Annotated in this window: 54 protein-coding genes, 1 tRNA gene and 1 riboswitch (2 of these 56 running past the window's edge); of the genes, 27 read left to right on the top strand and 28 right to left on the bottom strand. The window is 67.7% G+C overall.

Features of this window, described 5'->3' with window-relative positions; translation table 11 throughout:
• From ACP59X_RS16025 to ACP59X_RS16015, 3 genes are all read left to right on the top strand, one after another.
• Positions 1-660 carry the 3' portion of a sensor histidine kinase gene (locus ACP59X_RS16025; RefSeq protein WP_428560203.1) on the top strand. It extends 489 nt beyond the left edge of the window, so only the last 660 of its 1,149 coding nucleotides appear in the window; its start codon lies off the left edge, out of view; the stop codon is at positions 658-660.
• Entirely contained in the window at positions 648-1,334 is a 687-nt protein-coding gene (locus ACP59X_RS16020) for a response regulator (protein WP_428560201.1), read from the top strand. Before ACP59X_RS16025 ends, ACP59X_RS16020 begins: the two co-directional genes overlap by 13 nt.
• Before the next feature lie 78 nt (positions 1,335-1,412).
• A riboswitch (ZMP/ZTP riboswitch) is annotated at positions 1,413-1,495 on the top strand.
• Positions 1,496-1,531: 36 nt separating this feature from the next.
• A complete protein-coding gene (locus tag ACP59X_RS16015) occupies positions 1,532-2,791 on the top strand; it encodes a serine hydroxymethyltransferase (RefSeq protein ID WP_428560198.1) in 1,260 nt (419 codons plus the stop codon).
• Between the two features lie 54 nt (positions 2,792-2,845).
• On the opposite strand, the gene ACP59X_RS16010 is transcribed toward ACP59X_RS16015, so the two are convergent.
• From ACP59X_RS16010 to gcvH, 7 genes are all read right to left on the bottom strand, one after another.
• Positions 2,846-3,304 (bottom strand): GNAT family N-acetyltransferase, encoded by a 459-nt coding sequence (locus ACP59X_RS16010; RefSeq protein WP_428560196.1) that lies wholly within the window; start codon positions 3,302-3,304, stop codon positions 2,846-2,848.
• Between the two features lie 26 nt (positions 3,305-3,330).
• Positions 3,331-3,918, bottom strand: a complete 588-nt coding sequence (locus ACP59X_RS16005; RefSeq protein ID WP_428560194.1) for a Maf family protein — start codon at positions 3,916-3,918, stop codon at positions 3,331-3,333.
• A 121-nt stretch (positions 3,919-4,039) separates the two neighbouring features.
• Entirely contained in the window at positions 4,040-4,915 is an 876-nt protein-coding gene (locus ACP59X_RS16000) for an L-2-amino-thiazoline-4-carboxylic acid hydrolase (RefSeq protein WP_428560192.1), read from the bottom strand.
• 101 nt (positions 4,916-5,016) lie between these two features.
• Positions 5,017-6,390 carry a dihydrolipoyl dehydrogenase family protein gene (locus ACP59X_RS15995; RefSeq protein ID WP_428560189.1) on the bottom strand — a complete coding sequence of 458 codons (1,374 nt, stop codon included), beginning with the start codon at positions 6,388-6,390 and terminating at the stop codon, positions 5,017-5,019.
• Entirely contained in the window at positions 6,380-7,828 is a 1,449-nt protein-coding gene (gene gcvPB, locus ACP59X_RS15990; protein WP_428560187.1) for an aminomethyl-transferring glycine dehydrogenase subunit GcvPB, read from the bottom strand. The genes ACP59X_RS15995 and gcvPB overlap by 11 nt, the downstream gene beginning before the upstream one ends.
• A complete protein-coding gene (gene gcvPA / locus ACP59X_RS15985; protein WP_428560185.1) occupies positions 7,825-9,156 on the bottom strand; it encodes an aminomethyl-transferring glycine dehydrogenase subunit GcvPA in 1,332 nt (443 codons plus the stop codon). Before gcvPA ends, gcvPB begins: the two co-directional genes overlap by 4 nt.
• A gap of 13 nt (positions 9,157-9,169) precedes the next feature.
• Positions 9,170-9,544 carry a glycine cleavage system protein GcvH gene (gene gcvH / locus ACP59X_RS15980; protein ID WP_428560183.1) on the bottom strand — a complete coding sequence of 125 codons (375 nt, stop codon included), beginning with the start codon at positions 9,542-9,544 and terminating at the stop codon, positions 9,170-9,172.
• Between the two features lie 225 nt (positions 9,545-9,769).
• On the opposite strand from gcvH, the gene ACP59X_RS15975 reads away from it, so the two are divergent.
• From ACP59X_RS15975 to ACP59X_RS15960, 4 genes are all read left to right on the top strand, one after another.
• Positions 9,770-10,465, top strand: a complete 696-nt coding sequence (locus ACP59X_RS15975; protein WP_428560180.1) for a class I SAM-dependent methyltransferase — start codon at positions 9,770-9,772, stop codon at positions 10,463-10,465.
• A gap of 12 nt (positions 10,466-10,477) precedes the next feature.
• Positions 10,478-10,897 carry a nickel-responsive transcriptional regulator NikR gene (gene nikR, locus ACP59X_RS15970; RefSeq protein ID WP_323428098.1) on the top strand — a complete coding sequence of 140 codons (420 nt, stop codon included), beginning with the start codon at positions 10,478-10,480 and terminating at the stop codon, positions 10,895-10,897.
• A gap of 208 nt (positions 10,898-11,105) precedes the next feature.
• Complete coding sequence (gene folE2 / locus ACP59X_RS15965) at positions 11,106-11,915, top strand: GTP cyclohydrolase FolE2 (RefSeq protein WP_428560178.1); 810 nt, start codon at positions 11,106-11,108, stop codon at positions 11,913-11,915.
• Between the two features lie 129 nt (positions 11,916-12,044).
• Positions 12,045-14,015, top strand: a complete 1,971-nt coding sequence (locus tag ACP59X_RS15960; RefSeq protein ID WP_428560176.1) for a PAS domain-containing sensor histidine kinase — start codon at positions 12,045-12,047, stop codon at positions 14,013-14,015.
• A gap of 61 nt (positions 14,016-14,076) precedes the next feature.
• On the opposite strand, the gene ACP59X_RS15955 is transcribed toward ACP59X_RS15960, so the two are convergent.
• On the bottom strand, positions 14,077-14,631 hold the full coding sequence (locus ACP59X_RS15955; protein WP_428560174.1) for a hypothetical protein: 555 nt from the start codon (positions 14,629-14,631) through the stop codon (positions 14,077-14,079).
• A 119-nt stretch (positions 14,632-14,750) separates the two neighbouring features.
• Here ACP59X_RS15955 and ACP59X_RS15950 point away from each other — a divergent pair, with 119 nt between their 5' ends.
• The 7 genes from ACP59X_RS15950 to ACP59X_RS15920 all read left to right on the top strand — a co-directional run bounded on the left by ACP59X_RS15950 (position 14,751) and on the right by ACP59X_RS15920 (position 24,001).
• Complete coding sequence (locus ACP59X_RS15950; protein WP_428560172.1) at positions 14,751-15,137, top strand: flagellar basal body rod protein FlgC; 387 nt, start codon at positions 14,751-14,753, stop codon at positions 15,135-15,137.
• Positions 15,138-15,259: 122 nt separating this feature from the next.
• On the top strand, positions 15,260-16,270 hold the full coding sequence (locus ACP59X_RS15945; protein ID WP_428560170.1) for a sigma-54 interaction domain-containing protein: 1,011 nt from the start codon (positions 15,260-15,262) through the stop codon (positions 16,268-16,270).
• A 73-nt stretch (positions 16,271-16,343) separates the two neighbouring features.
• A complete protein-coding gene (locus ACP59X_RS15940) occupies positions 16,344-19,286 on the top strand; it encodes a tetratricopeptide repeat protein (RefSeq protein WP_428560168.1) in 2,943 nt (980 codons plus the stop codon).
• 172 nt (positions 19,287-19,458) lie between these two features.
• A complete protein-coding gene (amrB, locus tag ACP59X_RS15935) occupies positions 19,459-20,301 on the top strand; it encodes an AmmeMemoRadiSam system protein B (RefSeq protein ID WP_428560165.1) in 843 nt (280 codons plus the stop codon).
• Positions 20,302-20,337: 36 nt separating this feature from the next.
• Positions 20,338-20,967 carry a hypothetical protein gene (locus tag ACP59X_RS15930; RefSeq protein WP_428560163.1) on the top strand — a complete coding sequence of 210 codons (630 nt, stop codon included), beginning with the start codon at positions 20,338-20,340 and terminating at the stop codon, positions 20,965-20,967.
• A gap of 49 nt (positions 20,968-21,016) precedes the next feature.
• The gene (locus tag ACP59X_RS15925; RefSeq protein WP_428560161.1) at positions 21,017-21,763 is read left to right on the top strand and encodes a hypothetical protein; all 747 of its coding nucleotides are present in this window, start codon (positions 21,017-21,019) and stop codon (positions 21,761-21,763) included.
• Positions 21,764-22,063: 300 nt separating this feature from the next.
• Positions 22,064-24,001 carry a hypothetical protein gene (locus ACP59X_RS15920; protein ID WP_428560159.1) on the top strand — a complete coding sequence of 646 codons (1,938 nt, stop codon included), beginning with the start codon at positions 22,064-22,066 and terminating at the stop codon, positions 23,999-24,001.
• 96 nt (positions 24,002-24,097) lie between these two features.
• Here the strand turns inward: ACP59X_RS15920 and pnp are convergent, their stop codons facing one another.
• The 11 genes from pnp to ACP59X_RS15865 form a co-directional block, all read right to left on the bottom strand.
• Positions 24,098-26,359: a polyribonucleotide nucleotidyltransferase gene (pnp, locus tag ACP59X_RS15915; protein ID WP_428560157.1), complete on the bottom strand. Its 2,262-nt coding sequence runs from the start codon at positions 26,357-26,359 to the stop codon at positions 24,098-24,100.
• 159 nt (positions 26,360-26,518) lie between these two features.
• Positions 26,519-26,788, bottom strand: a complete 270-nt coding sequence (gene rpsO, locus ACP59X_RS15910) for a 30S ribosomal protein S15 (RefSeq protein ID WP_428560155.1) — start codon at positions 26,786-26,788, stop codon at positions 26,519-26,521.
• A 4-nt stretch (positions 26,789-26,792) separates the two neighbouring features.
• On the bottom strand, positions 26,793-27,770 hold the full coding sequence (gene truB / locus ACP59X_RS15905) for a tRNA pseudouridine(55) synthase TruB (RefSeq protein ID WP_428560152.1): 978 nt from the start codon (positions 27,768-27,770) through the stop codon (positions 26,793-26,795).
• On the bottom strand, positions 27,760-28,734 hold the full coding sequence (locus ACP59X_RS15900) for a DHH family phosphoesterase (RefSeq protein WP_428560149.1): 975 nt from the start codon (positions 28,732-28,734) through the stop codon (positions 27,760-27,762). The genes truB and ACP59X_RS15900 overlap by 11 nt, the downstream gene beginning before the upstream one ends.
• A complete protein-coding gene (rbfA, locus tag ACP59X_RS15895) occupies positions 28,715-29,050 on the bottom strand; it encodes a 30S ribosome-binding factor RbfA (RefSeq protein WP_428560147.1) in 336 nt (111 codons plus the stop codon). The genes ACP59X_RS15900 and rbfA overlap by 20 nt, the downstream gene beginning before the upstream one ends.
• Positions 29,051-29,066: 16 nt before the next feature.
• A complete protein-coding gene (locus tag ACP59X_RS15890) occupies positions 29,067-29,354 on the bottom strand; it encodes a DUF503 domain-containing protein (protein WP_428560144.1) in 288 nt (95 codons plus the stop codon).
• A 61-nt stretch (positions 29,355-29,415) separates the two neighbouring features.
• Entirely contained in the window at positions 29,416-32,364 is a 2,949-nt protein-coding gene (infB, locus tag ACP59X_RS15885; RefSeq protein ID WP_428560142.1) for a translation initiation factor IF-2, read from the bottom strand.
• A complete protein-coding gene (locus tag ACP59X_RS15880; protein WP_428569930.1) occupies positions 32,351-32,548 on the bottom strand; it encodes a DUF448 domain-containing protein in 198 nt (65 codons plus the stop codon). Before ACP59X_RS15880 ends, infB begins: the two co-directional genes overlap by 14 nt.
• Before the next feature lie 59 nt (positions 32,549-32,607).
• Complete coding sequence (gene nusA, locus ACP59X_RS15875; RefSeq protein WP_428560140.1) at positions 32,608-34,041, bottom strand: transcription termination factor NusA; 1,434 nt, start codon at positions 34,039-34,041, stop codon at positions 32,608-32,610.
• The gene (locus tag ACP59X_RS15870) at positions 34,038-34,616 is read right to left on the bottom strand and encodes a ribosome maturation factor RimP (protein WP_428569927.1); all 579 of its coding nucleotides are present in this window, start codon (positions 34,614-34,616) and stop codon (positions 34,038-34,040) included. The genes nusA and ACP59X_RS15870 overlap by 4 nt, the downstream gene beginning before the upstream one ends.
• Before the next feature lie 69 nt (positions 34,617-34,685).
• A tRNA-Gly gene (locus tag ACP59X_RS15865) sits at positions 34,686-34,761 on the bottom strand.
• A 165-nt stretch (positions 34,762-34,926) separates the two neighbouring features.
• Here ACP59X_RS15865 and flgF point away from each other — a divergent pair.
• The 11 genes from flgF (at position 34,927) to fliW (ending at position 45,604) form a co-directional block, all read left to right on the top strand.
• Positions 34,927-35,712, top strand: a complete 786-nt coding sequence (gene flgF / locus ACP59X_RS15860) for a flagellar basal-body rod protein FlgF (protein ID WP_428560138.1) — start codon at positions 34,927-34,929, stop codon at positions 35,710-35,712.
• A gap of 24 nt (positions 35,713-35,736) precedes the next feature.
• Positions 35,737-36,519, top strand: coding sequence for a flagellar basal-body rod protein FlgG (gene flgG / locus ACP59X_RS15855; protein WP_428560136.1), 783 nt, complete (start codon positions 35,737-35,739; stop codon positions 36,517-36,519).
• A gap of 128 nt (positions 36,520-36,647) precedes the next feature.
• Entirely contained in the window at positions 36,648-37,619 is a 972-nt protein-coding gene (gene flgA / locus ACP59X_RS15850; protein WP_428560134.1) for a flagellar basal body P-ring formation chaperone FlgA, read from the top strand.
• A 57-nt stretch (positions 37,620-37,676) separates the two neighbouring features.
• A complete protein-coding gene (locus ACP59X_RS15845; protein ID WP_428560132.1) occupies positions 37,677-38,402 on the top strand; it encodes a flagellar basal body L-ring protein FlgH in 726 nt (241 codons plus the stop codon).
• A gap of 24 nt (positions 38,403-38,426) precedes the next feature.
• A complete protein-coding gene (locus tag ACP59X_RS15840; RefSeq protein WP_428560130.1) occupies positions 38,427-39,590 on the top strand; it encodes a flagellar basal body P-ring protein FlgI in 1,164 nt (387 codons plus the stop codon).
• Between the two features lie 2 nt (positions 39,591-39,592).
• Positions 39,593-40,603 carry a peptidoglycan DD-metalloendopeptidase family protein gene (locus ACP59X_RS15835; RefSeq protein WP_428560127.1) on the top strand — a complete coding sequence of 337 codons (1,011 nt, stop codon included), beginning with the start codon at positions 39,593-39,595 and terminating at the stop codon, positions 40,601-40,603.
• Positions 40,604-40,636: 33 nt separating this feature from the next.
• A complete protein-coding gene (flgN, locus tag ACP59X_RS15830) occupies positions 40,637-41,113 on the top strand; it encodes a flagellar export chaperone FlgN (RefSeq protein ID WP_428560124.1) in 477 nt (158 codons plus the stop codon).
• Positions 41,113-43,233, top strand: a complete 2,121-nt coding sequence (flgK, locus tag ACP59X_RS15825; RefSeq protein ID WP_428560121.1) for a flagellar hook-associated protein FlgK — start codon at positions 41,113-41,115, stop codon at positions 43,231-43,233. The genes flgN and flgK overlap by 1 nt, the downstream gene beginning before the upstream one ends.
• A gap of 18 nt (positions 43,234-43,251) precedes the next feature.
• The gene (gene flgL / locus ACP59X_RS15820) at positions 43,252-44,817 is read left to right on the top strand and encodes a flagellar hook-associated protein FlgL (protein ID WP_428560119.1); all 1,566 of its coding nucleotides are present in this window, start codon (positions 43,252-43,254) and stop codon (positions 44,815-44,817) included.
• A 116-nt stretch (positions 44,818-44,933) separates the two neighbouring features.
• Positions 44,934-45,173 (top strand): carbon storage regulator CsrA, encoded by a 240-nt coding sequence (gene csrA / locus ACP59X_RS15815; protein WP_323429112.1) that lies wholly within the window; start codon positions 44,934-44,936, stop codon positions 45,171-45,173.
• Positions 45,149-45,604, top strand: coding sequence for a flagellar assembly protein FliW (gene fliW, locus ACP59X_RS15810; RefSeq protein ID WP_428560115.1), 456 nt, complete (start codon positions 45,149-45,151; stop codon positions 45,602-45,604). Before csrA ends, fliW begins: the two co-directional genes overlap by 25 nt.
• 180 nt (positions 45,605-45,784) lie before the next feature.
• Here the strand turns inward: fliW and flgM are convergent, their stop codons facing one another.
• Together flgM and ACP59X_RS15800 are read right to left on the bottom strand one after the other, a co-directional pair.
• Entirely contained in the window at positions 45,785-46,102 is a 318-nt protein-coding gene (gene flgM / locus ACP59X_RS15805; protein WP_428560113.1) for a flagellar biosynthesis anti-sigma factor FlgM, read from the bottom strand.
• Between the two features lie 60 nt (positions 46,103-46,162).
• A complete protein-coding gene (locus ACP59X_RS15800) occupies positions 46,163-46,582 on the bottom strand; it encodes a DVU0524 family FlgM-associated protein (protein WP_428560111.1) in 420 nt (139 codons plus the stop codon).
• Positions 46,583-46,767: 185 nt separating this feature from the next.
• Here ACP59X_RS15800 and ACP59X_RS15795 point away from each other — a divergent pair, with 185 nt between their 5' ends.
• A complete protein-coding gene (locus ACP59X_RS15795; protein WP_428560109.1) occupies positions 46,768-47,631 on the top strand; it encodes an NAD(+)/NADH kinase in 864 nt (287 codons plus the stop codon).
• The gene (locus ACP59X_RS15790) at positions 47,628-49,391 is read left to right on the top strand and encodes an ARMT1-like domain-containing protein (protein WP_428560107.1); all 1,764 of its coding nucleotides are present in this window, start codon (positions 47,628-47,630) and stop codon (positions 49,389-49,391) included. Before ACP59X_RS15795 ends, ACP59X_RS15790 begins: the two co-directional genes overlap by 4 nt.
• Positions 49,392-49,420: 29 nt before the next feature.
• Here ACP59X_RS15790 and ACP59X_RS15785 read toward each other — a convergent pair whose 3' ends face one another.
• The 7 genes from ACP59X_RS15785 to gatB form a co-directional block, all read right to left on the bottom strand.
• The gene (locus ACP59X_RS15785) at positions 49,421-50,074 is read right to left on the bottom strand and encodes a hypothetical protein (protein ID WP_428560105.1); all 654 of its coding nucleotides are present in this window, start codon (positions 50,072-50,074) and stop codon (positions 49,421-49,423) included.
• Between the two features lie 3 nt (positions 50,075-50,077).
• Complete coding sequence (locus ACP59X_RS15780; RefSeq protein WP_428560103.1) at positions 50,078-51,370, bottom strand: AAA family ATPase; 1,293 nt, start codon at positions 51,368-51,370, stop codon at positions 50,078-50,080.
• Between the two features lie 141 nt (positions 51,371-51,511).
• Positions 51,512-52,837, bottom strand: a complete 1,326-nt coding sequence (der, locus tag ACP59X_RS15775) for a ribosome biogenesis GTPase Der (RefSeq protein ID WP_428560100.1) — start codon at positions 52,835-52,837, stop codon at positions 51,512-51,514.
• Positions 52,838-53,007: 170 nt separating this feature from the next.
• Entirely contained in the window at positions 53,008-53,658 is a 651-nt protein-coding gene (locus ACP59X_RS15770) for a CatB-related O-acetyltransferase (protein ID WP_428560097.1), read from the bottom strand.
• A gap of 111 nt (positions 53,659-53,769) precedes the next feature.
• The gene (locus tag ACP59X_RS15765; protein ID WP_428560095.1) at positions 53,770-54,561 is read right to left on the bottom strand and encodes a sulfide-dependent adenosine diphosphate thiazole synthase; all 792 of its coding nucleotides are present in this window, start codon (positions 54,559-54,561) and stop codon (positions 53,770-53,772) included.
• A 27-nt stretch (positions 54,562-54,588) separates the two neighbouring features.
• On the bottom strand, positions 54,589-55,632 hold the full coding sequence (mtnA, locus tag ACP59X_RS15760) for an S-methyl-5-thioribose-1-phosphate isomerase (protein WP_428560092.1): 1,044 nt from the start codon (positions 55,630-55,632) through the stop codon (positions 54,589-54,591).
• A gap of 107 nt (positions 55,633-55,739) precedes the next feature.
• Positions 55,740-56,162: the 3' portion of an Asp-tRNA(Asn)/Glu-tRNA(Gln) amidotransferase subunit GatB gene (gatB, locus tag ACP59X_RS15755; protein ID WP_428560090.1), read on the bottom strand. 1,008 nt of this gene lie beyond the right edge of the window; only the last 423 of its 1,431 coding nucleotides appear in the window; its start codon lies beyond the right edge, outside the window; it ends in the stop codon at positions 55,740-55,742.

Here is a 56,162-nt window from a genome sequence, read left to right as displayed (position 1 = left end):
GAGCTCATCAAGGCCCAGGAAACCGAGCGCCAGCGCATCGCCCGGGAGCTCCACGACGACGTGGCCCAGGCCCTTTCCTCCACGCGCCTGCGCCTGGACGGGCTGGTGCCGCAGCTTGCCGCCTCGGAGGCGGCGGCCCGGGAGACCGTGGCCGCGTGCGCCGAAACCCTGGGCGCGGCCGTTTCCTCCCTGCGCGACCTGGCCTATGGGCTCCTGCCGCCGGCCCTCGAACAGCTCGGGCTCGTGGGCACGGCCTTTCGGCTGTGCGAGCACTGCGCCGCGCGCCATGCCCTGCCGGTGGCCTTTACGGCCGACGGCCTGGAGGGCGTGCGCCTGCCCTTCGAGACGGCCGTCAACCTCTACCGCGTGCTCCAGGAAAGCCTGGCCAACGCCGTGCGCCACGCCTCGCCAACCCGGGTGACGGTGCGCCTTATCGCCTCCCATCCCGACATCCTGCTGCGCGTGGCCGACGACGGCCTGGGCTTCGACGTGGCCAGCCGCCTGCCCCAGGCCCTGGCCGAAAAGCGCATGGGGCTTTGGAGCATGCGCGAGCGGATGCGGCTTCTCGGCGGCCGGCTGCGCATCAAGAGCGCGCCCGGCAAGGGCACGACCATCACGGCCGAGGCGCCCCTGGCGCAAGGTGAGCCATGTCCGGAATAAGGATTTTGCTGGTCGACGACCATCCGCTTTTCCGCGAGGGGGTGCGGGCGACCCTCGCCCGGGAGGCCGGGCGCTACGTCGTCGCGGGCGAGGCCGGCACGGCCCGGGAGGCCTTGACCCTGGCCGCCGAGCTTGCCCCGGACGTGGTGCTCCTCGACATCGCCCTGCCGGATGCCGGCGGCATCGAGGTCCTTGGCCGGTTGCGGGAGCTGCCCGCGCCGCCGAAAGTGCTCGTGGTCAGCATGCACGCCCGCATCGACGTGGTGGCCGAGAGCTTCCGGGCCGGGGCGCTGGGCTACGTGGTCAAGGATTCCGCCGCCACAAGCCTGCTTGCCGGGCTGGCCGCCGTGTCGCGCGGCGAGCGCTACCTGGACGGAGCCATCGCGCCGCAACTCCTGGAACGCCTGGACGCCTATGCCGCCCGCCGGGCCAGGCCGGCCGACCCGGCCTACGAGACGCTGACCCGCCGCGAACAGCAGGTGCTGCGCCTTTTGGCCGAGGGCCGCGACGTGGCCGAGATCGCCGCCAAGCTCTACATTTCCCGAAAGACCGTGGAAAACCACCGCTCCAACGTGTGCGGCAAGCTGGGGCTGCGCAACCTGGCCGAACTGGTGCGCTACGCCGCCCGCATGGGGCTTGTCGACCTGGAAGGGTCGCAGGGGGAGGGCGGCTGACGGTTGACCGGGCGCGGTCGGCTCGCCGGTCCCTTGACGCCGTCGGGTCCCCGGGCTACACGGATGGCGCCTTTCCACACCGTTTCGCGTGACTGGCGAGAAACGTGGGCAACCACGGGGGAGCGCGAAACGTCTTCATGCCGCTCGCCTGGGCTGCGTCGTCACCCGACGCCAACCTTCCCCACAAGGAGGAGCCCATGCGCGCGTATCGTGAACTGCTTGCCGCAAGCGACCCGGAAGTCTTCGCCACCCTGTCCGGCGAGGAAGCCCGGCAGCGGTCCGGCATCGAACTGATCCCCTCGGAAAACTACACCTATCCCGAAGTGCTGGCCGTGTTGGGCAGCGTGTTCACCAACAAGTACGCCGAGGGCTACCCCGGCCGGCGCTACTACGGCGGCCAGGAATTCACGGACCGGGTGGAGGCGTTGGCCCGGGAGCGGGCCTGCCGGCTCTTTCGCTGCGAGCACGCCAACGTGCAGCCCCTGTCCGGCTCGCCCATGAACCAGGCCGTCTACCTGGGGCTGCTCGAACCGGGCGACACCATCCTGGCCATGGACCTGTCCCACGGCGGCCACCTGACCCACGGCGCGCCCGTGTCCCACATGGGCCGGCTGTTTCGTTTCGTGCGCTACAAGACCGACCCGGCAACCGGCGCCATCGACTTCGACGCCGTGGCCGCCCTGGCCCGGGCGCACAAGCCCAGGCTGGTCCTTTGCGGCTACACCTCCTATCCGCGCGACCTGGACTACGCGGCGTTTAAGTCCGTGGCCGACGCGGTCGGGGCGTATACCATGTGCGACGCCTCGCACTACGCCGGGCTGGTGGCCGGCGGGGTCATGGGCAACCCCTTCGATTGCGGCTTCGACGTGGTGACCACCACCTCGCACAAGTCCCTGCGCGGCCCGCGCGGCGGGATGATCCTGTGCCGCAAGGAACTGGCGGCGCGCATCGACAAGTCGGTTTTTCCGGGGCTTCAAGGTGGGCCGCACATGAACGTGATCGCGGGCATCGCCATCACGCTCGCCAAGGCGCTCACCCCGGCCTTCGCCGACTACGCCCGGCGGGTGCTGGCCAATGCCCGGCGGCTGGCGGCGGCGCTTGCGGCGCGCGGCGTGGGGCTGGTCACGGGCGGCACGGACAACCACATGCTGGTGGCCGACACGCAGGCGAGTTTCGGGCTGGACGGGCGGGCGGCCGAGGCGCTTCTCGACGAGGCCGGCATGACCACCAACAAGCAGATTCTCCCCGACGACCCCAATCCGCCGCTGCGTCCCTCGGGCATCCGCGTGGGCACGCCGGCGGCCACGACCCGTGGCATGGGCGAGGCGGAAATGGAGCAATTGGCCGGCTGGATGGCCGAGGTGCTGTCGCGTCCCGGCGACGCGGAGCTGCGCCGTTCGATGCGGCGAGAAGTGGCGGAGCTTTGCGCGCGCTTCCCCGTGCCGGGGCTGGAATAGGGGCGAAGGGAAGGCGGGCGGGGCGGGCGGACGGCCCCCCCCGCCCGCCGTGGCTCACGACGGGGCTGCGCCGTCTCCTCGGGCCATGTGCAGCAACGGGTAGGGCTTGCCCAGACCGTCCAACGGCGAGCGGCCGAGGACCGTGAAGCCGTGGTGCCGATAGAAGCCGACGGCTGCCTCGTTCTGTTCGTTGACGTCGACCTGGGTCGCGCCCAGGGCTTCCATGGCATGACGCAGCAGCGCGGTGCCGATACCATGGCCGAAATGGTTCGGCGCGACAAAGAGCATTTCGATTTTTCCCGCCGCCACGCCGACAAAGCCCAGGATGGCGCCGGTTGCGTCACGGGCACAGCGCACGCTGACCGCCGCGAGGTAGGTGTCGCGCACCAGGGGTTTGAAAAAACAGATGTCCGCCTCGCTGACGAAATCATGGCTGGCCCGGACCGAGGCTTCCCAGAGGTCGGCGAGGGCCGGGAATTCCTCCGGCGCGGCGGTGGTGATGGCGAGGGGCATCGGGGATCGGGCGCGTGGCCGGGCCGTCAGGAAACGGCCTGGGCAAGCGGCTTGACATGCCGCATGACCTCGGCCAGCGGCAGGCCCACCACGTTCGTGTACGAGCCGTGGATTTCCGTGATGAATGCCGCCGCCTTGCCCTGGATGGCGTAGGCGCCGGCCTTGTCCAGGGGCTCGCCCGTGGCCACGTAGGCCTCGATGGCCGCCTCGGACAGGGTGACCATGGCCACGTCCGTGGAGACGGTAAATATCTCGGGCTCCTCGCCGAGGCCAAAGACGGCGCAGCCCGTGACCACCTGGTGCGTGCACCCGGAGAGCAGCGACAACATGCGCCGGGCGTCGGCCGCGTCGCGCGGCTTGCCGAGGATCGTCCCGCCCACGGCCACCACCGAATCCGCGCCGATGACCACGGCCCCGGGATGGCTAAGTGCCACGGGCGCGGCCTTGAGCCGGGCCATGCGCGCGGCATAGGCCGCCGGCAGCTCCCCGTAATCCGGCTGCGGCTCCTCGGCCGGGCTCGGCACCACCGTGAAGTCCACACCGGCCAGCGCCAGCAGTTCCTTGCGCCGCGGCGAAGTCGAGGCCAAAATCACAGGCTTGTTCATAACTCGCATAGTATCCCAATATACAACAGAAAATCGAGGTTCCCCTTTATGGGAGTCCAGAGGGCGCCAGCCCTTTGGCCGCCGGAGGCTTTCCCCCTCATTCCCTCACGCACCCTCCGCCTTCACTCCCTCACGCCGGCTTGTTGCCGGGGAATTTGGGCGTTTCGGTGTCCCAGTTCTGGGTGACGGGGCGGTCGCGCTTGTAGCGGAAATCGCACAGGGGATCGCCCTGGGCGAGGGTGAACTTGCGGGCCAGGCCCGTGCCCTGGGCGCGCGAGGCCAGGAAATCGTTGAGGCAGTAGTAGGGCGCGACCGCCATGGCACCCTGGGCCTTGAAGAACTTGACCGCGCCGCATTCGGTGTAGTCGTAGCCCAGGTCGAAGGTCTTGCCGTCGCCAGGGATGGCCTTGCCGACCCAGTCGCCGGGATATTTCTTCTTCTGGCTCTCGGCGGCCCAGTCGGCCAGCGATTGCTGGTAGGCCACGGAAAAAAGGGCGGCGCCCATGGCCTTGGCCTTCTGGGGCGGCACGGCGGCCCAGTCGGCGGCGTAGAGGTCGTAGAAGAGCCGGCCGGTGTCCTTGGCGGCCAGGCCTTTCTCGGCCATGGACTGGTAGAGGGCGGTGAGCCAGCCGGCCATGACCAGGAAGGGTTGGTTGCGGTTGGTGGGGCCGCCGATGTCGGGCATTTTGGGCAGCAGGCCTTCGTAGCGGCGCGCCGCGTCGTCGGTGATGGCCTTGGCCGTGGGTTCGGCCGTGCGGGCGGCCAGCCAGTGCTGGGCGCCGCCGCACACGCCCCGGAAATCGGCCAGGAGCTTGTCGCGGTTTTCGAGGTAGAAGTTGGTGGCCGGCGCGGCCGGCGCGGCGGGGGTTTTGGTCGCGGCCTTGGCCTCGGGCTTCTTGGCCAGGGCCGGCCAGGGCAGAAAGCAGGCGCAGACGCCGACCAGCCCGGCGCGCAGGAGATAGCGTCTGGTGATCCCTCGTTGGAGAGCTTCGTTTCCGCTTTGCATGACCGAATCCATCGGGGGCTTTGAGGGACCCCCTCTTTGAAAGTTCTTGAAGGGGGGCGCGGGGGGAAACTTCTTTCAAGAAGTTTCCCCCCGTCTTCGTCTCAGGCTTTCGGCTTCGCCTCGGCCAAAAGCGCGGCCCGAAGCGTCTCGTCCAGCCCGGGATGGGGGAAGACGAGGGCCTCGCAGCGCTCCCGGGTCCAGCCCTCGGCCACGATGACCGTGGCCAGGCTGCCCATGGCCGAGGCGCCGTGGCCAACGGCCGTCAGTCCCGCCACCTTGCCGTCCTTCCAGACGGCCCGGGCGAAACCGGCCGTGTCGGCATGGGCCTGGGCGATGGGGTTGGCCACGAAGGCCGCTTCGGAGACGAGGTCGCCCGGGGCGGCGATGGCCCCCACGCGCATGATCTCCGGCGCGCCGTAGTAGCAGCCCGGAATCGGCCCCGGCGCGTACGGCCCGGGCTCCAGGCCGGCAGCGTGGCGGGCGGCGTACACGCCCTGGCTCGCGGCGGCGTGGGCCAGCAGCGTGCGGCCGTTGCAGTCGCCCACGGCATAGACGCCGGGCGCCGTCTGCAAGGTCTCGTCCGTGGCGATCCAGGCCCGGTTGGGCGACGGGTTGGCGAAGGCCGCGCCCAGCTCGGCCAGCCCCGGCACCATGGTCGCGGCGAAACGGCCGATGGCGACAAGGGCTTTGTCGGCCACGATCACCTCGCCGCCGTCCAGGGTCAGCCGGGCCTTGCCGTCCTCGTCCGTGACCAGGCTTGCCACCTTGACCCCGGCCCGGGCGTCGATGCCCCTTTTGCGCATGACCTGCGCCACGACCTTGGACACGTCCGGGTCCTCGGCCGGGGCGAGGCGCGGCGCGGCGTCGACCACCGTGACCTTGGTCCCCAGGCGCCGGTAGACTTCGGAGATCTCAAGGCCAATGGCCCCGGCGCCGACGATGACCAGGCTTGCCGGCGCTTCGGTGAAATCGAGCACCGGCGCGACGCCGAGTACGGCCTTGCCGTCGGGCTTGACCCCGGGGAAGCTGGCCGCCCGGGAGCCCAGGGCCAGGATCAGGGCGTCAAAGGGGATGTCCTCGGTCTGCGCCCCGGCGGCCACGTGGGCGACACCCGGCGAAACCGAGGCCAGATTGGCCGCAACCAGCCGGATGCCGGCCTTTTCCAGGGTCTTGGCCATGGCCGAATGGGTGGCGGCGATGAGCTTTTTCTTTTTGGCCTGGATGGCGGCCAGGTCCGGGGTCACCGTACCCGTGGCCAGCTTCTGTTTGGCCTGCGCCTCCAGGGCGTCCACGGCCAGGGTCGTGGCCAGCAAATGCTTGGTCGGGATGCAGCCCCAGTTGAGGCAGGTGCCGCCGAGCTTGCCGCGCTCGACGAGGGTGACGGCCAGACCGGCGGCCGCGCCGGCCAGGGCCGCCTCGTAGCCGCCGGGGCCGGCCCCGACCACCACCAGCCGCTTGGCCGGGCTAGCAGTCATCGGTGATCTCCATGGCCCGGGCGGCCCGGGTCTCGTCCAGGCGCCCCACGGGCAGCGTGGTCGGACAGGCGCGAATCGCCTCGGGGTCGATTTCGGCCAGGGCCAGGATGTCGAGCAGGTCGGCCACGAAGGCGTCCAGAGTGTCCTTGCTCTCGGTTTCGGTCGGCTCGATCATGAGCGCTTCCTTGACGATGAGCGGGAAGTAGATGGTCGGGGCGTGGTAGCCGCGGTCGAGCAGCGCCTTGGCGATGTCCAGGGCCCGGACGTTTTTGGCGGCGGCGAGCCTGGCCGCCGAGGCCACGAACTCGTGCATGCAGGTGCGGTCGTAGGGCACCTCGATGGCCGCGGCCAGGCGCTTGCGCAGGTAGTTGGCGGCCAGTACCGCCGATTCCGACACCCGGATGAGCCCCTCGCGACCCAGGCGCAGGATATAGGCGTAGGCCCGCAGCACGATGCCGAAGTTGCCGTAGAAGGGGGCCACGTAGCCGATGGATTTGGGATGGTCGTAGCTTAAGGAATAGCGGCCGGCGTCGTCTTTTTCCACCCGGGAGATGGGCAGGTAGGGAATGAGCCGCTCGGAGACGCCGACCGGCCCGGCGCCCGGGCCGCCGCCGCCGTGGGGCGTGGCGAAGGTCTTGTGGAGGTTCAGGTGCACCACGTCGAAGCCGGCGTCGCCCACGCGCAGCTTGCCCAAAATCGCGTTGAGGTTGGCCCCGTCGTAGTAGAGCAGCGCGTCCACCTTGCGGCAAAGGGCCACGATCTCGGGCAGGTGGCGTTCGAAAAGCCCCAGCGTGTTGGGCACGGTCATCATGACGCCGGCGGTTGCGTCGTCCATGGCGGCGGCCAGGGCCTCGGGGTCGATGATGCCGTCCTTGGAGGCGATGGAGACCACGTCGAAGCCGGCGATGTGGGCCGAGGCCGGGTTGGTGCCGTGGGCCGAGTCCGGGCAGATGATCTTGGTCTTCTTGTGGCCCTTGTCGGCGTGGTAGGCGGCCATCATCAGCGCCCCGGTGAGCTCGCCGTGGGCGCCGGCCATGGGGTGCAGGGTGAAGGCGGCCATGCCGGTGATTTCGCACAAAAGCCGCTCCATGTCGTACATGACCTCCAGCGCCCCGGCGGTCATGTCGCCGCCGCCCGGCAGTTGGGGGATGAGCGGATGGAGCCGGGCGAAACCGGGCAGGGCGGCCACTTCCTCGGCGAACTTGGGGTTGTACTTCATGGTACACGACCCCAGGGGGTAGAAGTTGCCGTCCACGCCGTAGTTCTTGCGCGACAGCCCGGTGAAGTGGCGCACCACGTCGAGTTCGGACAGGGCCGGCAGGCCGGTCGCGCCGTCGCGCAGCAGCCCGGCCGGGATGAAGTCCACGGGCTCGGTCTTGGGCTTGTCCGGCCACACGCCCTCGCGGCCGGGGCGGGATTTGGAAAAGACGGTGCTCATAGGAGTTTCCCCAGCCGCCGGGCCAGGCGGTCGATGGCGGCGCGTTCGTGTTTCTCGGTGCAGCACACGAGCAGGGCGTTTTCCAGGCCCTTGTAGTAGCGGCCGAGCGGAAAGCCCGGGATGATGCCCTCGTCCATGAGCTTTCTGGCCACGAGCTTGGCCTTGACCGGAAAGACGGCCGTGAATTCGTTGCCGAAGGGGGCGTCGTTTAAAAGCCGCACGCCGGGGATGGCGGCCAGCTTCATGGCGGCGTAGTGGGCGTTCTCGATGGACAGGGCCGCCTGGCGGGCCAGGCCCTCCTCGCCGGCCAGGCAGACGTTGATGAGCGCCCGCAGGGCGCACAGGGCCTGGTTGGAGCAGATGTTGGAGGTGGCTTTCTCGCGGCGGATGTGCTGTTCGCGGGCTTGCAGGGTGAGCACGTAGCCGGTGCGGCCGGCGCCGTCCACGGTGCGGCCGGCGATGCGGCCGGGCATCTGGCGCACCAGGGATTTTTTGCAGGTCATGATGCCGAGGTAGGGCCCGCCGAAGGACAGCGGCAGCCCCAGGCTCTGGCCCTCGGCCGTGGCGATGTCCGCGCCCATGGCCCCGGGGGTCTTGAGCACGGTCTGGAGCACCGGATAGCCCGACAGGACGGACAGGGCGCCCTTGGCGGCGGCGGCGGCGAAAAGGGCGGTGAAGTCCTGGATCGCGCCGAGGAAATTGGGGTTTTGCACCACCACGGCGGCCGTTTTGTCGTCGATGGCCCCGGCCAGGGCCTCGGTGTCGTCGCAGCCGTCCTTGTGGGGCACGGTGACCAGTTCCAGGCCGAGGTTGCGGGTGTAGGTGGACAGCACGATGCGGTAGATGGGGCTGACCGCCTGGCTGACCACGGCCTTTTTGCGCCGGGTGTGGCGCACGGCCATCATCAGCGCCTCGTACAGGGCCGTGCCGCCGTCGTAGACCCCGGCATTGGCGCACTCCATGCCGAAGAGGCGACAGACGGCGGTCTGGTACTCGAAAATGGCTTGCAGTGTGCCCTGGGAGGCTTCGGGCTGGTAGGGGGTGTAGGCGGTGGCGAACTCCCCGCGCGCCAGCAGGTAGTCCGAGGCGGCCGGCACGAAGTGGTCGTAGAAGCCGCCGCCCAGAAAACTCACCATATCGGTACGGTTCTTGGCGGCCAGCTCTTCCATGGCGGCGCGCACGGCCATTTCCGTGGCCCCGCGCGGCAGGTCGAAGGTCTTGGGGCGCAGCGCCTGGGGGATCTCGGCGAACAGGTCGGCCACGTCCCGCGCGCCGATGACGCCGAGCATCTCCCGGATTTCTTGCGCGGTATGCGGAATGTAGGGCATGGGCGGCTCCGGTTTAGTGTTCGGCCTTGGCCAGTTCCTCGTATTCCTCGGGCGACAGCAGATCGGCGGGCTCGGCCGTCAGGCGCAGCCGCAGCAGCCAGCCCTCGCCGAAGGGATCGGTATTGATCTTCTCCGGGGCCGCTTCCAGCTCCTCGTTGACCTCGATGACCTCGCCGGAGACCGGGCAGTAGAGTTCGCTGGCCGCCTTGACGGACTCCACCGATCCCATCTCCTGGCCGGCTTCGAGCAGGTCGCCCACGGCCGGAAGCTCCACATAGGTGATGTCGCCGAGTTGTTCCTGGGCGAAGTCGGTGATGCCGATCACGGCGATTTCGTCCTCGACCCGTACCCATTCGTGGGTTTTGGTATAAAGCAGGTCCTTTCGCATGGCGGTCTCCCTCGGAATGGTATGCAGCGTTTGGCCTTGCCGGCGGACCGGCAGGGGGCAGGCCTCAAATACCCCTTTGCGGGGCATGGGGCAAGCCGCCGCGGCTTCGCGTCCGTCGCCGCACCGAACAATCGTCGGAGGTATCCCCTGTTGCTCGCGGGTTCCTTTTGGGGTAACACGCTTGACGCTGCCTGCTGGAATTCATAGCCCCATACGGAGTCTTTCTTGCCTATCCGATGCGTCGAAACGCCGCTTCTGGCCGCTTCGTCCACCCCGCCGCAGTGGTACCGGGACACCTTGCGCCTGACGCTGTCCGGCCGCGAGTTCGTGCTGCGCCGTGACCAGGACATGGAGGCGTTGTGGGAGTCGCTCGGCCGGGAGGGGTTCGGCGAGGACGAGCGCATGCCGTACTGGGCCGAGGTCTGGCCGGCGAGCCTGCTGCTGGCCGCCTGGCTGCACGAGCGGCGGGAGGCCATCGCCGGGAGGCGCTGCCTGGACATCGGCTGCGGCATGGGGCTTTCGGCCCTGGCCGGGGCGGCCTGGGGGGCGCGGGTTACGGCCGTGGACCACGAGGAGGCGGCCATCGCCCACGCCGCCCGCAATGCCGCGGCCAACGGCCTGGGCCTGGACCTGGCCGTCATGGACTGGCGGCGGCCGTGTTTTCGGCCGGGCAGCTTCGAGCTGGCCTGGGGCAGCGACATCCTGTACGAAATCCGGTTCTACGACGCCCTGGTGCCGCTTTTCCGGCAAATGCTCGCCCCGGGCGGGCGCATATGGCTGTCCCAGCCGTGGCGGCAGGTGTCGGAGCCGGTCTGGGCGGCGCTTGCCGCCGACGGCTTTCGCGTGACCAAACTGCATGAGGAATCGGTCGCCTTCGCCAGCACCCGCTCGACGGTGACCCTGTACGAGATCGGCCTGTGACAAGGAGGGCGCATGGGACAGACCATCCGTTTCGGCGTATCGCTCAATTCCGAACTGCTTGAGAAATTCGACGCCCTTTGCGACGAGAAGAGCTACCAGACGCGTTCCGAGGCCATCCGCGACCTCATCCGGGGCGTTTTGGTGCAAAAGGAGTGGGAGCAGACCGACAAGGAAGTGGCCGGCGTGCTGACGCTGGTCTACGACCACCACACTTCCGACCTGGCCCAGCGCCTGATCGAAATCCAGCACGAGGACCACGAGGTGATCCTTTGCACCATGCACGTGCACATCGACCACCACAACTGCCTGGAAGCCCTGGCCCTCAAGGGGCCGGGCGAGGCCGTGCAGAAGCTTTCCCAGAAGCTCATCTCCACCCGTGGCGTCAAATACGGCAAGCTCACCCTGGCCACTACCGGCCAGGAGATCGTGTAGCGGAGGGAAGAGGGAAGATCGGGAGGGGCGTTGCCCCTCCCGAACCCTCCCCATCGGGGGGGATAATCCCCCCCGAACCCCCTTTATGGGGGGAAAGGGGCTTGTTTGCAGCGTGGGGAGCCGGAACGTACGAGCGTTTTCTCCCATTTTACCCCTTTGAGGGGGTCCGGGGGGCATCATGCCCCCCGGCCGCCGGAGGCACATCCCTATGCGAGACATCCAAAGCGGCCCCCCGGACGTGGCCATTGCCGTGGACCGGGTGGGCATCAAGAATTTCCGGTTGCCCCTCGTGGTGCGCGACCGGGCCAAGGGGCGCCAGCACACCGTGGCCGAGGTGGAACTGTCCGTGGATTTGCCGGCCCGGTTCAAGGGCACGCACATGAGCCGGTTCGTGGAGGCGCTCTCGGGCTTTGCCGGCGAGCTGGACCTGCTGTCCTTCCGGGGGCTTCTGGCCGACGTGCGCGAGCGCCTGGAGGCCGAGAACGCCCACATGACCCTGCGTTTCCCCTATTTTCTGGCCAAGGCCTCGCCGGCCTCGGCGGCGACGGCGCTGCTGGACTACGCCTGCCAGGTTTCGGGCGAGTTCGTGGGCGAAAAATTCCGCCAGACCCTGACCGTGGCCGTGCCGGTCATGACCGTGTGCCCGTGTTCCCTGGCCATTTCCGAGCAGGGCGCCCACAGCCAGCGGGCGCTGGTGACCATCGCCAGCCGTTTCACCGGCTTCGTCTGGGTCGAGGAGCTCATCGACATCGCCGAGGCGGCCGGTTCCTCGCCGGTCTACGCGCTGCTCAAGCGCGAGGATGAAAAGTACGTGACCGAACAGGCCTTTGCCAACCCGACCTTTGTCGAGGACGTGGCCCGGCGGGCGGCCAGCAGCCTGTCGCGACATCCCCTGATCACCTGGTACCGGGTCGAGGTGGAAAGCTTCGAATCCATACACAATCACAGTGCTTTTGCCGGCATCGAGGGGGGAAACGGCGGCAAGGGCGGCGATAAGCCGGTTTCCGTTCGGCCCTGACCCGGCGTTGGCGTATAATTCACCCGAAACAGCGGCCATTGCCTTTTGTTATTTCTTTTTTCGGGCTATTTTCGCGCCAAACCGGCCCATCCCCTTGCCGGGCGGGCATGGCCCGAGTATGGATGTCCCATGCCCGACTTTGGAATGCTCAACCAGAATTGCGAGCAGATCCTCCAGGTCGCCCCGGTGTCCGTCATGCTCATCGACGCCGCGGGCGTCATCACGTTCGTCAACGACTGGCACCTGGCCAATTTCGCCCGGGGCAAGCGTGACCGCGACTTTTTCATCGGCAGAAAACTGCAGGATCTGCCCGGCATCGTCTCGGCCGGCATCGCCGAAGACGTGCGCTCCATCCTGGCCGGCCACACGGTCCACCTGGAAGCCTTTTACACCGACGAATGCAGCGGCGGCCAATCCGCCTACCAGAACCTGCGCGGCATTCCGGTCATGGAAGACGGCCGGGTCGCGGGCGGCATCGTCATCCGCGAGGACGTGACCCGGCTGGTCATGGCCCAGCACCTGCTGACCGAAAATCAGGCCATCTTCAAGGCGCTCCTCGACGCCCCCCACGACTCCATCATCCTGTCCGACCTCGACGGCTTCATCCTCATCCTCAACGAGGAAGCGGCCAGGCGGCGCGGCAAGACCGTGGACAGCCTCGTCGGGTCCAGCCTGTACAAGCATCTGCCGGCCGGCGTGGCCGAGGTGCGCCGCGACCGGATCAGGGAGGCGGCCGTTGCCGGCAAGGTCATCGCCTACGAGGAACGCCACGCCGAGCAGACCTACCTGGTCAGCCTGTGCCCCATCGCCGACCCCGAGGGCCGCACGATCCTCATGGCCAGCTATTCCCGGGACATCACGGCGCTCAAGGAGACGGAAAGCCAGTTGCGCCGGGAAAGGGAACTGGCTTTTTCGGCCAGCCAGGCCAAGTCCCAGTTCTTGGGCAACGTCACCCACGAGCTGCGCACGCCCTTAAACGGCATCATCGGCGCGACCCAACTGGCCCTGCAAGGCGACGGAAAGGACGATCAGCGGGAATTGTGGGAGATCGTCGAGGATTCGGGCAAGCGGCTCTTGGCCATCGTCAACAACATCCTGGAGTTGGCCGACATCGACGCGGCCGCCATCGAGCCGGTGCTCTCGGCCTGCGACGTGGGGGAGATGGTGGCCTCCCTGGCCCGGGGCTATTCGGTGCGGGCCAAGGTGAAAAACATCGGCTTTTCCGTGCGCGTCGATCCCCGCGTGCCGCAGCGGCTCGTGGGCGACGTGTTCCGGCTGCGCCAGATCCTGTCCAACCTGCTGGACAATGCCCTCAAATGCACCAGGTCCGGGGCCATCGAAATCCGGGTCAAGCTGGTGCGGACCAGCCGCATGGAGATCGCGCCCAATTACCGCACCGTGCTGTTCATGGTCCGCGATACCGGCATCGGCATCGCCAAGGAGTTGCAGGGCCGCATCTTCGAGGATTTCGAACTGGCCGAGCATTACCTGACCAAGTGCGTCAGCGGCGCCGGGGTGGGGCTGTCCATCGCCCGGCACCTGGTGGAGATGCTCGGTGGGCTGATCTGGGTCAAAAGCGCGCCGGGGCTGGGCAGCACCTTTTATTTTACCATCCCCTTCGCCCTGCCGGACTACGAATGCCACGATCAGGCCGTGGTCTACACCAGCGAGGACGCGGTCTTCTCCCCGGCGGACCATACGGTGCTGCTGGTCGAGGACGAGCGCATCAACCGCCTGACCACGGTGCGCACCCTGTCCAAGCTCGGCTACCAGACCATGGAGGCGGTCAACGGCCAGGAGGCGCTGGCGGTCCTGGCCCGGGAGCGGGCCGACCTCATCCTCATGGACATCCAGATGCCGGTCATGGACGGCATCGAATGCACCCAGCACATCCGCAACGGCGAGGTGCCGGGCCTGCGCAAGGCCATCCCCATCGTGGCGCTGACGGCCTTTGCCAGCGGCAAGGACCGGGAACGCTTCCTGCGCCTGGGCATGAACGACTACCTTTCCAAGCCCCACACCATCGAACAGCTGGCCGAAGTGCTGGAAGCCAACCTGAAGGGCGGCCGCGAGGCGGACCGGACGCGGCCCGACGCCTAGTGTCGCGCCCTCAAGGCGGGTTGCCGCTGTGGCGGCGACGCACCGGCCCGGCCGTTTCGCCTCACTTGGGCGGCTGGTGCAGGAAAAAAGTTCCTTCCGAGCGCAGGATGTCGTCGTCGCAGGGCGTGGCCGCCGCCTTGAGCTCCTCTTCCGAACGGCCGAACACGTAGGACGTGAGCGTATAGAGCAGCTTGCCCCGGGCCAGGAAGGTCTGGCGCACGAGCTGCAAACGTACCGCGCCGGCCGCGTCGGCCACGTTGCGCAGATAGATGGCGTCGTAGGCCCGGCGCCCCTGGAGCAGGGACGGGCGGCAGCTTACGTTGTAGCCCTTGAGCTCGCGGGCAACGTAATCCTTGACCAGCTCCACGTTGGCGAAATCCGAGGACGTGGGCAGAAAGTCCTCGGGCCGCTCGCCGACGCAGACGTAAAAGGCGCAGTCGCCTTTTTTCGCCGTCACCGACGTCAGGCACGAGGGCGTGCGTTCGGCCGCAACCGTCCAGCCGCGCGGCGGGACGAAGCTGAACAGATAGCGCGTGTCGTAGTAGCGTGAAAGCGGCTGCTCGTTGCAGCCGGCAAGCAGCAGGCAGACGGCCGCAAGCAGGGCGAAAAGGCGCATGCCCGGCCCTAGCACGCCTCCGGCGCCCTTTCAACTGCGGGGCCGCGCCCTTGCCCCTGGCCCGTTCCTGCATTATTGTCGCACAAGCCCGTAAATGGTCTTGCCAGGGAGGGTAGGCCATGACCGATGCCATTTCCTCCGCTCAGTCGGCCCTCAATGCCCAGTCCACGTCCATGGCCGTGACGGCCAATAACGTGGCCAATGCCGCGACCGACGGCTACAAGTCCCGGGAGGCCAGGCTCGCCGACGGGCCGGAGGGCCAGGGCGTGCGCATCGCCGACATCGTGCGCGACGACGCCGCCGGGGGGCTCAACCCCACCGTGGTCAGCGCCCAGAACGAGGCCGGCCTGTACGAGCCCACGGCCAGCCTCGTCGAAATGAGCAACGTCGACCTCCTGCGCCAAAGCGTCAACATGGTCGAGGCCTCGCGCGCCTTCGAGGCCAATGTGGCCGTCCTGCGCACCGCCGACGACATGGCCGGGACACTCCTGGACATGCGCGTCTAGCCCCGGCACGGCCTCGCGCCGCCGGACGCGGGGCGAAATTTCCGTCAGTAAATTGACAGCCCCGGACCGAAGCGATAGGGCTTTGGGTGCCGCCTGGAGCGCGGCCTTTTTCCGGAGGCCAGATGGAACTGAACCTTTCCGGCATGGTGGGCCAGAGCCCGTGCCTTTGCGAAGTGCTGCGGGTATTGGCCAAGGTCGCGCCCACCGACAGCACGGTGCTGGTCACCGGCGAATCCGGCACGGGCAAGGAACTGCTCGTGCGGGCCCTGCACGCCAACAGCCGCCGGGCCGGCAAGCCCTTCGTGCCCGTCAACTGCGGGGCCATTCCCCGCGAACTCCTCGAATCGGAACTGTTCGGCCACGAGAAGGGCGCCTTCACCTCGGCCGTGCGCACCCGCCAGGGCCGTTTCGAGCTGGCCGAGGGCGGCACCATCTTTCTCGACGAGATCGGCGAGATGGACCTGAGCCTGCAGGTGAAAATCCTGCGGGCGCTCCAGGAAAAGGAATTCGAGCGGGTCGGCGGCGACAAGACCCTCAAGGCCGACGTGCGCATCGTGGCCGCCACCAACCGCGACCTCGAGGAGGAGGTCCGGGCCGGCCGGTTCCGCGAGGACCTCTATTACCGCTTAAATGTCATTCCCCTGCACCTGCCCCCCCTGCGCGAGCGCGGCGAGGACATCCTGCTTTTGGCCGACCATTTCCTGCGCCGGTTTTGCCGCCAGAAAAACCGCGAGCCCCTGACCTTCACCACCGAGGCCCGCGGCCTGATCCTGGCCTATCCCTGGCCGGGCAACGTGCGCGAGCTGGAAAACTTCATGGAGCGCCTGTCGATTCTGTGCGAGCACGACCTGGTGGCCGTGGCCGACCTGCCGCGCAAGATCCTCGACAACGCCGGCATCGCGCCACCGCCGCCCGTCGCGGCCGCCCCGGTCGGCTTTCGCTGGCCGGTCCTGGCGGACATGGCCGAAAAGGGCATGGGGCTCAAGGAGTTCCTGGATACGCTGGAGGAAAAGCTCCTGCTCGAAGCCCTGGACAAGGCCGGCGGCGTGAAGAACCAGGCCGCCGAACTGCTCGGCATCAAGCGCACCACGCTCATCGAGAAGCTCAAGAAACGCAATCTGGCCGGGGAATGAGCGGCCGGGCGGCGGCCGGCGAACGGGGCGGGAGCCGGGGAAGATGTTGCATGGTCCTTGCAAGGCAAGCGGCGTGAGCAGCTCCCTTCGCGCCCTTCCGTGGCGCCTTCTCGCGGCGGTGCTGGCCGTCCTCGCCCCGGTAACCGGGGCCTACGCCCTGTCCGTGTCCACGGTCAGCCGGCCGGACACGGATTCGCTCATCCTCCAGTTCGCCAAGCCCGGGGCCTATCCGCTCATTGCCCGCACCGGCCCGGCCGAGATCAGCCTGACCTTTCCGCCGGGCACGCTGGCCGGCGAGGACAAGCCCGACAACGTGGATTTCAGCGCCTCGCCGTTCATCGAAGGCCTGCGCTTAAGCGGCGACACCTTGGCCGTGCGCCTGAAAACCGACGCCTTCGGTTTCGTCGGCTGGCCCCAGGGGGAAAAGGAACTCAAGCTGCAAGTCTACCGCGACCCGGCCGGGGCCAACTGGAGCCCGCCGGCCGCCCCGGCGGGCCAGGACACCATGTCGCCGCCCCGGGAAAAGCCTCCCGTCGGCGGCTCGGCCCTGACCCTGCCCGTCACGCCGCCCAACAACAAGCCCGGCCCCCTGGAACTGCCCCCCCTGCCGGCCAGCCTCGGCCAGCCGCCGGGCACGGCCGCCGCTCCGGCCGCTACGGTACCTGCCACCGCGGCCAAGGAGGCGCCCAAGGAGCCCTTCTACGCCGTGCCCTATTCCATGCGGGCCACGGCCATGCGCGTCGCCCCGGACAAGTCGCCGACCCTGCGGCCGATTGGCCTGGACAACCAGGCCCCGGTCGGCACCAAGGCCGAATCCGTGGCCGGCACGACCGCCAAGGCCCTCGAGGGCGGCAGCGGGGCCGGGGAATACCGCGTCAAATTGCCGCCAATCCCGCCGGCCGTGGCCGCCGCCGGCGAGACGCGCGGGGCCGTGGCCCCGCCGCCGCCGGCCAAGGAACCGGCCGCGCCCCAGCCCGTGGCCGCAGCGGCCAAGGCCGAGGCCCCCGCCCCGGCCGGGGAGAAAAAGCCCGAGGAGGCCATCCCCCCGCCCAAGGAGGAGGACCACGACGCCAACACGCTGGTGGCTGCCCAGGCCGAGAAGCTGGCCGGCAACTACGACGCGGCCATCACCATGATGTCCGACCTGAAAAAGAAGCGGGATATAAGCAAGGATTTGCGCGAGGAAACGCTCCATGCCCTGGCCGGCACGATGGCCGAGAAGTACCGCGAGGACCCGGCCCCGCACTACGACGCCATCCAGGGGGCGCTGCTCGAGGCCGTAAACGCCAACACCGATTCCTACCGGGTGCCCGAGGCCCTGTTGCAGCTCGGCATGCTCAACCTGCGCGTCGGCAACCTGCCCGAGGCCCGGGGCTATTTCAACGTCCTGACCAAGAAATACCCCACCGACGCCAACATCCCGCTTATCAACTTCAACTGGGGCGAATATTATTTCGACCGGGGCGACTTCAACAAGGCGGCCGACGAATACCGGACGGTCATCGAGAAGTTCCCGGAAAGCCGCTACGTGCGCGAGGGGGCGATGGGCCTGGCCAAGACGCTGGTGCGGCTGGGCAAATACAAGGAGGCCGCCCAGATCGCCGACTACGTCGGCAAGCGCTGGCCGCGCTATTACGTGGAATTCCCCCAGATCCTGCGCATCGAGGGCGATATCGCCTACAAGAACGGCGATTTCAAGAAGGCCCGTGACGACTACATGATGTTTTACAACATGACGCCCAAGGTCAAGGACGCCGACCTGGTCCTGGCGCGGCTGGGCGACATCTACGCCAAGCTCGGCAACCGGCCGGCGGCCGTGGATTTCTACAACATGGCCATCAAGGAGTATCCCAACGGCGAGGGTGGATTGATCTCCAAGATGCGCCTGGCCGAGCAGGGCGTCCACGACCAACCGACCATAAACGAGATGTTCTCGCTGTTTGACAAGCCCGCCCACGGCAGCCCCGAGGATATCTACGAAGGCATCATCCGCGACCACCCCAACAGCCCCCTGGCCACGCTCGCCCAGATCAAGCTCGCCATGTGGCTGCTCTACCGCCAGAACTACCCGGACAGCCTCAAGGCGGCGGCCCGCTTCCTGGAACGCTACCCCAAAAACGAGCTGGCCCCCAAGGCCGAGGAAGTGGCCATCACCGCCTTCGAGAAAATGGCCGGCGACCTCATCGCCCACAAGGACTACGAACGGCTCGTGGCCGCCTACCGCGACAACCCGATCCTGGCCGCCAACCGGGGCATGCTTTCCGACCAGACCCGTCTGGGCTTGGCCCTGGCCTACCTGCGCACGGGCCGCAGCCGCGACGCCGTGGCCGAGGCCCTGCCGTTTATCGGCCCGCGCGAGAACGACAACGGCATGATGGCCCTGGCCATGGTCATGTCCGTCTACGAGGACGAGCATTCCTGGCGCGACGTGGTGGACCTGGCCCGGCGGGTCCAGCAGTGGAAGTTCGGCCCGACCCAGCGGCGGGGGCTGGAATTCGCCGTGGCCCAGGCCCTGGAGAACCTGGGCGAATCGGACCGGGCCCTGACCATCTGGCGCAAGCTGGCCGGGGACCAGTCCCTGGAGTCGGCCAAGCGCTGCTACGCCATGTATTTCATGGCCCGCGAGGCCATGGCCAAGAAGGACCTGGCCAAGGCCGAACTCTACGCCGGCGAGGCCGCCTTCATGTTCAAGGAGACGGGCCAGGACCAGGACAAGCGCAAGGCCGCCCTCAACATCCTGGTCGAGTCCACGCGCGGCCAAGGCCAGTACCCCAAGGCCCTCAAATGGGCCCGGGACTACGGGGCGCTGTGCAAGCAGGGCGACGACGACTGGGCTTCCAACCGCCTGCGCGAGGCCGCCATCCTGCGGGCCATGGGCGATACCGACGCCTGGCGCCAGGTGCTGGTGGCCATGCGCGACGCCGCCCCGGATTCCCTTTACGGCCGCATGGCCGCTTCCGACCTGGCCGCCAGCGGCCTGGAACGGCGCTTAAACGCCCTCACCAAGTCGCAGTAGGCCGCCGGCCTTGCGGCCGCGGCGCAGCCTGGCGGACCGGATGGCCTGCCGTGCCGTGCCCCGTCGCACGAGGCCGCCGGCCGCCTGGCGCGCTTCTTGTCAACAGCCCTCGCCGGGGCTACAGGAAGGGTATCGTCCCGCGTCCCGACCCCGGGGCGGGCGAGGAGGCGCCATGAACAGACAGGTTGTTTCCCCCGAAACCGACTGGGTACGCGGCCCGGTCGTGGCTGGCCGTTTCTATCCGGCCGCCGCTGCCTCCCTGCGCCGCGAGGTGGCCGCCTTCCTGGCCGCAGCCGACCCCAACCTGGCCGGGCCGGCGAAACTGGCCATGGTGCCCCATGCCGGCTATGTCTATTCCGGGGCGGTGGCCGGCCGGACCCTCGGCGCGGCCGGGCTGCCGGACACGCTGCTGCTGCTTGGCCCCAACCACACCGGGCGCGGCGCCCGGCTGGCCGTGTGGGGGCAGGGGAGCTGGCGGATCCCGGGGGGCGAGGTGCCGGTGGCTACGGAGCTGGCCGGCGAACTGTGCCGGGCCGACCCGGGCCTTGTCCCCGACACGGCCGCCCATCTGGCCGAGCATTCCCTGGAAGTGGTGCTGCCCTTTTTGTGGGTGAAAAACCCGGCCGTGCGGGTCGTGCCCGTGGCCGTGGCCGAGCCCGATCCCCGGGTGCTGGCCCGGGTCGGGGCGGCCGTCGCGGCCGTGCTCGGCCGCCGGGCCGAGGCGGTGGGCATCGTGGTCAGTTCGGACATGAGCCACTACGTGCCCCACGAGGCGGCCAAGCGCCGGGACGCCCTGGCCCTTTCCCGCATCCTGGCCCTGGACCCCGAAGGGCTTGTGCGGGTGGTGCGGGAGGAGGGCATCACCATGTGCGGCGTGCTGCCCATGGCCCTGGGGCTGATCATCGCCAAGGCCCTGGGCGCCCGCGAGGCCGTGCTCGCCGCCTACGCCACCTCGGGCGAGGTCAGCGGCGACATGGACCAGGTGGTGGGCTATGCCGGTGTGATCGTGCGTTGACACATGACAACCAACCGCCAGCCAAGGAGACGACCCATGCGAAACGGCTTCGTCGCCGTCCTCGTGACCTTGGCGCTGTGTGTTCCCAGCGCCGCCCAGGCCCAGTGGGGGCTTTTGCAGCAAGGCGTGGACGCCGTGACCGGCGCCAGGAAGGGCGCCGCGCCGGCCGCCCCGGGCGTTTCCCCGGGGGCCTCGGCCGGGGCGCTGGCCCGCGATACGACGTACCAGAACCCGGCCCGCAATTTCTCCTTTACCGTGCCGGCCGGCTGGAAGCTCGAAAACGGCGATCCGGCGAGCGAATCCGTGCTGTTCATGAAGCCCGGCTCGAGCTGGTCGTTCCAGTTCCACATCGAGCAGATGGTGCCGAGCTTCCCGCGCAAGTCTTCGGTGGAGGCGTCGCTGAAGCAGGCCAAGGAGATGGTGACCATCAAGAAGTACCAGGAGGCCCGGCGCCGTGACGACGGCGACGCCAAGGGCAAATGCGGCGTCATCGGCTGGGAGATCACCGAGGCGCCCCAGAAAAACGATTATCAGCGCATCATCTGGCAGGCCTACGATGGCCAGAATTTCTACTTCAACTTCATGGCTGCCAGCGAAAACAAGGATTTCGAGGCCGCCCGGGCCAGCCTGCGCCAGATCATGGACTCCATCCGCTTCTGCCGTTAATATCCGGTCACGAGGGCCTTTCCCGGCCGCTCGAACCAAAAGAGGTCATATGAGACATATTCCCCGCCTGATCGCGCGCGGTGGCCTGGCCGCCATGCTCGCCCTCGCCGTCCTCGTCTCCGGCTGCGCCGTGTACACCCCGCCCCAGCCGCAAATGGGCCCGGTGGTCAACCCCTCCTCCCTGCCCGGGGCCGTGCATACGGCCGAATGGGACATCGGGGCCACGCGCTACGTCTGGCAGGGGCAGGGCCTCAACTATTACGACACCGGGCTGTTCCCGGTCCTGTTGCTTTTCAACAACCACTCGAACCGCTATCCGGTCATCTATGCCCAGGAATGCTGGGGCATCGGGGTCAATGGCGCCGAATACCCGCCGTATCCCGTGGACCAGGCGGCCGAGGTGGTCTTCGCCTCCACGGCCTACAAGAAAAGCGCCGAGGCGGCCGTGGTCGGCGGGCTGACCGGCGCGGCCGTGGGCGCGGGCCTGGGGGCGCTTATCGGCTCGGGCTTCAACTACGGCTGGGGCGCCGGGCCGGGGGCGCTTATCGGCGCGGGCGTGGGCGCCCTGGGCGGCGCGGCCCTGTCCCAGAAGCCCAGCATGGACCAGTACCGCGCCTCGCTCTACCAGGAGCTGAGCACGTTCGCCTGGCGGCCCTCTCCCATCGCCCCCGGAGCGCTGGTGCCCGGCTACCTCTACTTCCCGACCAATGTCGGCATCCATTCCCTGCGCGTGACCCTGCGCGTGGACAACTACACCCAGACCTACATCGTGCCCGTCAGCCAGCCCGCCTGGTAGGCCGGCCTTTCTACCCGTGCCATGACCGGCCCCGGAGGCGACTCCCGGGCCGGTTTTTCATGCTCTGGCGCGACGGCGCGCCGTGGCGACCTTCCCGGTTTCCCCGGTCGAGGGCTCGGCAGTCTGACCGTGTTTTTTGTGCTGGGCCGGCGCGGCATGAAACGCAATCGCCGGTGGCGACGACATGCCTTGCAGGTTGTCACCATGCGAAACGATACCCAAGCCCTTTGGCGTCACGCGTCCGTTGGGGTCCTGGTCGCCTGCGCCTGCGCACTCGGCCTTTGGACAAGCCTCGTTCCCTTGCTCGGCCTCGATGGTTCCCGGTTGCCCGGCGATCTCGTGGACGGCCGTTTTCCGGGGTATGTCCTGGAGCACGGCTGGCTGTGGCTGACCGGCCGGGAGCCGGGATTTTGGAACGCGCCGTTTTATTATCCCATGTCCGGGGTCATCGCCCTGTCGGACAGCCTGGCCGGGGCCTTGCCCGTCTATGCCGTGCTGCGCGCCCTGGCCCCGACGCCCGAGCAGGCCATGGTCGGGTTGGTTATCGCGCTGTTCCTGCTCAACTTCGCCCTGGCCGTGGTTTTTTTGCGCGGCTGCGGCGTGGGGTTGGGGGTTGCGGCCGTGGCCGCCTACCCCGTGGCCTTCGGGCTTTTCGTCGCCGCCCAGGCCGGCCGGGTCCACTGCCTGCAACTGTACCCGGTCCTTTTGGGCCTGCTGGCCCTGTGGCGCTTTCTGGCCGCCCCGTCGCCGGCCAGGGCGCACGCCCTGGCCGGTGCGGCCACGCTGCTTGCGCTGACTTCCTTTTATTATTGCGTCTTTTTCCTGCTCCTGGCTGCCGTCGCCACCCTCTTGGCCCTGGCCGTTGGCCTGGTGCGCTTGGAAGCGATTGGCCGGGCCCTTAAGCCGCAACCGGCCGGGCTCGCCTTTTGGGGCTGCTGCGTGCTGCTCGTGGCCACGCTCTATTGGCCCCATTACCGGGCCAGCCTGGAAACGGGCGCCTGGAGCGAACAGCAGGCCGGGGCGCTGGCGCCGAGCCTGGCCGGGTTGTGGGCGCCGCCCCACGGCAGTGTCGCCTGGGGCTGGCTGGAGGGGCTGGTGGCCGCCAACCCGGAAGAGCGGCTTTTCCCGGGGCTCGTGCCGCTGGTGGGCCTGGGGTTCGGGTTGTGGTGCCTGGCTGGGCGCCGGCGTGACAAGGCTGCGGTCCTGGCCGGGCTGTTGGCCCTGGCCGCCGTGCTGGTGGTGGTGGCTTTCCTGGATGTCTGGGGGCCGCGGGGCGCCTTGGGCTGGCTGCCGGGCGTATCGTCGCTACGGGTCACCACGCGGGTGGCCGTGCTGGCCGTGCCGTGCGCCGGCCTGGGGCTGGCGCTGCTGCTGGACAGGGTCGCCCGGCGGCTGCGGCCGGGCTGGGCCGGCGCCTTTCTCGTGGCGGCCCTGGCGGTGGTCGCGGCGGACCAGTATGTGCGGCCCGAGGCCTATCCGAGCCACGCCTGGCGGCCGGCCAGGGAGCGGGTGGAGGTTTTGGCCCGCAGCGTGCCCGGGCCGGCCCGGGTGTTCTACGTCCAGCCGGCCGCGCCCTCGGGCGAGCCGGAGTACTGGGCCGTGCACCTCGATGCCATGCTGGCGGCCCAGCGCCTGGGCAAGGCCACCTACAACGGCTATTCCAGCTGGCTGCCGCCGGAACTGGGCCTTTTTTACGACCAGGGGACCTGCGAAAGCCTGGATGCCTGGCGCAACGTGGCTGTGGCCCTGTATGCGCCGGGCACGGACTGGCACGGGCTCTACGCCGATTCGGCCTTTCTCGGCCGGTCCTACTGCCCGCCCGATCCCAAGCAGCTCTCCCGGCCCCAGGGGCGGCATTTGCGCCCCTTGTCGCCGGCCGACCGGCGCGTGGCCATCCGGGCCGAAGCCTCCTTCGCCCAGGGCAGCCGGACCCTGCGCCTGGACGCCGCCATCCGAAACCTCGGCCACAGCGCCCTCAACGGGCTTGGCGACTATTCCCATCGCGGGGCGGTGTTCCTGGTGGCCGAGGTCTACGACGCGACGGGCCACAGGACCACTGTCCCGCTGACCCGCCTGGACCGCTCCATCCGCCCCGGCGAGACCGTGACGCAGCATGGCGAAACGGTGCTGGGAAACGGCCTCGAGCCCAAGCGCCTGGCCGCCGCCCTCATCCAGGCCCCGGACGGGGTATTCAGTGTCACGGCGGACGCCCCCATCGCCTTGCGGCTCGAACCGTAGCCGCGCCCGCCGCCACCCGAAAAAAAAGGGGAACCCCGACGGGGCTCCCCTTTAAGCGTCCTTGGGCCGTGCGGCCGGCAAGGCGGCTCGTCGCGGTTAGTCGCGTCCGCCGCGTCCGCCGCCGTCCCGTCCGCCGCGGCCGCCACGGTCGCGGTCGTAGCCGCCCCGGCGGTCGCCCCGGTCGCGGTCGCCGCCGGGCCGGCGCGGGCCGCCCGTCTTGGCGTAGTCGGCCGGGTCGTAGGGAATGCCGCGCTCCTCGTTCATAACGGCCTTGCGCGAGAGGCGGATGCGGCCCGTGGGCTCCTGTTCGAGCACCTTGACCTCGAGCTCCTGGCCCATCTTGACCACGTCGGCGGGACTGGCCACGCGTTCGACGTCGAGCTGGGACACGTGGACGAGTCCCTCGAGGCCGGGCAGGATCTCGACGATGACGCCGCAGTCGATGATCTTGATGACCCTGCCCTTGTAGTTGGCCCCGACCTCGGCATGCTGGTCGTAATACAGCACCCGGGCCTTGGCCTTTTCCAGGGATTCGAGGGTGGGGGCGAAGATGGAGATCTTGCCCGAATCCTCGATGTCGATGGAGGCGCCGGTATCAGCCGTGATGGCCTTGATGTTCTTGCCGCCGGGGCCGATCACTTCGCGGATCTTTTCCGGATTGATGTTGACCACGGCCAGTTGCGGGGCCAGCGGCGACAGCTCGGGCCGCGGCTCGGCCAGCGTCTCGGCCATGCGGCCGAGGATGTGCAGCCGGGCGTCCTTGGCCTGGTTCAGCGCCTGGCGCATGACGGCCTGCGGAATGCCCGTGATCTTGATGTCCATCTGGATGCCGGTGACGCCGTGCGCCGTGCCGGCCACCTTGAAGTCCATGTCGCCCATGGCGTCCTCGTCGCCGAGGATGTCGGTCAGAACCAGGAAGTCGTCGCCTTCCTTGATCAGCCCCATGGCGATGCCGGCCACGGCCTCCTTGACCGGCACGCCGGCGTCCATGAGCGCCAGCGACGCGCCGCACACCGAAGCCATGGACGAGGAGCCGTTGGACTCCATGACCTGGGAGACCACGCGCATGGTGAAGGGGAATTCCTCGGGCCCGGGCAGGACCGGGAGGATGGAGCGCTCGGCCAGGGCGCCGTGGCCGATTTCCCGGCGCGACGGGCCGCGCATGGGCTTGACCTCGCCCACGCAGTAGGGCGGGAAGTTGTAGTGGAGCATGAAGCGCTTGTAGGTCTCGCCGTTGAGCGTCTCGATTTTCTGCTCGTCGCCGGTGGACCCGAGCGTGGCCACGCACAGGGACTTGGTCTCGCCCCGGGCGAAGATGGTCGAGCCGTGGGTGCGCGGCAGCACGCCCACCTCGATGCCGATGGGGCGCACGGTCTTGGTGTCGCGGCCGTCGAGGCGGATGCCGGACTCCTTGATGAGCTTGCGCAGGAGCTTTTTCTCCATGCCCTCGAGGATGTCGCCGGCTTTCGCCTTGTAGGTGGCTTCCTCGGGGAAGGCCTCGACCACGGCCTCGAGGACGGCCTTCTTGACGGCCTTGCGGGCCTCGCGGCGCGGCATCTTGTCCTTGATGGCGAAGGCGGCGGTCAGGCCGGCCTCGGCCTTCTCGCGGACCAGCGTTTCCAGCTCCTCGATGGGCGCGGGCGGCACGAAGGCGATCTTCGGCTTGCCGGCCTTCGCGCGCATCTCCTCCTGGAGGTCGAGCAGCGGCAGCACGGTCTTGTGGCCCCATTCCAGGGCGTCGGCCAGCATGTCCTCGGACACGAACTGACCACCGCCCTCGACCATGACCACGGCGTCGCGCGAGGCGGCGAAGGTCAGGTTGAGCGTGCTTTCGCCCTTGATCATGGGCACGGTGGGGTTGAAGACGAACTGGCCGTCCACGTAGCCCACCCGGCCGCCGGCGATGGGGCCCTCGAAGGGAATCTTCGAGATGTGCAGGGCGGTCGAGGCGGCGGTCAGGGCCAGCACGTCGGGCTCGACCAGGCCGTCGGCGGACAGCACCGTGGCGATGATCTGCACCTCGTCGCGGAAGCCCTTGGGGAAAAGCGGCCGGCAGGGGCGGTCGATAAGCCGGCACACCAGCACCTCGCGTTCCGAGGGGCGGCCGATCTCGCGGCGGAAGTAGGAGCCGGGGATGCGCCCGGCGGCGTAGGACATTTCCTGGTAGTCGACGGTAAGGGGGAAAAAGCCTTTTTCCTCGGGCAGGGCTTGCGTGCAGGCCGTGACCAGGACCACCGTGCCGCCGGACTGGACCCAGACGGCGCCGTCGGCCTGGTTGGCCAGGCGGCCGGTTTCGAGGATGACGGTTTTGCCGCCGATGGTGGTTTCGAGTCGGATGGGGTCGAATGTCATTGTCATGGGCACCTCGCTTTAGGGTAGGGATACGGCGGCGTTCGGCCAGTCTTCCCGCCATGCAGCAGGCGCGACGGCCGCCGGGACGGTCGTCCCGAGGGCGGGCGCGCATAATGCATGCGCGGGAAGACGGGGGACCGCCCGCGGGCGGTCCCCCGTGGGGCGTTACTTGCGCAGGCCCAGCTTCGCGATCAGGTCGCGGTAGCGCTGGACGTCCTTTTTCTTCAGGTAGTTTAAAAGTTTACGGCGCTGGCCGACCATCTTCAACAGGCCCGTGCGGGAATGGTAATCCTTGGGGTGGGCCTTGAAGTGGCTGGTCAGGTAGCTGATGCGGGACGTGAGCAGCGCGACCTGGACCTCGGGGGAACCGGTGTCGCCGTCGTGCTTCTTGTGTTCCGTGATGACGCCAGCCTTGTCTTCGGCGGTCATAACCACAGCGTTATCCTCCAGTGTTGGGGGTGCGTGTTCGCTCGGGGACGGTGTGTCCGCCGCGCCGGGCCGGTTGCGGGTCGCCAAAAAGACCGCGCAGGATGGCCCACCTGAGCCCACCGTCCGCTTCCTCGGCCCGGGCCAAGGCCAGGGGCCGGGAGTCCTCGTCGCAAAGCAGGGCATTCTCCCCGGCGGTGGCCTCGTGCCCGGCCCGCAGGCGCACGCCCTGGCGCACCAGGACGGCGGCCTCGTGGCCAAGGGGCACGGTCCGCCAGTGGGGCAGGGCCTTCTCCAGCGGGATGACCCGCTCGGCCAGGCTCGCCGGCGCGGCCAGGATGTCCTCCAGGCCGTGTGCCTGCCGCAGATCGAAGGGACGGCTTGCCTCCCGGGTCAGGGCGGTCATGACGGCGCCGCAATCAAGGCGCTTCCCCAGGCTGTGGACCAGGGAGCGTATGTACACGCCGGCCGATACCCGTACCCGGAACGTCGCCGACGGCAGGTCGACATGTTCGACCCGCGCGTCAGAGACGGAAATTTCCTTGCTCTTCACCGGGGCGGCCAGGCCCTTGCGGGCCAGTTCGTACAGGGGCCGTCCCTGGTGCTTGGCCGCCGAATAGGGCGGCACCTCCTGCCTCGTTTCCCGCGCCCAGGCGGCCACGGCCTCGGTGAGGGCGGCCGGGCCGACATGGTCCCAGGGCGCCTCGGCCGTCACGGTCCCTTGGATGTCATAGGTGTCCGTGGTCAGCCCCAGGCGCAACGCGCCCAGGTAGGTCTTCTCGCCTTCCATGACATAGGGCGCGATCTTGGTGGCTTCGCCTAAAAGCACCACCAGCACGCCGGCGGCCAGGGGGTCGAGGGTCCCGGCATGGCCGATCTTTTTTTGCCCCAGCCGCTTGATGGCCGTGAGGCAGGCCGTGGAGGTCGGCCCCGAGGGCTTGTCCAGGACCAGCACGCCATGGAGTTGCGGCAGGGCGGACCTAGGCGGCACGGGCGGCCTCCACGGCCCCGGCCACACCGGTCACCAACGCTTCCTCGGCAGCCTCCAGGGACATTTCCAGGCTGCCGCCGGCGGCGTTCTTGTGCCCGCCGCCGCCGAACGCCGCCGCCACACGCTGGATGTCGACGGCGCCCACGGAGCGCAGGGAAAATTTCACGCCGCCCTCGGGCAGTTCCCGGGCCAGGATGGCCGCGGCCACGCCGCGCAGGCGCAGGGCGTTGTTGATCAGCCCCTCGCAGTCCTCGGGGCCGGTGCCGGTACGGCGAAGCATCGCTTGCGATACCCTGATAACGCCCACCTGTCCATCATGGCGCAGCCGAATCTGCCCCAGCACCTCGGACCACAGCCGCAAGCGGTTCATGGTCCACTGGTTTTTGATAAGCGCCCCGGTGGCGCCGACATCCAGGCCGCCCCGGACGAGTTCGGCCGCCAGTTCCAGGCTTTCGGCCGTGGTGCCGCCGAAGCTGAAGAAACCGGTGTCCGTGGCCATGGCCGTGTACAGGGCCGGGGCGATGGGGCCGGTCAAGGCCAGGCCCAGGTCCTTGGCCAGCAGGGCCACCATCTCGCCCGTGGCGCAGCGCGTGGGGTCGACCCAGTTGACGGCGCCGAAACCGGGGTTGCCCAGGTGATGGTCGATGACGGCCATGCGGGCGGGGTCGAGCACGCCCTGCAGGTTGCCCAGGCGCGGGGCGTCGCCGCAGTCCAGCACGATGGCCAGGTCGTAGCCGTCGTCCGGGGGCGTTTCGAGCAGGGGGGCCGGCAGTTCCAGCCAGCCGTACTGGGGCGGCACCGGGGAGTCGTTGACCAGGGAAAAGGTCTTGCCCAGGGCTTCCAGGATGAAGCCCATGGCTGCCGTGGCCCCCAGGGCGTCGCCGTCCGGGGAGGCGTGGGCGGCCACCACGAAGGCGCGGCCGGCGCGGATGCGCCGGGCGACCTCATGCCTCGGGGTGGGCATAGACCATGTCCTCCAGGTAGGTGTCGCGGGCGAAGCGCAGCTCGGGCACGAATTTCATGCGCAAACGCTGGCCGAGCAGGCTGCGCAGGAAGCCCTTGGCCTGTTCCAGGCCCTTGGCCGCCGCGGCCAGGCGGGCCTCGTCGCCGCTTAGGGTGTAGTAGACCCGGGCGATGGACAGGTCGGCATTGAGGGCCACGCCGCTTATGGTCACGAGTTCCAGGCGGGGGTCCTTGACGTCTTCGGACAGGGCGATGGCCATTTCCCGGGCGATCTGGTCGGCCAGGCGGCTTTCGCGGCGCGAGGGGGTGCGCTTCATGAAGGGTATCGATGCCTCACAGGGAAAGGATGGCGATGTCGTCGTCGGCCAGTTCGGCCTCGGCCGCGGCCACGACCATGTTCAGCGCCTTTTGCAGCAGGCCCCGGGCATGGGTGGCGTCGCCGGACACGGTGACGGCGGTCAGGACCAGGGTGTCCCAGGACTCCTGCATGGCCGTTTCGGCCACGGCCACGTTGAATTTGTTGCGCAGCTTCATCTTGAGGCTCTGGGCCACGCGGCGCTTGCCCTTGAGGGAATCGTTGCCGTGCAGGCGAAATTCCAGGGTCAGGACGCCGACCACCATGACGCGCTCGCCTCTTGGTCCAACCCGGGGACGCGACCCAAGGCCGCGTCCCCGGGAACCGTTACAGCGTGGCCTTTTCTTCCACCGACTCGAAGGCCTCGATCACGTCGCCGACCTTGATGTCGTTGTAGTTTTCCAGGCCCACGCCGCATTCGTAGCCCTTGGTGACTTCCTTGACGTCGTCCTTGAAGCGCCGCAGCGAGGCCAGCTTGCCGGTGTAGACCACCACGCCGTCGCGCACCAGGCGCACGCCGGCGTTGCGGGTCAGCTTGCCGTCCAGCACGCCGCAGCCGGCCACCGTGCCGACCTTGGGCACGCTGAAGGTGTCGCGCACCTCGGCCTGGCCCAGGTACTGCTCGCGAATCACCGGGGCGAGCATGCCGGACATGGCGTCCTTGATCTCGCTGACGAGCTTGTAGATGATGTCGTAGAAGCGGATGTCCACGCTCTCGCGCTCGGCCATCTCCTTGACCTTGATGGTCGGCCGGACGTTGAAGCCGATGATGATGGCGTCGGAGGCCGAGGCCAGCAGGATGTCGGATTCGGTGATGGCGCCGGCGCCGGCGTGGATGATGTTGACCTTGACCTTTTCGGTCGAGAGCTTGTGCAGGGCGTCGGCGATGGCCTCGAGGGAACCCTGCACGTCGGCCTTGAGCACGAGGTTGAGCGTCTGGGCCTCGGCCTCGGGCTTGCTGGCCAGGAAGGTTTCGAGGGTGACCTTGGAGGCCTTGCCCAGTTCGCGCTCGCGCTGCTTGATGGCGCGGGCGTCGGCGATGCGGCGGGCGACCTTGTCGTCCTCGAGTCCGACGAACTCGTCGCCGGCCTCGGGCACGCCCTCAAAGCCCTGGACTTCGACCGGGATGGCCGGTCCGGCTTCCTTGATCTTCTTGCCCTGGTCGTCGAACACGGCCCGCACGCGGCCGGAGAACACGCCGCAGACAAAGGCGTCGCCCTGGTGCAGCGTGCCTTCCTGGATCAGCACCGTGGCCACCGGGCCCCGGCCCTTGTCCAGGCGGGCTTCGACGATGTGGCCCCGGGCGCGCTTGTCCGGATTGGCCTTAAGCTGCAGCACTTCGGCCTGGAGCAGGATCATTTCCAGCAGTTCGTCGAGGCCGATGCGCTGCTTGGCCGAGACGTTGGCGAAGATGGTCTCGCCGCCCCATTCCTCGGGCACAAGGCCGAGTTCGCCCAGTTCGCGCTTGACGCGGTCCGGGTTGGCGTCGGGCTTGTCGATCTTGTTGACGGCGACGACGATGGGCACGCCGGCGGCCCGGGAGTGGTTGACCGCCTCGCGGGTCTGGTCCATGACGCCGTCGTCGGCGGCCACGACCAGGACCACGATGTCCGTGACCTGGGCGCCGCGGGCGCGCATGGCGGTAAAGGCCTCGTGGCCCGGGGTGTCCAGGAAGACGATGTCGCCCCGGCTCGTGGTCACGTGGTAGGCGCCGATGTGCTGGGTGATGCCGCCGGCCTCGCCGGAAACCACGTTGGAGGCCCGGAAGGCGTCCAGAAGCGACGTCTTGCCGTGGTCGACGTGGCCCATGATGGTGACCACCGGGGGCCTGGGCTTTAAGTCCTCGGGCTTGTCCGCCTCGGAGGCGATGAGGTAGTCGTCCTCGGAGAAGCCGAACTTCTCGACCTCGAAGCCGAATTCCGAAGCGGCCAGGGTGGCGGTCTCCACGTCCAGGGACTGGTTGATGGTCACCAGCGCCCCCAGGCCCAAAAGGACCTTGATGAGGTCCTGGGCCTTGGCGCCCATCTGCTTGGCCAGGTCGGAAACCCGGATGGTTTCTTCCATGCGGATCTTGCGCTTGGCCGCCTTCATGGTCTGGGCGCCGGCGTCGATCTTGGTCTGCAGGAAGTCGTCGCGGTTTTTCTTGCGCTTGAACTTGCCACCCATGCGGCCGCCGGTGCGGTCCTGGACCTCGCCGACCTTTTTCTTGCCGCCGGGCTTGCCGGCGCTGGTGCCGGCCTTGCGGCGGTCGTCGTCGCTGGTCTGGGGCGAGAATTCCACCACGCGGCGGTCTTTCTTGCGCTTTTTGGCGGCGTCGTCAGCGGGCAGGGGCATGCCGGGCACGGGCCGGCCGGCCGGCCGGGGGGCACCGCCGGGAGCGGCGCCGGGGCCGCCCGGGGTGAAACGCGGCGCGCCGGGGCCCGAGGGGCGGGGACCGCCGGGGCGCGGTGCGTCGCCGGCGGGGCGGCGCGGGGCCGCGGGCGGTTCCTTTTTCGGGTCGGGCATGGAAATGATGCGCACCTTGGGCGCGGCCGGTTCGGGCCGACGGGGCTTGCGCCGATTCTTGTCGGCCTCCTCGGCGGCGGCATCGGCCGGCTGTTCCGTGGCTTCGGGCGTGGGCGCGGCTTCGGGCTTGGCCTCGGGCGAGGCGGGCTCCTGCGCCGGGGCCTTGGCTTCGGGCGCGGCCACGGGTTCGGGGGCCGGTTCCTCGGCGGCGGCCGCGACCGGCTCGACGGCCGGGCTGGGCTCGGGCTCCGGTTCCGGTTCGCGCTGCGGCGTGGCCGGCCGGACGACCCTCGCGGTCTCCAGGACCACGGGCCGGGCCGGGGCGGGCTTGGCCGGCTCCTCGGGCGCGGCTTCCTCGAACTCGGGGAAGCTTTGGCCGCGCAGGGCCTCGTGGGCCTCGTCCTCGATCTCGTCCCCGATCTCGGGGGCCTCGGGCACTCCGGGTGCCGCCGGCGTGGCGGGCGGCGGAGGCGTTTCGGGCTGGGCCGCGGCCACGGGCTCGGGGGGGGCGGGCTGGGCCGGAGGCGGAGTGGGGGCGGCCTTGCGCCGGCGGACGATGACGCCGGGCTGGACCTCGGTGTCGATGATCTGGGTGCGGGCGGACTGTCCCTGGCGCACGCGGGCGCGGACTTGCGCCGCTTCCTCGTCGGAGAGCGTGCCCATCTGGCTTTTGACCTGGATGCCGAGCTCGCGCAGGATCTGGAGCAACTCCTTTTGGCCGATGCCGAGATCCTTGGTGATGTCTTTGATTCTGATTTTATTCACCTTCACCCCCCCTCCGGAGCCTGGGCCGCACGGAGTATTTCGAAAATTTCTCGGCGCATGCGGGGCTGGCGCAGAGATAGTGCCCGCGACCGGGCAGGGCCGCCCGGGGATCGGGCCGCAAGCCGCCGGGCTCGCCAGGCGCAAGCACGTGCCGCAGCAGGTTTTCTTTGGGAAAACGTCCCCGGCACATCACGCACATGCGCGTGGGGGAGGCGGGGCGTTTGGATATGGCGTCGTCTCGTCGCTGCATCAGTGCGCGTCCGTCTCCGGGGTTTGGGGTGCCTGGGCGTCCTCGGCCGGCCCGGTGTCGTCCCCGTCGGCCTGGGCGTCATCAACCTGGGCGTCATCAACCGGGGCGTCATCAACTGGGGCGTCGTCGGCCTGGGCGTCGTCGGCCTGGGCGTCATCGGCCAGGGCCTCGTCGCCGTCGTCCTCGGCGGGCTTGGCCGCCGTGGCGCCCATGAGCTTTAAGGCCGCGCGCAGGTCGTCGCGCTTGGACGGGGTCATGCCGGCGATGGCATCGATGGCCGCGTCGGGCGCCTCGGCCAGCTGTTCCATGGACTCGAAGCCGGCGGCCAGGATGTTGTCCACGGGAATCTCGGCCACGCTGGCCAGCTGTTCCAGGAACTTCTTGGACGCGTTGACCTCGCGGAAGCGCGATTCGGTGAAGATGTCGATCTTCCAGCCCAAAAGCTTGGCCGCGAGTTTGACGTTTTGGCCCTTGCGGCCGATGGCCAGGTTGAGCTGGTCGTCGGAGACCACCACTTCCAGGGCCTTTTCGTCCTCGTCCACGGAGATGCGGGTGACCCGGGCCGGGGACAGGGCGTTGGCGGCGTAGGTGGCGATTTCCGGGTTCCAGACCACGATGTCGATGCGCTCGCCGCGCAGTTCCTGCACGATGTTCTGGATGCGCGAGCCCCGGATGCCGACGCAGGCGCCCACGGGGTCGACGTCGCGGTCCTTGGAGATGACCGCCACCTTGGCCCGGGAGCCGGGGTCGCGGGCCACGGCCACGATCTTGACCGTGCCGTCGGACACTTCCGGCACCTCGCGGGCGAAAAGGGCCTTCATGTAGTCGCCGTGGGTGCGCGAGACGATGATCTGGGGGCCGCGGCCGGAAGGCAGGACCTCGATGATGTAGGCTTGCACCCGGTCGCCGCGCTTGTAGCGCTCGCGGGGGATCTGCTCTTCCTTGGGCAACAGCGCCTCGGTGCGGCCGAGGTTGATGATCCAGCCGGTGCGGTCGCGGCGCTGGATGATGCCGGAAATGATCTCGCCCTTGCGGTCCTTGTATTCCTCGTAGATGATTTCCTGCTCGGCGTCGCGCATGCGCTGGATGATCACCTGCTTGGCCGACTGGGCGGCGATGCGGCCGAGGTTCTCCACGGTGAGCTTGAAGCCCATCTCGTCTTCGAGCACCACGTTGGGGTCGATGGCCCGGGCGTCGGACAGGCAGATCTCCGCCGCCGGGTCGGCCACGTCGTCGTCTTCCACCACGACCTTGAACTGATAGACCTCGATTTCCCCCTGCTCGTCGTTGTAGCTGACCTCCACGTCGAGGTTCTCGCCGTATTTGCGGATCACCGACGAACGGACGGCTTCCTCCAGGGTGTCGACCAGCAGGTCGCGGTCGATGCCCCGGTCCTTGCTGATCTGATCGATGGCTTTCTTCAGTTCCGTCATGGGGTTTCCTCCGGGGCGGCGGACGACGGGTCGTCGCCGTCCCCAAGCGCGGTGGCGTCAAAGGCGTGGATCAGGCGGACCTTGTCCGCCTCGTCGAAGGTGCAGGCCAGGGGGAACGCTTTGGGCCCGGGGTCCACGGTCATGGTCAGCGTTTCGCCGGCAACCGCCTCCAGGATGCCCCGGAAGCGCTTGCGCCCGTCGCGGGGCACGGCGAGCTTGACCTCGATTTCTCGGCCGACGTAGGGCGGCAACTGGCCGGCGGCGAAAAAGCGGCGGGAAAAGCCCGGCGAGGACACCTCCAGGACGTAGGGCCCGGAAAAAAGGTCCTCCATGTCCAGCAGGGCGCCGAGGTGCCGGCTGACCTTGGCGCATTCGTCGATGGTCACGCCCTGGCGCTCGGGCGTGCGCGGCACCTGCGGGGCCAAATCGAGGTAGAGGCGCACGAGCTGGCGGTGGCCCGACGCGGCCATTTCCACCCCCCACAGGCAAAGGCCCATGGCGGCGAGGGAAGGGGAGATCAGCTCCCGGATTTTTTCCGGCACGGCGCTTGTTCGCTGCATGGCGTCCTTTGTCAGCAAAAAAAAAGTGGACCGATCGTCAGGCCCACCTCGTCACGACAACCGTTCGGTTGGGAGACTCAGGTTTGGAGCGGGCGACGAGGATCGAACTCGCGACACCAAGCTTGGGAAGCTTGTACTCTACCAGCTGAGCTACGCCCGCTCGAATGGAAGGAAATATCATCCTCCCCGTATTTGTCAAGCCGTCCGTCCGGCCCGGTCGCAAAAAAGCGACGGCTCCCCGCCGGCCGGTCCCTCCCTGGCCGCAACGCGCCGGCAGAGCCTGGCCCGCATGTTGCAAAGCCCCGGGCCAGGAGGGCCGCCTGCCATGGAAATGAGCATGTACAGCGCGGTTTTCGGGGCCCTGTCCACGGAAATGCGCCTCAACCTGTCCGCCAATAATTTGGCGAACGTCAATACCACGGGCTACAAGCGCGACCGGGTGTCCTTCGAGGACGTCTTTTTCCGCTACGCCCACGACTACCATGTCGACCCGCGCGGCGACCTCCGGGAAAAGGAACTCCTGCCCCGGGCCGAACTCATCGCCAAACCCCGCCTGGCCGAGCAGAAGATCGATTTCAGCCAGGGGGCGCTCCAGGCCACGGGCAACCCCCTGGACCTGGCCCTCCAGGGCCAGGGCTTTTTCAAGGTGGCCGCGCCCGGGGGCTCCTACTACACCCGAAACGGCGCCTTCCACCGCAATGCCGACGGCATGCTCGTCACCGACCAGGACTATCCGGTGCTCGGCAACGGCGGACCCATCCAGATCCCCGAGGGCAAGACCGTCACCGTGGACAGCGCGGGCATGATCTACGTCGACAGTGCCCAGGTGGGCCAGCTCGACGTCGTCACGGTGCAAAACCCCGAGGCCCTGCAGAAATTCGGTTCCAACCTCTACATGCCCCAGACCGGAACGACCATCCAGGAAGGCGTCGCCCAGGCCGGCCGCACCGAGGTGGCCCAGGGCTACCTGGAAAAGCCCAATGTCGAGGTGGTGGAGGAAATGATCAACATGATCGAGACCCAGCGCACCTACGAGGCCTACCAGAAGGTCATGAGCAGCTCAAGCGAGCTCGACACCAAGGTCATCCGCATGGGCACGGACAAGTCGTAACGGGATAACGGGAGGAATGACGCCATGATGCGATCCCTTTGGACGGCCACCACCGGCATGGTGGCCATGCAGATGCAAATAGACACCATGTCCAACAACCTGGCCAACGTGAACACGGTGGGCTTCAAGAAAAGCCGGGCCGAGTTCGAAGACCTCATGTACCAGACCCTGCAGGTGGCCGGCACCGAGACCGTGGGCGGCAACCGCCTGCCCACCGGCCTGCAGGTGGGCCTGGGCGTCAAGCCCACGACGGTGCACAAGTTCTTCACCCAGGGCGACCTGCAAAATACCGGCAACCAGCTCGATATCGCCATCCAGGGCGAAGGGTTCTTCAAGGTCGACGTCAACGGCCGCGAGCTCTACACAAGGGCCGGCTCGTTCAAGCTCAACCAGGACGGCACCATCGTCACGGCCGGCGGCTACCCCCTCCAGCCGACCTTTTCCGTGCCCACCGACACCAAGACCATCACCATCACGGAAAACGGCCACCTGTCCTGCCTCGACCAGGACAGCGCCGAGCTGGCCTCCACCGACATCCCGCTTTACACCTTCATCAACCCCGCCGGCATGACCGCCGAAGGGCGCAACCTCTATTCCACCAGCCAAGCCTCGGGCGCGGCCACGGAAGTCACCCCCGGCAACCAGAACGCCGGCACCCTGGCCCAGGGCTACCTGGAAATGTCCAACGTCGAACTCGTGGACGAAATGGTCGGCCTCATCGTCGGCCAGCGCGCCTACGAGGCCAACTCCAAGGCCATCACCACGGCCGACGCCTTGCTGCAGACCGCCGTCAACGTGAAGCGTTAGTGTGACGGCCTTTGAAAGATACGAGAGTGTTTTTTAAGAAAAATAAGTATTCTCATGTGTTGCGCCTGGGCAAGCATCTTTTTTTTCGAGGGCGCGACACGGGCCGTCAGGCCCACGCGGAGGATGTCATGAACATGCGCCGGATCTGGTGGATGGCGGCGGCCTGCCTGGCCCTGCTGGCCTTTTCCCTGCCCGCCCGGGCGGCCCTGTGGCGGCTTTCCGTCAAGGAGGCGGCCTGCGCCGCCGGGGAGCGGGTGCTTTTGTCGGAAATCGCCGAGCCCCAAGGCGAATTCCCGCCCGACGCCTGGGCCGCGCTCGGGGCCACGCCCCTGTGGTATTCCCCGGAAACCGTGGGCAAGCTGGCCGTCATCCCGGCGGGCAAGGTCCTGGAGGGCCTGCGCTACTACCTGCGCGACGCGCCCGTGGAATTCGCCCTGCCCAACCAGCTCACCCTGTCGCGCGGCGGCCGGGTCATGGGCCACGAGGAACTGCGGGCCATGGCCGTCGAAGTCTTGACGCCCAAGGTGGCGGCGCTGTCCGGCGAGGCCAGGCTCGTGACCGTCAACGTCCCGGACCATATTTTCGTCGACGACCAGGCAACCGGCGTAACCATTGAGGTACAGGACGTCGTGGCCGGCAAGACGCCCTTCCGGTTCGTGGTGGCCGGCCCCAAGGCAAAGATATTGCAACAGGTCCCGGCGGAGGCCGTGGTCGAACACTTCGCCCGCGTGCCCGTGGCCATAAAACCCATCCTGCCCAGGGACGGAGCCGCCGTGGAACAGATCGCCTACCTATGGGAACGCCGCAACATGGCCTCGATCAAGGGCCGGGTGTTCGACCCGGGCGACGGCCAGTGGCGGGCCAGGCGGGGCGTGGGCGGCGGCCAGGTCATCATGGCCGACGAGATGGAGCCGCTGCCCCTGGTGCTGCGCGGCGACCAGGTCAAGGTCGTCTACGAGGGCAGGGCGGTCAAGCTGACGCTTTTGGGCGAGGCGCTTACCGACGGCGCGCCCGGCGGCAAGATCACGGTCAAAAACCCCAAGGGCAACCGCGAGATCACGGCGGTGGTCCGGGACAAGAGCACGGTGGTCGTCCGCTAGGGCGGCCCGGCGCCGGCAGGGACGCCCGCGTCAAACGGCAACAAGGACGGAGTCGACATGAAAACCATACGCATGTACCCCCTGATCGTGGCCCTGGGCGCCCTGGCCGCCTGCGCCCCGGCCTCCAAGCAGGCCGTGCCCATGCCGCAGGTCACGCCCAGCGTGGCCAAGGCTCCGCCCCCGGCCGAAAACCCCGGCTCGGTCTTCAGCCAGAACCAGCCCACCTTCCTGTTCGATGATACCCGCGCCCGGCGCATCGGCGACATCCTGACCGTCAACATCATCGACACCTCCAAGTCCGACCTCAAGGCCGAGACCAAAAACGACCGCACGGCCAGCAACCAGCTCGGCGTGTCCAACTACTTCGGCAACAAGGAATTCGCCGGCAACCTTTCGGGCCAGCTCGGCGGGCCGACCTTCGGCATGAAGGGCCTGGTCGGCGCGGACAACATGGTCGGGGCCACCACCAACCAGAAGTTCCAGAGCAAGGGCGAGACCAAGCGCGAATCCACGGTCACGGCCTCCATCGGCTGCCGCATCGTCAACATCCTGCCCGGCGGCGTCATGCAGATCGAAGGGGCGCGCCAGACCCGGGTCAACAACGAGAACCAGATCATCGTGGTCAAGGGCCTGGTGCGGCCCATCGACGTGAGCCCGAACAACACCGTGCCCTCGACCATGCTGGCCGACTGCCAGATCGAATACTACGGCGAGGGCGACCTGGCCGACCGCCAGAAGAGTGGCTGGCTGACCAGGCTCCTCGACAACGTCTGGCCGTTCTAACGACTATTACGGGAGCGTAGGGACATGCACCCCATCACAGCTCGCCAAGCCCGCAGGCCCCGGGCCGCCGCCCTGGCCATCCCCAGGACCGTCATGGTCCTGACGGGGCTGGCCCTGGCCCTGGCCGTGGCCGTACTGGCCGCCCGGTCGGCCCACGGCGCGCGCATCAAGGACATCGCCCACGTCTCGGGCATGCGCAACAACCAGCTGGTGGGCTACGGCCTGGTGGTCGGGCTTTCGGGCACGGGCGACCAGCGCGGCTCGGACTTCACGGTCCAGTCCATCTTCAACATGCTCGACAAGATGGGCGTGCGCGTGGACAAGGCGACGCTCAAGCCCAAAAACGTGGCCGCGGTCATGGTCACGGCGCAAATGCCCGTCTCGGCCAAGCCCGGCGGCCGCCTGGACGTGACCGTGTCCTCCATCGGCGACTCCACGAGCCTTTTGGGCGGCGTGCTCCTGGTCACGCCCCTCAAGGGCGTGGACGGCAACATCTACGCCATCGCCCAGGGTTCGGTGCTGGTCGGCGGCGTGTCGGCCCAGGGGGCCGGGGCGTCGGTGTCGAAAAACATCACCACCGTGGGCATGCTGCCCGGCGGGGCCAACGTCGAGCGCGCGGTGGCCTTTTCCTTCAACGAGCAATCCGACGTCACCCTGTCGTTGCGCACCCCGGATTTTTCCACGGCCACCCGCGTGGCCAAGCGCGTCAACGAAACCATGGGCGCGGCCATGGCCTCGGCCGTGGACGCCGGCACGGTGCGCCTGGCCGTGCCGCCGGAAAACCAGGGCAACCTCGTGCCGCTTTTGGCCTCCATCGAGAACATCGAGGTCACCCCGGACCACCGGGCCCGGGTGGTGGTGGACGAAAAGACCGGCACGGTGGTGCTCGGCCAGAACGTGCAGATCACGCCCGTGGCCGTCACCCACGGCAACCTCCAGATCCAGGTCCAGGAATCGGCCAACGTGTCCCAGCCCTTGCCCTTCTCCGGTGGCCGCACCGTGGTCACGCCCGAGACCAACATCGGGATCAACGAGGAGAACCGCAAGCTCAAGATGATCGAAGGCGCCACGCTCCAGGAGCTGGTGGAGGGCTTAAACGCCCTGGGCGCCACCCCGCGCGACCTCATCAGCATCCTGCGCACCCTGGAATCGTCCGGGGCCCTGCAGGCCGACCTGGAGGTCAACTAGCCATGAGCCTTCCCGAGGGCCTCACCGACCTGGCCGCAACGGCCAACCTGCAGGCGGATGTGGCGCAAAAGCTGCGCCTGGACGCCGTGCGCCAGTCCGTGGCCCCGGGCAAGACCAAGGAAGCCAAGCTGCGGGAAGCCTGCCAGGGCTTCGAGTCGGTCTTCATTTCCCAGCTGTTCAAGGAGATGCGGGCCACGGTGCCCAAAGACGGGATGCTGCACGGCCACTACGAGGACCAGTATTATTCGATGTTCGACAAGGCCATGTCCGACAAGATGGCCGCCGACGGCGGCATCGGCCTGGCCGACATGATGTACCGCCAGCTGCGGGGCCAGGTGCTCAGCAAGGACGCCGCGGCCAAGGTGCAGCCCGGCGACACCCTGCCGGCCAACCGGCCGACGGCGGCCCACGGCGCCTTTGGCCTGGGCACCGAGCGCGTGCCGGTGTCCGGCCAGTCCGCCCCGGCCGCGCCGCGGGGCATCGAGGCCCAGCATTTCTCCCCGGCCGTGGCCGCCGCCCTGGCCCGGCCCGGGGTGTCGGGCCTGGCCGCCGCCCACACGCCGCAGGCGGGCTCGGACGCCGCGGCCGCGCTCCAGGCCGGCCTGCCCCTGGCCGCGCCCGTGTCCGGCGACATCACCTCGGACTACGGCTGGCGCGACGACCCCATCAACGGCAAGAAGGCCTGGCATGCCGGCATGGACATCGCCGCCCCGGCCGGGGACCCGGTGGCCGCCTGCTGGGACGGCACCGTGACCTACGCCGGCACCAAGGGCGGCTACGGCAACGTGGTGGAAGTCACCCACGCCGGCGGCTGGAAGAGCGTGTACGGCCATTTGCGCACCGCTTCGGTCAAGGCCGGCGACGTGGTCGCGGCTGGCGAAAAAATTGCAGAGGTGGGCAGTACCGGGCGCTCCACCGGGCCGCATCTGCACTTCGAACTGCGCCGGGACGGGGAGACGGTGGATCCGAAAACGCTCCTGGCCGCCTCGGGGCTGCTGGATGGGGCAGTGTAACATGTCGGGATGTTTTGGTAACGGAGGACGGTCATGATCGCGCGCATGCTTTCCAACCTTGATCGCCAGATGCGGGCCGTGGAGCTGATGCGCGCGCTCCAGGCGGAAGAATTTGCCGCGCTCACCGCCCGCGACCCCGAGGCCGTGGCCTCCCTCGAATTTTCCATCCAGGAATTGCTGCGCCAGCTGGCCGCCGAGCGCCTCGGCCTGCATGCCCTCTACGCCGCCTTCGACCCGTCCGCCAAGCGGCTTTTCGACATCATCGACCGCTTCCCGCCCGAAGCGGCCGCCCGGGCCAGAAGCCTGCACGCCGCCATCGACGCCGCCGAGCAGGCCTGCGCCAAGCAGGCCGGCCGCACCTACGCCATGGCCCTGGGGCTCTACGACATGGCCAGAAACGGCCTGGACAACCTGCGCGGCCTGCTTGCGCCCAAAAAGGACGTCTACGGCGCCAAGGGGCGCATGGCCGTCGGCCAGGCCGGCCCGAGGCTTCTGAGCGGGAGGCTGTGATGTCGAGCCTCAACACCATCCTCTCCATCGGCCGATCGGGCCTGCTCGCCAACCAGGCGGCCCTCCAGGTCACGGGCAACAACGTCGCCAACGCCGACACCGAGGGCTACAGCAAGCAGACGGTCGTCCTCACCGACGGCGGCTACGTCACCACCAAGCCCGGCCAGCTCGGCTCCGGCGTGGTGGCCCAGGAAGTGGTGCGGGCCCACGACGCCTTCGCCGAGGCCCAGTACGTGTCCCAGCTGTCCAGCCGCGACCGCTGGAAGGCCCTCTATACGGGCCTGTCCTCGGTCCAGAGCCTTTTTAACGAATCCAACACCGACGGGGCCAACGCCGCCCTGTCCAAGTTCTTCGCCGACTGGGGCGACCTCACCAGCAGCACCGACGCGGCCGCCACGCGCCAGACCATGCTCGACGACTCCCAGACGCTGCTTGGCCTGTACCGCTCCATCGCCGACTCCCTGGACCAGCAGGAGAGCCAGGTCAATACGTCCATTGCCGCCAACGTGGACACGCTCAACCAGCTGGCCACCGACGTGGCCGACATCAACCGCCAGATCAACCAACTGCAAATCGACGGGACGAGCATCCCCAACAGCCTCTACGACCAGCGCGACGCCAAGGTCGAGCAGATGGCCTCGCTTTGCGACGTCAACGTGGTGGACAACGGCCGGGGCGACTTCACCGTCTACACCCAGTCCGGTCAGACCATCGTGGATGGCATCGTGCCCTTCAAGTTCGCCTTCGAGCAGGGCCATACCGTGCGGACCCTGAGCGCCGCCTCCCTGGCCGCGGGTTCCGACGCCCAATGCTACTTCGAGGGGGCGGACGCCAAGGAATACACCATCCAGGTCGTCACCGGCGGCACGGCCGGGGCCGGCGCCACCTTCAAGGCCTCGGTGGACGGCGGCAAGACCTGGCTGACCGACGACGACGGCAATACCCAGATTTTCGCCGCGGACACCGAAACCGGCAAGGTCAAGGTGGGCAGCCTCGACATCTGGTTCGGCACGGTCTCGGATTCCAGCGCCACGCCAAGCGACCTGAGTGCCGGCGACACCTTCGGCCTGGTGCCCAAAAAGGGCCTTTATTGGTACTCCACCGCCGGCACGCCGGAAAACGTCACCCCCCAGCAGTACGCCGACGGCACCGACAACCCCAGGCGCCTGACGGGCGGGGCCCTGACCGGCGCTTTCCTGCTGCGCGACAACGGTATCGGCGAATACAAGGAGTCCCTGGACGCCATGGTCGGCTCCATGGTCTGGGAGGTCAACCGCCTCCATTCCCAGGGCGCGGGCCTGACGAACTTTTCCTCGGTGCTCGGCACCTATTCCGTGGCCGACGCCGGCGCCGCCCTGGCCAGCAACTCCTCGGGCCTGGCCTTTTTCGACCGGCTGCAATCCGGCGCCTTTTCCCTCTACGTCTACGACACCGACGGCAACCTGGCCAAGGACGGCAGCGGCAACCCGGTCAAGGCCTCGGTGGCCTTCGACCCGGCGGACACGGCCGACGGCTCCTTAAACGGCCTGGCCGCGGCCATCAACAGCGCCTTCGACCCGACCTACCTGAGCGCCTCGGTGGTCAACAACCAGCTGTCCATCACCGGCACCGGCAGCTACACCTTCCAGTTCGGTGAGGACACCACCGGCGTGCTGGCCGCCCTGGGCGTCAACACGCTTTTCACCGGGTCCACGGCCTCGGACGTGGCCCTTAACAGCACCGTGACCAACGACGTCAACCGGGTCTGCGTCGGCCATGTCGGCGCCGACGGCCTGGCCGCCTCGGGCGACAACACCACGGCCACGGCCATCACCGCCCTGCAAAACAAGGACGTGGACTTTTCCCTCACCGGCAAGGCCACGGTCTCCCAGACGCTCGGCGAATTCTACGACTCCCTGGTCGGCCAGGTCGGCGCGGACACCGCCGCCGCCTCCTACCAGTCCACCTACCAATCCTCCCTGGCCGACCAGGCCAAGGAGCAGAAGCTGTCCGCCTCCGCCGTGAGCCTCGACGAGGAACTGACCAACCTCATCAAGTTCCAGCACGCCTACCAGGCGGCGGCCAAGCTCATCAGCACGGCCAACTCCATGTTCGAGACGGTCCTCGGGCTGAAGAATTAGCGCCGGAGGTTTTGGCCCATGATCACCCGCGTCACCCAGCAAAGCCTGTACGGCTCGGTCATAAGGCAAAACAACGCCAGCCTGGCCAAGCTCATGGATACCAACAACCATGCCTCCACCCAGAAACGCATCAACGCGCCCTCCGACGACCCCAACGGGGCGGTCCAGGTCCTGGGCACCCGCACGGACATCAGCCAACTGACCCAGTACAAGCGCAACATCGACACGGCCCAGGGCTGGCTGACCCAGGCCGACAGCACCCTGTCCTCGGTCAGCACCGTGGTCACCACCATCAAGAGCTACGCCGAGCAGGCGGCCACCGGCACCGTCACCGAGGAAAACCGGGGCGAGATCGCCTCGGCCGTGCGCCAGTACTTCGAGCAGCTCATTTCCATGGCCAACGTCACCTACGACGGCCAGTCCCTGTTCGCCGGCCAGAAGGCCGACACCGAGGCCTATGCCATGGGCCTGGGGCTGACCAGCAACGACACCGACTTCGACACGGCCCTGGAAGCCTTCCCGGCCCCGGGCTACACCGTGGACGGGGACAGCGACGCGACGATCCTGGTCCAGTTCACCGAGGACGGGTCGAGCTCCGCCCAGCCGGCCTTCACCTACACCACCGACGGCGGCGCGACCTGGCAGTCCGGCTCCTATGCCTCGCCGGCTCCCTCGGCCGACACCCAGACCCTGCAAATGGGCGGGGTGTCCGTGACCGTGTCCAACACCGCCCTGGCAACGGTCACCGCCAGCGCCGACCACGACGACAGCGACGGCACCTGGCTGTGGGTGCGGCCCACGGCCTACTACCAGGGCAACAACAACGACGACATCACCGTGACCAGCGCCAACAATTCCGTGACGGCCACGGCCGAGGGCACCTTTGCCGGCAACGTCCAGGTGCGCCTCGACGACACCTCGGGCAGCCCCTACACCTATTCCTACAGCACCGACGGCGGCGCCTCCTGGGTGACGGGCAACACCTCGGGCGCCGTGGGCACCACCGTGCCCCTGGCCGTGCCCGGGGGCATCCTGACCCTCGACACCACCACCGCCCCGGCCGACGGTGACCAGTTCTTCATCCAGCCCAGCACGGCCGACATCTCCATCGCCATTTCCCCCACCGATGCCGTGGTGGTCAACGGCGTGGGCAAGGACATCTTCGGCGGCGTGTACCAGGCCCAGGTGACCGACGCGACCACCGGGGATACGGCCACCGTCAACCAGGCGGCCACCTTCGACGGCAGCGTGTCCGGCAACCTGCTCGAAACCGTGGGCAAGCTGGTGGGCTACCTGGAAACCAACAACCAGAGCGGCATCCAGGATTGCCTGGACGACCTGACGACCTCGCAGAACACGGTGCTCGTGGCCGCGGCGTCGGTTGGCGCCAAGGAAAACCGGGTGAGTTCCGCCGAAACCATGGTCACGACCTTGGGGGAAAACGCCACCACGACCTTAAGCAACGTGGAGGACGCCGACCTGACCACGCTGATCACCAAGCTTTCGGAGCAGGAACTGGCCTACCAGGCCGTGCTCAAATCCTCGAGCATGGTCATGAACCTGTCCCTGGTCAGCTATATTTAGCCGCCTGGCGGCCGGCCCCGTTGACAAAGGGCGGGCCCGCCGCGTAGAGGACGGCATAACAGGGCGCGAAAACGGCGTTTTCTTGCCCGCAACCGAAAGTGGGGGCACGGGCGCTCATGCTCATTTTGACCCGAAGGCCGGGCGAGAGCCTGCACCTCGGCGATCACATCAAGATCACGGTCCTTGGCGTCCAAGGCAAGCAGATCAAGATCGGCCTGGAAGTGCCCGACGACATGCAGGTCTATCGCGAAGAGGTGTATCTGAAGGTGCTCGAGCAGAATCGTCAGGCGCTTTGTGCCACGGATTCCGATGTCCTGGCGGCGGCGAAGTTATGGCCAAAAAAGACGAACGAATAGTGGAAACCCGGCTGGGGCCCATGGCCTTGCCCGAGGCAAGCGTGCTGCGCTTTCCCCGGGGCATCATCGGCTTTGGCGGGCATCGCGAGTTCACGCTCATCCAGTTGCGCGAGGAATCGCCGTTTCTGGTGCTGCAAAGCCTCGACGACCCCAAGCTGGGGCTGCTCGTGACCGATCCCTACAGCTTCATGACCGAGTACGAGGTGGTCATCGGCGAGGCCGACCGCCGGCTTTTGGAGATCGAGACGCGGGAGCAGGCCACCATCCTGGTCACCGTGACCATTCCCCAGGGCCTGCCCGAGCGCACCACCCTCAACTTGAGCGGCCCCATCGTGATCAACAACGAGGCCCGCATCGGCCTGCAGATCCCCCAGACCGACTCACGCTACCCGGCCCATTACACGCCGGGCATGACCGGCCGCAAAAAGTAAGCGCCTTCCGGTCCGCAGGGAACCCGGAAGGCGCCTTGGCGCGTCACCCTGTCCGCGACGCGCCGCGCGGATGCACACCGTCATGTCCTTGACCATCTGCCGCCCGTCCGGGCCGGCCGGGGTTTCCGGCCTGCCGGGCGTGTGGCGGTCTGTTGTGATTTCTTGTCACTCCCGCCCGGCCTAGCCGAACAGCTCGGACTCCATGGTCAGCATTTTTTCGGCGATCTTTTTGGAGTCGGGCTGGTAGGTGCCGGCCTCGACCTGGGCCTTGAGTTCGGCCACGCGTTCCGAGCGCGTATCCGAGGCATCCTTGGCCGTGGTGGCGGCCAGGGAGACGAGCCGGGCGTCGCCGGACAGGGTGACCTTGTCCGAGCCCGAGGTGCCTTCGGCTTCGGCGCCGCGCGAACGGGAAACCGAGGACGTCTGGCCCGATTCGCCGCGTCCCACGCGGCTTTGGCCGTACCCCTGGTTGATTCCGAGAACCGTTTTGATGTCCATGGCTACCCCCCTCCCGCGTTTGACCCTTGCAGTACGTATCGGCAGCGGGGGGACCGAAGATTAGAGCATGGTTGCATCGACTTTTTCCAGGGCCAGTTCCCATAGGCGCTCAAAGACCGCCGTCTTGGCCTCCCCGGTCAACTGCCGGGGGCTTTGCGGATCATCCACCCGGAAAATTTGCATTTCCTGTTCCTCGGGCGGATAGGCGAACACCAACGGATAGCCCAGTTCCTCTTCCAGTTCAGCCTTGATCTCTTCCACCACGGGCGAGTCCGAGCCGGTCACGATGCAGTTCTCGACGATCTCCGCCGCCACGCGCCCGACCAGTTCCCGGCGCTTGGCCTCCCGGGAGATCCGGACCTCGTCCTCGGCTCCGGCGGCCGCAAGCGACCGGCGGTAGCGCGCCAAACGCCTGGCCGTGGTCACCTGCCGTCCGTAGGTGCGCAGCATGGCGCGGACCTGGTAGGGGATGGCGGTCAAGGCGTATAACTCCTTCTCACACTGCTTATCGGCCGCGCGCCAAATTCCTTTAGGCCGGCCGCCGAAAAAAATCCAGGCCACCGGACGGGCCGGGCACGGTGTCTTTCTTGTGCCGGGCCGGGCTTTGCCGTATAAGCCCCTTCTTTCCCGGACAGCAACGGGATACACCCCCAAAGGGACGTCCCATGCAAGCTACGATACGCACCATCCTCGTCATCTACAAGGCCGACCACGCCAAGGCCAGGGCCATGGCCTGGACCGTGGCCGATTGGCTGGCCGCGCGCGGCCTGACGGTCCTTTTGCGCGAAAACCTGCCCGAGGCCCGAAACGCCGTGCTGCCGGCCGGCGCCGTGCTGGCCACGCCGCCCCAGTTGGCGCTGATCCTCGGCGGCGACGGCACCATGCTGTCCGCCGCCCGGCAGGCCGTGGCCGAGGGCGTGCCGGTGCTCGGCATCAACCTCGGCCGGGTGGGGTTTATGACCTCGGCCGGCCTCGACGACTGGCAGGAGGTGCTGGCCGACATCCTGCAAAACGGCTTCACCGAGGCCCGGCGCATCATGATCGACGTGGCCGTGATCCGGGCCTGCCAGACGGCCTACCGCACCACCGCCCTCAACGACGCGGTCATCAGCCGCGGGGCCATGGCCCGGCTGGCCGCCTTCGACGTGACCCTCGGCGACGTCGACGTCTGCACCCTGCGGGCCGACGGCGTGGTCATCTCCACGCCCACGGGGTCCACGGCCTACTGCGTTTCGGCCGGAGGGCCGCTGATCTACCCGGGCCTCGACGTGCTGTGCGTGGTGCCCATCTGCCCGTTTTTAAGCGACTTCAAGCCCGTGGTCGTGCCGGCCGACTCGCCGGTGCGCCTGGCCCTGTCGGCGCCCGAGACCAACATGTACCTGACCTGCGACGGCCAGGAGCTCTTTCCCCTCGACGACAACGACGAGGTGGTGGTGACCAAGTCCCCGCGCTGCCTGCGCCTGGCCACCCGGGCCGGGGACAGCTACTTCGGCCGGCTGCGGCTCAAGGGCTTCATCAACCGGCCATGAGCGAGCCCTCCCTCCAGGCCGCGCCGCCCGCCGGGCAGGCGCCGCGCTACGGCGCCGACCCCGTGGCCGACGCCAGGTTGTTGCATTTCATGACCGAGAACAACCTGGACCATTCCATCGCCCCGGAAAAAAACGCTTCGCCCGAACAGCTCCGGTTCATGGTGTCGCTTGCGCCCGAGGAAATCTACGTGCCGTGCTCGGACGCCATGTTTTCCCATCTGATGCGCGAGCGGGCCGATCCGCTGGTGGTGGCCGAATACGACGCGCGCCTGGCCCGCATCGGCCGACTCATCGACGACTACGTGTCCGACCCGTACACGGCCGTGAAGATCCGCACCCTGTGCGACTTCAAGTACCGGCAGGCCCTGGTCAAGCCCACCCTGATCCCCTCGCGCCTGGCCAAGCGGCTGTGCACGATCTTCCTCACCCAGTCCGGCCTCGACGACCCCCACCGGGAGCGCAAGCGGCTTTCTAACCGCCGGGCCTTCGCCTTCATCCAGGGCGAGGCCTTCCGCACCATGCTCTATGCCTGCCCCAGCGAACTGCCGGGCTGCCGGGCCATCCCGGAACTGCGCTTCGCCCTGGACATGCTCGAACTCAAGCGGCTGCTGCTTTTGGGCTCCATGCCGGGCATCTGGGACGGGCATTCGCCGGTGCCGGGAAACGACGGCCTGGAGCGGTCCCTGGCCGCCTTTCCGACAGCCTTTTCCCGGCTCGAGGAGGCCCTCGACCCCCGGCGGGGCCATGGCGGCCTCAAGATCCTTTTTTTGCCGGATGCGGCCGGCAGCATGCTCTTCGACCTGCTGGCCGTGCGCGTGCTGCTGCGCCTGGGCCACCGGGTGATCGTGGCCGTCAAGGACGGGTTTTACTACGACGCGCCGACCATCTGGGACGCCGACAGCGACCCCATCCTGGACGCGGCCCTGGCCGGGGCCTATTTCCTGACCGACCCGCGCGTGACCAAAAACGCCTTGCTCCAGGCCATGCGGGAAAACCCCCTGACGGTCATCTCCGACGGCACGCGCGAGCGGCTCAACCTCTACCGGGTGTCCGTCACCTTTTCCCGAGCCTGGAAGGAGGCGGACCTGATCCTGGCCCGGGGGGCGCTGACCCACCGCCGGCTCATCGAGACCAGCCACCAGTTCACCCGCGAGGTGGCCTCCTTTTTCGGCGACGGCGCCGGGGGGCTGACCTTGGACTTCAAGCCCCGGGCGGCCGGGGCCCGGTCGTTTACCGAGGCGGACATCAAGGCCAAGGCCGACGAGATCATAAGCGGCATGCGCGCGGCCAAGGCCGCCGGCAAGTCGGTGATGTTCTACAGCGCCATCATCGGCTCCATCCCCGGCCAGACCCAGACGGCTATCGAGCTGGTCACGGCGTTCGTGGCCCATTTGCGCCAGATGCTGCCCGGGACCTCCATCATCAATCCGGCCGAGCACTTCGAGGAAGGCATGGACGCCGACGATTTGATGTTCATGTGGGAGAAGGTGCAGCGCAGCGGCCTGATCGACGTGTGGCGCTTCCAGACGCATTTCGACATCGAGAAGAGTTTCGGGCTGCTGGGTCGGGCCGTGCCGCCGGTCTGGGCGGGCAAGGACGCCACCTTTTCCACGGGCTGCACCAAGGAGATGCGCATCGCGCTGTCCATGCAGTCGCGCCAGCCGGAACTGCAGATCATCGGCCCGGACCCGGAGAAGTTCCTGCGCCGCCGCGAATACGGCGTGGGCAAGTTCTGCGACGCCGGCATCGACTGCCGCTAGCCGCCCGAGGCACTCCCGGCGCTTCGCCGTCAGGCGCCGGCGAGCAATTGCCGCAGCTTGTCGCGGAAGTAGCGAAAGCTCGGCGAGTTGTTGTGCTCGATATCCATGTGCGGCGTGATCGCCTCGGCCCATTGGCGTTTTTGTTCCCCTGCCACGCCAGATCCTTTTTTCTTCAGTGCCTTCGCCCCGCCGGGGTACAGGGCGTCCGCGAGCAGTTCCCAGGTGCCGCAAACGGCGTCGTTGGCGTAACTGTCGAGCACGGCGTTTTTGGCCTTGGGATAGGCGGTTTTTACGGCGGCGAGGTCGCCGAGGAGCCAGGCTTCCCCTTCCTCGACGGCGAGGCAAAAGACGGCGTGGGGTTTCGGATCGCAAACATCGAGAATGGCCAGAAGCTCCCGGCGGAAGGCCCTAGGGCATTTGTCGTCGAGGTCGCACACGACGATGACCGGATAGTGACGGGGTGATGCGGCATAGGCCTTGCCATGCGCCCGGAGAATGGCGGGGAGGTTGGCGAGAAGCTGTTTGGTAGTGGGGTCCGAATGCGCTTGAAGGTTTCTTTGGAGTGAACCAAGCCCTTTGTATGCATGGGTCCTATAGGTGTGTTCCGAGCCGATGACGCGCGGGAGGAGAATTTCCAGGGCTTTTTGGCCGGAGAGGTCTTCCACGAGGACTTCGAAATGCATGGCCTATCTCGCGTCCAGGTAGTCGCTGTACCAGAGGCTGCCGAGCGGCAGGCCTTCCTGCACGAGATTGGCCACGAGCGGATCGTCGCTGGCCCGGCGGATGGTGGAGAAGCCGTCGGCTCCTTTTTCCAGTATCCAGACCTCCTCGGGGGAGAGGGCGTCCACGAAGTAGGGCTGGTGGGTGGTCACGAAGACCTGGGAGCCGCCCTTGAGCCCGGTTGCGTGCCTGCGGAATTCGTGGGCCAGGGTTTCGAGGAGTTTGTGGTAGAGGCCGTTTTCCGGCTCCTCGATGCACAGAAAGGGTGGTGGCGTGGGGTCTTCCAGCAGCAGCAGGTAGGCGAAGACCTTGAGCGTGCCGTCGGACATTTGCTGGGCGTAAAAGGGCTTGTCGAAGCCGGTGTCGTTGAAGCGCAAAAGAAGGCGGCCGTCAGGAGTACGTTCGGTATCGATCTTTTTTATTCCAGGAATTTTTTCAGAAATTCTATTCAGGATAGCTTGAAATCTTTTGCTATGTTCTCTCTCCATGAATTGTACGACATTGGCCAAGTTGTCTCCATGGATATTGAGATGCTTTTGCGGGCCAGCTAGAGGCAGATCTCTGGCGGCATCGGGTGTAAAATAACTGAGGTACCATCCTTCGATGAACCTTCTGAATGATGATATGCGTGGATGCTGTTTGAGTGAGCCGAGTGTCGCAATGCCGAGCTTTCTTTTGTCTTCAAGTTCGACAAATTCTGTTTCTTTGCTTTCTTCTTGTTCTTTGCTGTTAAGCAAAGCTCCTAAAAAAGAATCGATGTCGACGTCTCCGTGTTCTTCGTCGATCTGTTGTCCTGTAGCGTCACCTTTCCAAACTGCACCTTTCCCGTTCCCAAGCACAAGGAATGAAAATGGTCTTCCAAACTTTTGATTTTTTCTTCTTTGGCGGAGTCGTTCTTTTAGAACAAATGGACGTCCAGAGTCGTCCAGATCGATGGCGAGTTCATAGGTGATAGGGCGGGCGTTGCCGTCTTCTTTGTAATAAATCTCAAAAGTTACAGGGGATATTGCTCCCTGGGAACGAATCTTGTCATATCCGCCCCGCCCCCGAGCATCGCATGCCTCCTCAACACCCAGCTTGAGGCAATCAGCAAGGAAGCCAAATGCATCGAAAAGCGTGCTTTTGCCCACACCATTTTTGCCGATGACGGCCGTCATAGGCGAGAGAGGCTCGGCTTGTTGCTGGCTCCATAATTTACCTAAGGAAATATTCTTGAGTGCCCTGAAATTTTGAATGCGAATGCCTTCGATTCTGGCCATGCCGTCACCCCCGCCGACACCTGCGCGCTGTCGGTCAAACAAGTCTATACGAGATCGGTCAGGGATAAAAGGCGTCGGAGAGTCGGGAGCTGGCTTGGCGGGTCAAGCCGGCGACTGCCGAAGGGGCGAACGCCCCTCCGGCTATTCCCTGGGCTTGTGGCTGCCGCGGCAGACCACCTTGACCGGGGCCATGGTGATGCCGAAAAGCTTGCGCAGGGCGTTTTCCAGGTATTTCGCGTAGGAATCGCGCACGCGCTCAGTGTCGCTGACGAAAAAGACGAAGGTCGGCGGGGCTTCGCTGGCCTGGGTCAGGTAGTAGAACTTGGCCCGGCGGCCGTTGACCAGGGGCGGCTGGTGCTTGTCCAGCACCTCGCGCATGGCCCGGTTGAGCGCCCCGGTGCCCACCCGGATCTGGCACTCCTTCCAGAGGGCCTCGGCCATGGGCAGGATCTTGGCCACGCCCTTGCCCTTGGCCGCCGCGATGTAGAGCACCGGCACGTGGGAACACATGCGCAGCTCCTCGGCGATGTCCTTGCGCAGGGCGATCATGTCCTTCTGGGCGATCAGGTCGATCTTGTTGACCGCGATCAGAAACGGCGTGCGTTCCTTGTCCAGGTAGGAAATCAGCCGCTTGTCCTGGACGCCCACCCCGCCCGTGGCGTCGATGACCACCACGGCCACGTTGGCCCGCTTGGCGCTGGACAGGGCCTTGCCCACGCTGTCGCGCTCCAGGTCGTCGGTGATGCGGGTGCGCTTTCTCACGCCGGCCGTGTCTACGAAGACGTAGCGCTTGCCGCCGCGCTTGAGTTCCGTGTCCACCGAATCGCGGGTGGTACCGGCCACCTCGCTGACGATGACCCGGTCCTCGCCGAGAAGGGCGTTGACCAGGGAGGATTTTCCGGCGTTGGGCCGCCCGAGCACGGCCAGGCGCAGGCCGGACTCCAGGTGCTCGGCCTCGGGGGCATCCTGCTTCTCGGGCAGGGCGGCGGCCAGCGCCTCGGCCAGGTCGCCCATGCCGTGGCCGTGGGCGGCGGAAATCGGCATCAGGGGCAGGCCCCAGGAATGGAAATCGCCGGTCAGGGACGCGATGCGCTCCTCGCCGTCGACCTTGTTGACGGCGACGATGACCGGCTTGCCCACCCGGCGCAGCCGCTCGGCCATCTCGTCGTCGAGGGCCGTGCGGCCGGCCTTGCCGTCCACGAGAAAAAGGACCACGTCGGCCATGGTCAACGCGATCTCGGCCTGGACCACGATCTGGCGGTCGAGGCCCTCGGGCGCGTCGAAATCCATGCCGCCGGTGTCGACCAGGGTGACGACGCGGCCGTCGAGTTCCGCCGTGGCCTCCAGCCGGTCCCGGGTCACTCCCGGGCGGTCGTGGGTGATGGCCTTGCGCCGTTTGGCCAGGCGGTTGAAGAGGGTGGACTTGCCTACGTTGGGGCGTCCGACGATGGCCACGATGGGGGGCATGGGCAGGGCGTCTCCTTTGGGGCGTGGAAGCGGCGGGGGCGGGTTGCGCTCGCGAAACGGGAGCCAGTGGCTTGACCACGACTTGGCCGCCATGTCAACCGCAAATACGGAAACCCCGGTTCCCGGTCAATCGTTTCGGGCCGAGGGCGGGGGGACGGAAACGGGGCGGCCTAGCCGGCGGCGCGCTCCAGGGCGTCGAGGTCCGTTCCGGCGATGCGGTCGCGGTGCCGGGCGATTTTCTCCGCCGGCCAGTCCCACCAGGCCACGGCCAGAAGCCGCTCCACCGCCTCCTCGGGAAAGCGCATGCGGATCAGCCGGGCCGGGTTGCCGCCGACGATGGCGTAGGGCGGCACGTCCTTGGCAACTAAGCTCCCGGAGCCGACGATGGCGCCGTGGCCGATGGCGCGCCCGGGCATGATGGTGGCGTTGTAGCCGATCCAGACGTCGCTGCCGATCACGGTGTCGCCCCGGGACTGGCGCAGCGGCGCGGCGGCCTCCCAGCCGTCGGTGAAGATGCCGAAGGGATAGGTGGACAGGGGGGCGAGCTCGTGGTTGGCCCCGTTCATGATGAAGCGCACGCCGCTGCCCAGGGCGCAAAACGAGCCGATGACCAGCCGGTCCCCGATCCAGTCGAAATGGTACAGGACGTTTCGGGCCTCGAAATCCTCGGCCCGGGCGCCGGGGTCGCCGGTGACGTCGAAGTAGGTGAAGTCGCCCACGCGGATGTTGGGCCGCGTGACGCAGTTTTTAAGGAAAACGAGCTTGTCGTAGCCCGCGATGGGATACAGGGTATCGGGGTCCGGATAGCGGGCGACAGGCATGCCGACCTCCTGGCTGGATGGGGCCGTGTCAGGGAGCAATCGATCCGCGGTGAGGTGGCCCAGGAGGGGGCCTCGCCCCCTCCTGGCCGCCGGAGGCTTCCCTTGCTTCCCTTATCCGCGCAATTGGGCGGCGATGTCCGCCGCCACCTTCTCGCCCGACAGCAGCATGCCGCCGAAGATCGGCCCCATGCGGTAGGAGCCGAAGCTGGCGTTGGCGGCCATGCCGGCCACGTAGAGCCCGGGGAAGATCTCCCGGGTGTTTTTGACGGTATTGGTCTCGGCCACCTCGGCCCACATGGACTGCTCGCCCTCGATGCCGCCGGAGGGGGTGGCCAGTTTGATGTCGTTTTTGCGCACCAGCGTCTGCAGCACTTCCACGGCATGGCCCGTGGCTTCGACCAGATACCGGCAGCCGAGCACCACCGGGTCGACGTGCAGCCCGGCGATCTCCACGGGCGAGGAGTTGATGACGATGCCGGTGACGCGCTTTTGGCCGCCTTCCTCGCGCAGCATCACGTCCTCGACGCTCATGCAGTTAAAGACCTTGGCCCCGGCTAAACAGGCAGCGGAAGCGAGCGTGGTGGTTGCGGCCACGGCGTCGGCGGTGAAGTAGTTGTCCTTGTAGCGCCTAACCGGTACGCCGACGTCGGTGAGCAGGTGCACGCTTTCCTCCTGCACGACGATGACGTTGTAGGTCATGCCGCCGCCCCACATGCCGCCGCCCAGGGACAGCTTGCGTTCGAAAAGCGCCACGTTGAAGCCGTCTTTGGCCAGTAGACGGGCGGCCGTCAGCCCCGAAGGGCCGCCGCCGACAATGGCCACGTCCAGGTCGAGGCTCGATTTGAACTTGGCGAAGTACTCGTCGACGATGGCTTCGGTGATGATGCGTTCATCCAAAGGCATGGTACGTCCTTACACAAGCGGTTGCGGTTACTTGCCGCCGATGGCGGCCCGGATGGCCTCGGTGTAGGGCGCGGTGAGCACGCCCTTTTCGGTGATGATGCCGGCAATGAGCCCGGCCGGGGTGACGTCGAAGGCGAAGTTGTAGACCGGGACGTTTTCCGGGGTGATGCGGTGTTCGCCCACGTGGGTGACTTCGCGCGGCGTGCGGTCCTCGATGGGGATCAGCTCGCCCGTGGCCAGGGTCAGGTCGAAGGTCGAGGCCGGGGCGGCCACGTAGAAGGGCACGCCGTGGGCTTTGGCGGCCAGGGCGACCGTGTAGGTGCCGATCTTGTTGGCCGCGTCGCCGTTGGCCGCGATGCGGTCGGCGCCCACCACGACCTTCTGGACCATGCCTTTTTTCATGAGGTGGCCCACGGCGTTGTCGCAGGCGACGGTGACCGGGATGCCTTCCTTGGCCAGTTCGTAGGCGGTGAGCCTGGCGCCTTGCAGGAAGGGCCTGGTCTCGTTGGCGATGACCTTGATGCGCTTGCCCTGCTCGAAGGCGGCGCGAATCACGCCCAGGGCCGTGCCGTAGCCGGCCGTGGCCAGGGCGCCGGCGTTGCAGTGGGTCATGACCGTGTCGCCGTCGCTTATGAGGTCGGCGCCGTTTCTGCCCATGGCCTTGTTGATCTCGATGTCCTCGGCGTGCATGTCCTGGGCCTCGCCGAACCAGGCCGAAAGCAGGGCCTCGCGGCTGGCTTCGCCCAGGGCCCGCCATTTGCCGCGCATGCGGGAAACGGCCCAGCGCAGGTTGACGGCCGTGGGCCGGGCCTGCTCCAGGTCGGCCAGCAGGCCTTCGAGCTTGGCCTTCCAGCCGTCGCCGGCCCCGCCGGCCTCGCGGGCGGCCAGGTAGCAGCCGTAGGCGGCGGTGACGCCGATGGCCGGCGCGCCGCGCACCACCATGGTCTGGAGGGCATAGATGGTGTCGGCGGTGTTGCGGCAAACGAAGGATTCCTCGCGGTCGGGCAGAAAGCGCTGGTCCAGGAGCAGCAGGGCCTGCCTGTCGGCACAAAAGGCGATGTGGTCGGTCATGGTTTTTTCCGTGGGCGGAAGGCAAAAAGGGTTGCGCGGCCCCGTGTCGGGGCCGTCGGGACGATTCCCCGGGCCGTCGGGCGCGGGGACCGGGCCCCGCCACCGGCCTAGCCCAGCTTTTGAGCCAACAATTCGTTGACCAGGCCCGGGTTGGCCTGGCCCTTGGTCGCTTTCATGATCTGGCCGACGAAAAAGCCCATGAGCTTTTTCTTGCCGCCGCGGTAGGCTTCGACCTCGGCCGGGTTGGCGGCCAGCACCGCATCCACGGCCGATTCCAGAGCGCCGGAGTCGGATATCTGGGACAGGCCCTTGTCGCGCACGTAGGCGGCCGGGTCAAGGCCCGAGGCGAACAGCTCGGGGAAGATCTGCTTGGCGATCTTGCCGGAAATGACGCCGTCGTCCACGAGCCTGATGAGCCCGGCCAGGTGGCCGGGGGTCAGGGGGCAGGCCGTGGGCGCTGTGCCGGACTGGTTGCATTCGCGCAAAAGCTCGGTCTGGATCCAGTTGGCGGCCTTTTTGGCCTCGACCCC

Source organism: Solidesulfovibrio sp. DCME (assembly GCF_049995385.1).
Taxonomy (GTDB): domain Bacteria; phylum Desulfobacterota; class Desulfovibrionia; order Desulfovibrionales; family Desulfovibrionaceae; genus Solidesulfovibrio.
The sequence above is the reverse complement of the archived record's forward strand: the minus strand, read 5'-3'. Positions and strand labels throughout refer to the sequence as shown.

Bases quoted from the DNA above. Each gene is read 5' to 3' on its own strand.
- ACP59X_RS16020 (WP_428560201.1), top strand. From the start codon at position 648: ATGTCCGGAATAAGGATTTTGCTGGTCGACGACCATCCGCTTTTCCGC.
- ACP59X_RS16015 (WP_428560198.1), top strand. From the start codon at position 1,532: ATGCGCGCGTATCGTGAACTGCTTGCCGCAAGCGACCCGGAAGTCTTC.
- ACP59X_RS16010 (WP_428560196.1), bottom strand. From the start codon at position 3,304: ATGCCCCTCGCCATCACCACCGCCGCGCCGGAGGAATTCCCGGCCCTC.
- ACP59X_RS16005 (WP_428560194.1), bottom strand. From the start codon at position 3,918: ATGCGAGTTATGAACAAGCCTGTGATTTTGGCCTCGACTTCGCCGCGG.
- ACP59X_RS16000 (WP_428560192.1), bottom strand. From the start codon at position 4,915: ATGCAAAGCGGAAACGAAGCTCTCCAACGAGGGATCACCAGACGCTAT.
- ACP59X_RS15995 (WP_428560189.1), bottom strand. From the start codon at position 6,390: ATGACTGCTAGCCCGGCCAAGCGGCTGGTGGTGGTCGGGGCCGGCCCC.
- gcvPB (WP_428560187.1), bottom strand. From the start codon at position 7,828: ATGAGCACCGTCTTTTCCAAATCCCGCCCCGGCCGCGAGGGCGTGTGG.
- gcvPA (WP_428560185.1), bottom strand. From the start codon at position 9,156: ATGCCCTACATTCCGCATACCGCGCAAGAAATCCGGGAGATGCTCGGC.
- gcvH (WP_428560183.1), bottom strand. From the start codon at position 9,544: ATGCGAAAGGACCTGCTTTATACCAAAACCCACGAATGGGTACGGGTC.
- nikR (WP_323428098.1), top strand. From the start codon at position 10,478: ATGGGACAGACCATCCGTTTCGGCGTATCGCTCAATTCCGAACTGCTT.
- folE2 (WP_428560178.1), top strand. From the start codon at position 11,106: ATGCGAGACATCCAAAGCGGCCCCCCGGACGTGGCCATTGCCGTGGAC.
- ACP59X_RS15960 (WP_428560176.1), top strand. From the start codon at position 12,045: ATGCCCGACTTTGGAATGCTCAACCAGAATTGCGAGCAGATCCTCCAG.
- ACP59X_RS15955 (WP_428560174.1), bottom strand. From the start codon at position 14,631: ATGCGCCTTTTCGCCCTGCTTGCGGCCGTCTGCCTGCTGCTTGCCGGC.
- ACP59X_RS15950 (WP_428560172.1), top strand. From the start codon at position 14,751: ATGACCGATGCCATTTCCTCCGCTCAGTCGGCCCTCAATGCCCAGTCC.
- ACP59X_RS15945 (WP_428560170.1), top strand. From the start codon at position 15,260: ATGGAACTGAACCTTTCCGGCATGGTGGGCCAGAGCCCGTGCCTTTGC.
- amrB (WP_428560165.1), top strand. From the start codon at position 19,459: ATGAACAGACAGGTTGTTTCCCCCGAAACCGACTGGGTACGCGGCCCG.
- ACP59X_RS15930 (WP_428560163.1), top strand. From the start codon at position 20,338: ATGCGAAACGGCTTCGTCGCCGTCCTCGTGACCTTGGCGCTGTGTGTT.
- ACP59X_RS15925 (WP_428560161.1), top strand. From the start codon at position 21,017: ATGAGACATATTCCCCGCCTGATCGCGCGCGGTGGCCTGGCCGCCATG.
- pnp (WP_428560157.1), bottom strand. From the start codon at position 26,359: ATGACAATGACATTCGACCCCATCCGACTCGAAACCACCATCGGCGGC.
- ACP59X_RS15900 (WP_428560149.1), bottom strand. From the start codon at position 28,734: ATGCCCACCCCGAGGCATGAGGTCGCCCGGCGCATCCGCGCCGGCCGC.
- rbfA (WP_428560147.1), bottom strand. From the start codon at position 29,050: ATGAAGCGCACCCCCTCGCGCCGCGAAAGCCGCCTGGCCGACCAGATC.
- ACP59X_RS15890 (WP_428560144.1), bottom strand. From the start codon at position 29,354: ATGGTGGTCGGCGTCCTGACCCTGGAATTTCGCCTGCACGGCAACGAT.
- ACP59X_RS15880 (WP_428569930.1), bottom strand. From the start codon at position 32,548: ATGTGCCGGGGACGTTTTCCCAAAGAAAACCTGCTGCGGCACGTGCTT.
- nusA (WP_428560140.1), bottom strand. From the start codon at position 34,041: ATGACGGAACTGAAGAAAGCCATCGATCAGATCAGCAAGGACCGGGGC.
- flgF (WP_428560138.1), top strand. From the start codon at position 34,927: ATGGAAATGAGCATGTACAGCGCGGTTTTCGGGGCCCTGTCCACGGAA.
- flgG (WP_428560136.1), top strand. From the start codon at position 35,737: ATGATGCGATCCCTTTGGACGGCCACCACCGGCATGGTGGCCATGCAG.
- flgA (WP_428560134.1), top strand. From the start codon at position 36,648: ATGAACATGCGCCGGATCTGGTGGATGGCGGCGGCCTGCCTGGCCCTG.
- ACP59X_RS15845 (WP_428560132.1), top strand. From the start codon at position 37,677: ATGAAAACCATACGCATGTACCCCCTGATCGTGGCCCTGGGCGCCCTG.
- ACP59X_RS15840 (WP_428560130.1), top strand. From the start codon at position 38,427: ATGCACCCCATCACAGCTCGCCAAGCCCGCAGGCCCCGGGCCGCCGCC.
- ACP59X_RS15835 (WP_428560127.1), top strand. From the start codon at position 39,593: ATGAGCCTTCCCGAGGGCCTCACCGACCTGGCCGCAACGGCCAACCTG.
- flgN (WP_428560124.1), top strand. From the start codon at position 40,637: ATGATCGCGCGCATGCTTTCCAACCTTGATCGCCAGATGCGGGCCGTG.
- flgK (WP_428560121.1), top strand. From the start codon at position 41,113: ATGTCGAGCCTCAACACCATCCTCTCCATCGGCCGATCGGGCCTGCTC.
- flgL (WP_428560119.1), top strand. From the start codon at position 43,252: ATGATCACCCGCGTCACCCAGCAAAGCCTGTACGGCTCGGTCATAAGG.
- csrA (WP_323429112.1), top strand. From the start codon at position 44,934: ATGCTCATTTTGACCCGAAGGCCGGGCGAGAGCCTGCACCTCGGCGAT.
- fliW (WP_428560115.1), top strand. From the start codon at position 45,149: ATGGCCAAAAAAGACGAACGAATAGTGGAAACCCGGCTGGGGCCCATG.
- flgM (WP_428560113.1), bottom strand. From the start codon at position 46,102: ATGGACATCAAAACGGTTCTCGGAATCAACCAGGGGTACGGCCAAAGC.
- ACP59X_RS15795 (WP_428560109.1), top strand. From the start codon at position 46,768: ATGCAAGCTACGATACGCACCATCCTCGTCATCTACAAGGCCGACCAC.
- ACP59X_RS15790 (WP_428560107.1), top strand. From the start codon at position 47,628: ATGAGCGAGCCCTCCCTCCAGGCCGCGCCGCCCGCCGGGCAGGCGCCG.
- ACP59X_RS15785 (WP_428560105.1), bottom strand. From the start codon at position 50,074: ATGCATTTCGAAGTCCTCGTGGAAGACCTCTCCGGCCAAAAAGCCCTG.
- ACP59X_RS15780 (WP_428560103.1), bottom strand. From the start codon at position 51,370: ATGGCCAGAATCGAAGGCATTCGCATTCAAAATTTCAGGGCACTCAAG.
- der (WP_428560100.1), bottom strand. From the start codon at position 52,837: ATGCCCCCCATCGTGGCCATCGTCGGACGCCCCAACGTAGGCAAGTCC.
- ACP59X_RS15770 (WP_428560097.1), bottom strand. From the start codon at position 53,658: ATGCCTGTCGCCCGCTATCCGGACCCCGATACCCTGTATCCCATCGCG.
- ACP59X_RS15765 (WP_428560095.1), bottom strand. From the start codon at position 54,561: ATGCCTTTGGATGAACGCATCATCACCGAAGCCATCGTCGACGAGTAC.
- mtnA (WP_428560092.1), bottom strand. From the start codon at position 55,632: ATGACCGACCACATCGCCTTTTGTGCCGACAGGCAGGCCCTGCTGCTC.